This window comes from Cobetia sp. 2AS (assembly GCF_029846355.1).
In the GTDB taxonomy this organism is placed as follows: Bacteria; Pseudomonadota; Gammaproteobacteria; order Pseudomonadales; family Halomonadaceae; genus Cobetia; species Cobetia amphilecti.
In genome coordinates this window covers 1-57,671 of the sequence record NZ_JARWKQ010000009.1, presented here as the reverse complement: position 1 = coordinate 57,671, position 57,671 = coordinate 1, and the positions used below count along the sequence as shown (strand labels likewise).

Here is a 57,671-nt window from a genome sequence, read left to right as displayed (position 1 = left end):
GGTAATAACTGTGAATCTTGAGGTGGTGAGGCAGGGCTTCGAAGATCAGCATGCCGGTGTGATGGATGGCATTGAGTGACTCCAGTGCCTTCAATATCTTCTCGGGCAGCACCAGCAGTTCCTCAGGATCCGGGCCGTCCTCGAAGTAGGAGTGCACGCGCGAGTCATCCTCAAGCTCCGGCACCGCACTGACCTCATAGCTCAAGCGAGGTCTGGCCTCCCCGTCTGCCGTCGGTGCAAAGACAAAGGCAGCCTCCGGGTCTTCCCGCTCCAGATGCAGGGTATCGCGGGCATTGAACAGACACGCCTTGAACACGCCCTGGCGATAGATGGCACGCGCCAGAGCGACCATGTTGTTGATCGCGACGACGAAGGCGGCCTTCAAGGCAGGGTCATGCAGGTGCAGCGCAGTATCCACGAAGATGCCCTGTGGCTCCCAGCGAATCGCCAGACCACCGACGATCGGGTATTTGCCCAGACGACTGACCGCGGCCAGGAAGGCTTTTTCGGTGCCGCCCATGCCTTGCATGAAGTTCTTGTAATAACGATCCAGCTGGACATCATTGACGGCGTCCAGCGCGTTGCCAGCATGTTCGCCGGTCTCATCCGCCTCGAAGGCTTCACGCAGAAAGGATTTGCGCGAGGTATAGACGACCGTGTCGATCTCGTGCGTTGCCGGCCTCACCCAGACCGGCAGCAGAGACTGTGGCGGCTCGAGGGGCAATTCCGGCATCACCAGCCGTGAGATCCTGCCCATCTCGCGCAGGAAGTAGTCGCCGGCCTGCATGCGCAGCTGCGGGTCATGCGCCAGCATGCCATCGAGCAGACGCGCGAATTCTCGGGGCAACCCCAGCGACACCGCCGGAATGGCGCGCACGCCAAAGCGACACGACTGACCTGAGGCCAGCGCATAGAGTGTGGCGGCCACGCCCTGCTCATCGAAGCGCGGCGAGGACAGCGCACCATTGAGCTGCTCCTCGCCGATGAAATAGACATCGCCCAGACGCGCATTGGTCTGTTGCAGGTTATCTGACATCAGCTGCATCACGTTGGTGGTGATGAACTGCTGATGCTCATCGAGCTGAGCGAACACCGAACTGCCCCAGTCAATCAATGCCACCTGTTCCCGCTCGACATCGAAGACCAGATTCGACGGCTTGATGTCGCCATGCACGACCGGTGGCGTGCCCGCTCCCGTCGATGCCCCGCGCAGCGACTTGAGGATGTCGGCCAGCTGACTGGCGATCTTGACCACCAGTCGCGGCGACATGCGCCCGTGACGCAGCGAATATTCCTCGAGATTGATGCCCGGCGCGCGCTGCATGACCAGAATCGACTGCCGCCGTACCCGCTGATAGCTGACCAGACGCGGTATCAGCGGGTGGGCGACCTGGTCGAGCATGTAGGCCTCTTCCTCCAGGCGGTCCTGCAGTGCCTGGGGCAGAGTCACCCGCGTGAACTTGAAGACGTGCTCTTCACGCGTGCGCCGGTCTTCGCCCAGGCGCCAGCCCGCGAACACGAAACCGTAGGCGCCCTTGCCGACCAGATGGATATCCCGGTAGCCCAGCCCCTCGAGCTGGGCGATGCACAGCGCCACCCAGTCCTTGAGCTTCTTGGCATCATGATGCGAGAGCAGATAGATCGACTGCTCTTCCGGGATATAGAACTGTTGCAGGCGCTCGTGGGCGCGCGCATCACTCATGCAGGATGCTCTCTAGCCGGACCCTGGATCAGACAGCGCCTCATGACAGCGACAGCAGCATTTCGTCAGGGTGCTCGAGATAGTGCTTCCACAGATTGCTGAAGCGCGCGATGGTCCCGCCATCGATGATGCGATGATCCCCCGCCCAAGTGATGGTCATGATGTCACGCGCACAGACATTGCCCTCGCCATCGAAGCGCGGCAGACGCTGAGTGCGCCCCAGCGCGACGATGGCGACCTCCGGCTGGTTGATGATCGGCGCGGCGTAGGTGCCGCCCAGTGCACCGATATTGGAGATCGACAAGGTGCCGCCCTTGAGGTCCGCCGGGGCAACGCGCCCGCTGCGTGCAGCTTCGGTCAGCCGCCCGACCTCACGCGCGATCTCGAGAATACTCAGGCGTTCGACGCCCTTCACGTTCGGTACCATCAGCCCGCTGGCACTGTCCACCGCCATGCCGATGTTGCAGGCGCCCTGATAGAGTATCTCGCTCTCATCCTCGCTGAGGCGCGCATTGAGAATCGGCTCCTCGATGACCGCCAGCGCCATGGCTTTCATGATGAACGGCATCAGGGTCAGGCGAATGCCCTGCTGCTCGGCGCGTACCTTGAGGCGGGCCCGCAACGCCAGCAGGTCGGTGATATCGAGCTCATCGCCATAATGGAAATGCGGGATCTGCGTGCTGGCCTGCACCATGCGCCTGGCCATTACCGCCGCGACACCCTTGAGCGGTACCGCTTTTGCCTCAAGGCGTGACGATCGCACCTCGTCACTGACCACGTCACTGGCCACAGCACACGCTTCGGCAGCTGCCTTGTCGGTCTCGGCGGCCGCGCCGACCTTGTGAGCATCATCAGGTGTCACGTCAGTCTCGCGCGTCTCGGATTGCTTGAGATATGCCAGCACATCTTCCTTCAGCACCCGGCCGTTACGCCCCGAGCCAGCAATGGCCTGGATATCGAGCTGATGTTCTCGCAATAGGCGGCGCACGGCAGGGGTCGCGGGTATACGAGGCCGGCTCTCCCCATGACGCCCGTCTTGCCCACTCCTGTTGTCGCTCTTGCCGTCGCCCTCCTGGCGGTTCTCTGACAGATACTCTGGCTGAGCCTGCTTGCGTTCAGGCGCGGTGACACCACTCTCGGTGCTCTCAGCGCTTTCAGCCTCTGCCTCCTCATCAGGCACATAGGCATACAGCGGCGTATGCACTCGGGCATTTTCGCCCTGGGCGTAATGGAAGCGCACGATACGCCCGGGCTCCGAGGCGGTGATCTCGACCAGTGCCTTGTCGGTCATCACATCGACGATCGTCTGGTCTTCTTCCACCGTGTCGCCTTCCGCGACGTGCCAGGTGACCACCTCACATTCGACAATGCCTTCGCCGATATCCGGCAGGATGAAATCACGCGAACGTCGCTCAAGGGCCGCGGCTGTCGGTGTGGCAGGTGCCTCATTGCTACCTGACAGCGCGACATCCGACTGACTGCTGGCCGCCTGGCTGGCAGCTGACTTAGCCTGTGCCGTCGAGCGAGCAGGCGCTGCAACCGTCATGACATCACCGGCGGGGTCATCCTCACGCTCGCCGTGTCGGGTCTTGTCACTATCACTGTCGCTGCGAACGCCATCATCCACCGCAAACAGCGGCGCATGGACACGGGCAATCTCGCCTTCCTGACAGTAAAGCTTGACCACGGTACCGGCGTGGGGCGCGGGGATTTCCACCAACGCCTTGTCTGTCATGACCTCGGCCACCGGCTGATCTTCCTCGATCACGTCGCCTTCCTTGATCAACCACTTGACCAGCTCGCACTCGACGATGCCTTCGCCGATATCGGGCAGGATGAAATCTTTCATGGCGCGCATCACTCCCTGTCATCAGTAATTCAAGCTTTGCTTGATGGCCTCGTAGATCTTGAGCTCGTCCGGCAGATGCTCCTTCTCGAGCACCAGCGGGAACGGCGTATCAAGGCCAGTGACGCGTCGGATCGGCGCCTCTAGATACAAAAAGCAACGCTCCTGCACAGTGGCGGCAATCTCGCTGGCAAAACCTCCCGTCAGCGGCGCTTCATGACTGACCACCAGACGACCGGTCTTGAGCACCGAGTCACACACCGTCTCGATGTCCCAGGGCAGAATGCTGCGCAGGTCGATGATCTCGCAGTCGATGCCATCCTGCTCGGCGAGTGCGGCGGCCTTCTCGATGACTTCCATCTGAGCGCCCCAGCCGAGCAGCGTGATATCGCGGCCTTCACGAATGACGTCGGCCACACCCAGGGGCAATTCGTAATCGGCTTCTGGTACCTCGCCCACCGAGGCGCGATAGAGCCGCTTGGGCTCCATGAACAGCACCGGGTTGGGGTCGCGAATCGCCGCCAGCAAGAGCCCCTTGGCCTGGTGGGGATTGCGTGGCATCACGATCTTGAGGCCCGGGGTATGCGCGAAATAGGCCTCGGGCGACTGGGAGTGATAGAGCCCGCCTGCGATGCCGCCACCATAGGGCGTGCGAATCGTCAGGCCGCCGACATCGAACAGATCACCGGAGCGATAGCGGAACTTGGCCGCCTCGTTCACGATCTGGTCAAAGGCGGGGAAGATGTAGTCGGCGAACTGGATCTCGGCCACCGGCGTCGAGCCTTGTGCCGCCAGCCCATTGGCGAACCCGATGATGCCCTGCTCGGTGAGGGGCGTATTGAAGCAGCGCTCTCGACCGTATTTGTCCTGCAGGTGGCTGGTGGCCCGGAAGACGCCGCCGAACACCCCGACGTCCTCCCCGAACAGCACCACACGGGGATTGGCGGCCATGGCGATATCCAACGCATTGTTGATCGCCTGCAGCATGTTCATCTGTTTCTTGCCCGAGGCCGCCGCCTCCTTGCTGCCAGTCGCAGCAGACACCTCTGCCGAAGCTGAGTCTGTCACTGGTGTTTTCTCCAACGGCTGCTCACTCATCTGCTCGCTCATGATGTCTGGTCTCCATCTACCGGCTGATGGCTCTGCATGCGCTGCTGGCGTGCCTGATACGCCTTGCGACTGTCATCCAGCTCCTGCGCAGTGAACCCCATGCTGGCAGCGCCCTTGGGATAGGCATGCGGATACTTGCGAATATGCTGTTTCACGTCTTCGAGCTGCTGCGTGAGCAACGGCGTCGGCGTGTCGTAGACATCGCTGATCAGCGTGTCCAGCGCCGGTGGCGCCAGTTTCTCGGCACGTTTCATGGACTCAAGCACTTCGCGACGCAGTTGATCGCCAGTGGCCTTTTCCTCCTCCTCGCTCCACCAGCCTTGCGCCTCCAGCCAGTTGCGCATGCGCAGGATGGGGTCCTTGTCGCGCCAGATGGCCTCCTCCTTCTTGCTGCGATACCCGGAGGGGTCATCCGAGGAGGAATGCGCCGCCAGACGGTAGGTCATCGCCTCGATCAATACCGGCTGATTGGTCTCGACCGCGATCTTGCGCGCCGCCAGGGTGGCTTCGTAGACGGCGATCACGTCATTGCCATCCACCCGGATGCTCTGCATGTGATAGCCGAAGGCGCGGGGCGCGATGCCATCGGCGGCGAATTGCTCGCATGACGGGGTGGAAATGGCATAGCCATTGTTACGACACAGGAAGATGCACGGTACCCGATGCACGGAGGCCATGTTGAGGGCAGCATGGAAATCGCCCTCGGAGGCGGCCCCTTCCCCGAAGATAGTGATGGTGCACTGCCCCTTGCCCGCCAGCTTCTGGCCGTAGGCATAGCCGGTCGCCTGGGGAATCTGGGTCGCCAACGGCGAGGAGATGGTCATGTAGTGCAGGTCACGCGATCCATAGTGGATCGGCATCTGACGGCCCTTGCCGTAGTCGCGCTCGTTGCCGAACATCTGGTTCATGAATTCGTCACAGCTGAAGCCGCGCCAGGCCAACGCACCCTGCTCACGGTATTGCGCCATGATCATGTCATCGTCTTGAAGCGCCGCCGCACTGCCGATCACCGTGGCTTCCTCGCCGGTGCATTGCATGTAGAAGCTCAAGCGCCCCTGGCGCTGGGCGGCCAGCATGCGCTCATCCAGCACCCGGGTGAACAACATTGTCCGGTAGATCTTGAGCGCCGTGTCGCGGTCGATAGGTGAACTGTCCTGCGACTGGCCTCCCCGGGTATCGTTACTCTGCCCCTGTGGCGCATCGACGGGATAAAGGGTGCCGTCCTGACGCAGACGCTTGAAAATCGGGATACAGAGCTCATCGCCGGTCATGAAGGCCAGGTGATGCAGCACCGTTGGCCCCTGCGGCGCGATCTGGTCTGCCGTCGGCATGGCGGTCAGGTCATTGAGCTCTGGCTGTGAGCCATCGGGCGGCGCGGTCCCCGGGGATACGGGTCCACGTGTTGTTGTATCGGACATGATCAGCGTCCTCTCTTACCGATCAGGCGTTTGAGGGATTACCCAGCCCTCGTGAGGCCGGGCAGGCAATGGCGTACCTTCATGAATGTCGAACCGCAAGCTGTCGAACCGGAAGCTGTCAATTCGGCGATGACAACAGTGCCTACCATCAGACTAGTGGAAAGTCGCTCTGGCGGCCTAACAGTTAACGTTAACGTCAAGGTAACGCAAAGACAGACGATATGCCTGCCTGACGACTACTTCTTTGGTGGAACCTTTTGCGGCATGAGCGCATGCGCGTTCGGCATGGAAAGCTGAATTCGCGTGAAAGGACGCTTTTTTGCGACTAAAGGTGCAGAGGGTGAGTGCAGGCTGACTGTTAATCTTCCCGCACCAAAAAAGTGCTTAATGCAGTGCGCAATCGTGACAAGGCATCGAGACGACAGACTCGGGCGCGCCCTGAGCATCATCAGCGATGATCATCGCTAGACACCTAAGGACAGTTCCATGAGTGATTCCTCCCGCCCTAACCTGTGGCGCCGTTTGCCGTTGTGGCAGAAGATCCTGGGCGGCCTCGCCCTTGGGGTACTCGCTGGTGCCCTGATGGGAGAAAGCGCCAGCATGTTCAAGCCGCTGGGCGATATCTTCATCAATGCGATCAAGATGCTGATCGTGCCGCTGGTCTTCAGCACCCTGGTGGTCGGTATCACCTCGATGCGTGACCCGCAGAAGATGGGCCGCATCGGCGGCAAGACCATCGCCCTCTACCTGCTGACGACCGCCTTCGCGATCGCCATCGGCATGCTGGCCTCCAGCATCTTCCAGCCGGGTGCCGGCTTCGAGTTCAACTTCGACAAGGCGATGGAAACCAAGGACGCGCCTTCGCTGGTGCAGATTCTGGTCGACCTGGTGCCGAGCAACCCGATCGATGCGCTGGCCAATGGCAACATCATGCAGATCATCGTCTTCGCCATCGGGATCGGCATCTCGCTGATCATGATCGGCGACAAGGGCGAGCCGGTCGTGCGCGTCTTCGATAGCTTCGCCGAAGTGATGTACAAGCTGACCGAGTTCGTGATGGCCTTCGCGCCGTTCGGTGTCTTCGGCCTGATGGCGCATGTCTCCGGCAACTACGGCCTGGATGTGCTACTGCCGCTGGCCAAGGTGATCGGCGTGGCCTATCTGGCCAGCATCGTGCACGTGCTGGTGGTCTACTCCGGCCTGCTGGCGACGCTGGGCAAGCTGAACCCGGTGCGCTATCTGCGCGGTATCGTCGATGCACTGGTCGTGGCCTTCTCCTCGGCCTCCAGCTCCGGCACCCTGCCGATCTCCATCCGCTGCGCCCAGAAGAACCTCGGCGTCTCGGAAGGTGTCTCCGGCTTCGTGCTGCCGGTCGGCGCGACCATCAACATGGATGGCACCGCCATCTACCAAGGCGTGGTGGCACTGTTCATCGCCCAGATGACCGGCATCGAGCTGTCGATGATGGACTACGGCATGATCGTGCTGACCGGTACCCTGGCCTCCATCGGCACCGCCGGTGTGCCGGGCGCCGGCCTGATCATGCTCTCCATCGTGCTGAGCCAGGTAGGCCTGCCGCTGGAAGCCATCGCGGTGATCGCCGGTATCGACCGTATCCTCGACATGGCGCGTACCACCGTGAATGTCGCGGGCGACCTGATGGTCACCACCCTGGTCGGCAAGTCCGAGAATGAGCTGGACCTCGAGGTCTACAACGCGACCCAGCCCAAGAAGGACGCCTGACGCCAGGCGCAGGCCTTCTCGCCAGCGCCTTGCCTTGAAACACAGACGCCCCGCTCATTGAGCGGGGCGTCTGTGTTTCAGGGCTGTGTATAGGCTCCGTATTTCAGGCTGTCACCAACAGGGAGAGCTCACAGGCAAGGTCAGGCAGATTCCGGCGGCGAGTCGCGCAGTTCACGTCTGAGCACCTTGCCGACGTTGGTCTTGGGCAGCTCGTCGATGAAGACCACCTGACGCGGCACCTTGTAGCTGGCCAGTTCCTTGCGCGACCAGTCTCGCAGCGCATCCGCCTCGAGCTCTGCGCCGTCCTTGAGTACGACATACAGCTTGATCGCCTCACCACTGCGCTCATCCACCACCGAGACGGCGGCCGCCTCGAGCACATCCGGGTGACGCACGATGACGTCCTCGACCTCATTGGGATACACGTTGAAGCCGGAGACGATGATCATGTCCTTCTTGCGATCGACGATGCGCATGTAGCCATCGTCCTGGAAGACCGCGATATCACCGGTGCGCAGGAAGCCATCGGCAGTGAAGCTGTCTTTCGTCGCCTGCTCACGCTGCCAATAGCCCTTCATCACCTGCGGCCCCTTCACGCACAGCTCGCCCGGCTCCCCCATCGCGACCAGCGCGCCTTCATCGTCATACAGACGCACCTCGGTGGAGGGCATCGGCCGACCGATGGTGCCGAGCTGAATGGCATCCAGCGGATTGAACGACACGATCGGCGAGGTCTCGGTCATGCCGTAGCCCTCGGAGATATCACTGCCGGTGACCCGCTTCCACTCTTCTGCCGCCTTGCGCGTCAGCGCCACGCCCCCTGAGGTGGTGATCTTGAGCTTCGAGAAATCCAGTGCCTGGAAGCCGGGGTTGTTGCACAGCGCCACGAACAGCGTATTGAGGCCGACGAACATCGTGAAGTCGTGCTTTTGCAGCGTCTTGACGAAGCCCGGGATATCGCGCGGATTGGGAATCAACAGGGTGTGATTTCCTTCACTGAGCATGCAGGCCAGATGAATGGTGAAGGCGTAGATGTGATAGAGCGGCAGCGGCGCCACTAGTGTCTCGTGGCCGGGATTCAAACCCTGCGTGAGTGCCATCTTGCCTTGCAGCATGTTGGCGAGCAGGTTGCGGTGAGTCAGCATCGCGCCCTTGGCGACCCCGGTGGTGCCGCCGGTGTACTGCAGCACAGCGACATCATCGAGTGCCAGTGTCGGCCGCTCCCAGCGCTCGGCCCTGCCCTGCGAGATGGCCGTGCGCAGCGGGATGGCGTCGGGCAGATGATAGCTCGGCACCAGTTTCTTGACGTGCTTGACCACGGTGTTGATCAACAGCCGCTTGAAGGCCGGGTGCATGTCGCCCAATTCACAGACCAGCACGTACTCGAGGCCAGTGCGCTCCCGTACGCGTTCGACCTTGTCCGCCATGTTGGCCAGCACCACCAACGCCCGTGCGCCGGAATCATTGAACTGATGCTCCATCTCACGTTCGGTATACAGCGGATTGGTGTTCACCAGCACCAGGCCTGCACGCAGCACGGCGAAGGCGACCACCGGAAACATCAACGTATTGGGCAGCTGGATGGCGACCCGATCGCCCGGCTTGAGGTCGGTCTCATGCTGGAACCAGTCCGCCAGCTGACGACTGGTGGCATCCAGCTCCGCAAAGCTCATGGTGCGGTCCATGCAGGTAAAGGCAGGACGCTCGCCATGTGCCGAGCAGGCCTTCTCCAGCATGTCCATCAGGGAATCGTAGCCGCTGAAATCCACCTCCCGGGAAGACCGCAGGCACGACATGCCGCTCATGTCGCCTGCCGCTGGCTGTGCTCTCGAAGCGTCGGCTGAGGCATCTGCCACGTGAGAAGGTTCTGTAGTGGAATCGGCAGTGGAATCGGTAGTGGACTTGCCTGACTCATCGGGTCGAGCCGCTAGGGGATCATGCATGGCGTTGCTCCTTGATCAGTACGTGGGGCGCTCGGCGTCACTGCCCCCGCTACCTTGTTGTTGTAAACGTCGTTGCAAGACATCGTCGTGAGACCAGGTCGAAAGACATCGTGGTGAGATGCGTGGTGAGGCGCTGTCGGGACTCCGTCGGGTGGGTGTCAGCCTGTGGGCTCTTCACTGTCGACAGCATAGCCGCAAACCGATGCTGCGCGCCGTTGGCGGAATCGATGGACCTGCCAGCATTGGAACATACGTACGTTTGATATTTCCTTGCGACCTTGGTGACATGCGCAGGCCTGCTCTGGAGCAGGGAAACAGCCCTGAGCCCAAGAAGGGAAACAGCCCTGAGCCGTAAGCGAGAAACAACGAGGCCCCTGCCCAGGGGGCAGAGGCCTCATGTCTTGCACACCGAACGCATGCGCGCCTGAGTCACACACCAGACGCATACGTCTGGCAAGCGGCAATTCAGGAGAGGTCGCGGACCTCGTTCTCGATCATCTTGCGGATATGCTCCTCGTTCTCGATCATCGATTCGCCGTCCTCGCGCAGCGATTTCAACAGTCCGATCATCATGGCGATCAGCACGAAGGTGAACGGCAAGGCACCGGCGATCGAGGCCGCCTGCAGGGACTTGAGCGCCTGATCGCCCCCCAGCAACAGCAGGATCAAGGTCACGGCGCCCAGCATCATGCCCCAGATGATGCGTTGCTGCACCGGAGGACGACGACCGAAGGCCAGCAGGCGTCCCAGCACCAGGGTGCCGGAATCCGCAGACGTGACGAAGAAGATGATCACCACGACCAGCGCGGCCACCTTGGCCACGGTCGCGGCGATGCCGGGTGTGAGCACCTCGAACGAGTGATAGAGGGTGCCGGCGTAGTCCCAGTTGGTGACCGCAGCCGTGTAGATGCCCATGTCGGCCCCGTACAGGGACTGATAGATCCCCGCCGAGCCGATGACGCCGAACCAGACCAGCGCCACGATGGAAGGGATGACCATCACCCCGAGAATGAATTCACGGATGGTCCGGCCGCGCGAGATGCGGGCAATGAACATGCCGACGAAACCGGCCCAGGCGATCCACCAGCCCCAGTAGAAGATGGTCCAACCGCCCTGCCACACTTGCTCGTCCGGCGTGCGCGCCGTCCACAGTGTCATCGAGACGCCATCGGTGAGGTAATCCCCGAGCGCGGTGATGGAGCTCGCGATCAGATAGTTGGCGTCGCTCGCCAGCAGGAAGTAGGCAAGGATGCCGAGGCAGACCCAGGTATTGAAGGTGGAAAGCAGCTTGATGCCACGTGCCACGCCGCTGGTCGCTGACAGGGTGGCGATGACGCTGATCAACACGATGGAGACCACGGTCACCATGCGCGACTTCTCTTCGATGAGGCCCAGTGACATCAGGCCGGAGCCGATCTGCTCGACGCCCAGACCGAGCGTGGTGGCGATGCCGAAAATGGTACCGAACACGGTCAGGATATCGACGGTATGCCCGATGGGCCCGTAGATCCGGTTGCCGATCAGCGGATAGAGGGCCGAGCGCATCGAGAGCGGCAGGCCCTTGCGGAAGGCGAAATAGGCCAGAGACAGCCCAACGATGGCATACATGGCCCAGGCGATCGTGCCCCAGTGGAAGACGGTGAGCTTGATGCCACCGGCGGCCGCTTCCGCGACGCGGCTGTCAGGCACCGGGAAGCCTTCGTCCCCCGGCATGAGACCACTCGCCAGGGCGGCCTGCTTGGCCTCGAAGAAGGCGGCGACGGCCGCCTTGACGTCAGCACTCAGAAACGGATTGCCACCGCTCCAGTCACTCGCGAAATGGATCATGGGCTCGGACATCGAGAAGAACAGCATGCCCGCGCCGGTCCCGCAGCCGAACAGCATCGAGAACCAGGCAAAATTGCTGAACTCGGGACGCTCATCGTCGCGCCCCAGCCGAATCTTGCCGACACGTGAACACATCACGTAAAGACAGACCACGAAGGTCGAGAACATCACCAGCACGTAGTACCAGCCCAAGGTGCTCTCTATCCAGGCCTTGATGCCCAGGAACTGATCGCTGGCCGTCTTGCCCAACAGAATCGCATAGAGAATGAAGAACACGGTCATGGTGATCGCGGTGATACCGAGCGTCGAGTTGAGTCCCTTCAGGACACCTCGCTGCTCGATGAGTGCATCCAGCTCCTTACCTTTCAACATGTTTCTACCTCGTGACGGGTTTTTATTATCATTTTTCATGATGCCGCTATCGTCGTTCATGACAGCGGTATCGTTGTTCATGACTGCGGATGCCGGGGTTCAAGGAACCTCAGTCGTCATGGGGACATTGCGGGCAGATCGCGTTCACCTTCGGCCAGTCATGGGCGGGAACCTTGGCAGACGACAACACCAAGGCATGTCATCTGACCCCAGCCGATATGCGACTTTGTGGGGAGAGTCCATGCTATAGGCCCCCCGCTTGCGAGACCAATAAGATCTCGACGCCGCCTGGATAAGCAGAGCTAATGCCTGAGCCGAGAAAAAGAGGCCTCACATTGCGGCGTCTTTCGACATGGGTCCTATCCAGGCCACTTCCTTCAGGGAACCTCATCCAGACAGACAAAAGCCCCCGGCGGATCTCTCCACAAGGGGCTTTTGCGTCATGGCGACGCGTGAAGCGTCACTGACTGCCCGCTCAGATCATTGACCGACGGACTGGCTCAGACGCAGCTGGTGCAGGTAGTGCATATGACGCTCGTACTGCTCGAGCAGATCATTGATGACCTGGTCCTTGCTGTAGCCCATCAGGTCATAGGACTGACCGCCTTCCTTGAGGAAGACTTCGGCACGACAGTAGTCCTCTTCATCCCCCTCGTCTTCCTGGTCCAGATTGAGGTCCGGACGCAGGTGAGAGCGAATGCGCACGCCGTAGATGAAGTCATCTTCCTCACCGTGGCGTGCATTGAAGTAGACGCGATCACGGCTGATGGTGACATCGACTTCCAGTCCCTGGCTGCGCAGCTCTTCAGCCAGCTCCTGCATGCCTTCCGCGACTGTGCCGCGCAGGAAGCCACGTACCATGGCGCGCGTCGGGAAGCTCATCAGGTGCTGGGCACGCTTGCGCCAGTTGCCCTTCTCGCCCATCGGCGTCGCGGCTGCGGTGTTCACCGACAGCGAGCGGCGCTTGACGGACTCGAGATTGAGCTGGCGCAGCAGACCGAAGATCGCGGCCAGCAGAATCATGCCGAACGGCAAGGCGGTGGCGATGGTAGCGGTCTGCAGCGCCCCCAGCCCACCGGCCAGCATCAGCACGATGGCCAAAAGACCCACCGCGAAGGCCCAGTAGATACGCTGCCAGGTCGGGGTGTCTTCACGACCACCGGAGGCCAGCATGTCGACCACCATCGAGCCGGAATCCGCCGAGGTGACGAAGAACACGATGACCATCACCAGCGCGATCACCGAGGTGATGGATGACAGCGGCATCTGCTCGAGGAAGGTGAACAGGGCCAGCGAATAGTTGTCGTTGACGGTGTCGACCAGCGCCGTGACATTCTGCTCCAGAATCATCGAGATGGCGGTGTTGCCGAAGATGGTCATCCACAGCAGGGTGAAACCGGCCGGCACGAACAGCACGCCGATCACGAATTCCCGGATGGTACGGCCACGCGAGACACGCGCGATGAACATGCCGACGAACGGAGACCAGGACATCCACCAACCCCAGTAGAGCAGTGTCCAGCCACCGATCCAGTCATTGGGTTCGTAGGCGTAGAGTTCGAAGGTCTTGCCGACGATATCGGCCATGTAGAAGCCGGAATTCTGGACGAACGCCTTGAGCAGGAAGGCGGTCGGGCCGAGCAGCAGCACGAACAGCAACAGCACCACGGCAAGGCCGAGGTTGATCTCGGACAGGATACGGATGCCCTTGTCCAGGCCGGTCACGACCGAGATGGTGGCAAGGCCGGTGATCACGACGATGATCGCGACCTGGGTCCAGTCGTTGTTCGGCATGCCGGTCAGGTGCGAGAGCCCGGCATTGACCTGTGCCACACCGTAGCCCAGCGTGGTGGCGACACCACAGACAGTGCCGACGATGGCGAAGATGTCCACCGCATGGCCGATCGGACCGTAGATGCGCTTGCCGATCAGAGGATACAAGGCACTGCGCAGCGTCAGCGGCAGGTCATGGCGATAGCTGAAGTAGGCCAGAATCAGCGCGACGATGGCGTAGATCGACCAGGCATGCAGCCCCCAGTGGAAGAAGGTCAGCTTCATCGCTTCACGCGCGGTCTCGACCTGCTCCGGGGTGCCCGTCGGCGGATTGAGGAAGTGCATCACCGGCTCGGCCACGCCGAAGAACATCAGGCCGATGCCCATGCCCGCCGAGAACAGCATCGCGAACCAGGTGACGTTGCTGTAGTCCGGCAGTGAGTGGTCCGGCCCCAGGCGAATCTCGCCATGGCGTGAGAAGCCGACATACACCACCGAGATCAGCACGATGGCCACGCACAGGATGTAGAACCAGCTCACGGTGTTGGTGATCCAATGCTGGACCGACTCGAACACGGACATGGCCGTGTCCGAGAACACCGCAGTGAAGATCACCAATAACAGGATGATGGCATTCGCGCCGAAGAAGACCGGCGGGTTGACCTTGGCAAACAAGCCGGTGCGCGGCTCGGCACTGGCATCTTCGCCACCGCCCGCTGCAGGGGTATTGCGCATGGAGATTTCCTTGTGAGTGTCCGGGAGAGACGCCGTGAGCTGTCTCGGCGCCCTGCTAGCAAACAACACTATAATGAAAAAACATGATCAGATTGCGCGCGGATAATATCACCTAATGTCTACATGACCAATGTCTTGTCCAACTACCGTCCAACTTCTCGGCGCACACATGGCGCAGGATGCCATTTTTTTTCTTGATGCTTGCACGCTGGCACCCAACGTCATCGGCACACTCAAATGCCATGCTGGTCACACAGGAGTAAACGCATGAGTCGCAATCGTCATTCCGGCAAGGGCCCCCTGCGCGCGCTCGCGCTGTCTCTCGCCCTGTTGAGTGCCCTGCCGACCACGTCCGCCATGGCGGGCCCGGGGCATGGGCGCTTCGATGGGCCGGGCTACATAGGCCCCGAGATCGTGATCGGGCATGGTGAGCCCGGTCGGCTGATTCGCTGGGCACCGGGTGGCCCGGGGCATGGTCATGGCCTGCCCGCAGGGGCGCGCGGTGTCTGGGTGGGCGCTACGCTGTATTTCCTGGCGGCAGGCACCTATTACCTGTGGGAAGAGAGCCAGCAGCAGTATCTGCCCGTCCAGGCCCCCGCTCAGGCGACACTCACGGCCGCGGCAGTCGATGTCATCGCCTACCCCACCAAGGGCCAGAGCGAAGACCAGCAAGCGCGTGACCGCTATGAGTGCCATCGCTGGGCCAATCAGCAGAGTGGCGCCGAAGCCAATTCCGCGGCACCGCCCGTGACCGCCAGCAACGCAGACACCTATCGCCGCGCGCTGAGTGCCTGCTTCACCGGTCGCGGTTACAGCGTGCAATAGTCAGCTTGAATCATGAGCATGAAAAAGCCCCGCCAGCTCGCGATGATCGCGGCCTGGCGGGGCTTTCTTGTGTTCATTGTCGGCTTTCTGTCGTCTGATTTGACTGCTTGCGGGATTTGACTGCTTGCGGGATTTGCTGCTCGTGGCGATCAGCCGCGCCGCTTTTGATGGCGTTCGCGGTTGTTGTCACGCGCCGTGCGGGATTTGCGCAACATCACCAGCGTCGCCCCCAACCCACCGTGGCGTGGCGTGGCACTGCTCCAGGCCTGCACCTCGGGCATCTGCTCCAGCCAGTGCACCAGGTAGGCACGAATCAAGGCGGCATGCGATTCGCTGTCACGCCCCTTGCCATGAATCACCAGCAGGCAACGCAACTCGCTGCGCCAGGCGTCCTGGATGAAGCGATGCACCTCACGCCGACACTCGATGAGCGGACGACGCATCAGATTGAGCTGCGCTTCGGGTGGGTAGCCGCCCTGGCGCAAGCGCTCCAGCACACCGGTCTGGATGCCATCGCGGCGAAACTCGACCGGGTCATGCGGCGAGAGATGCTCCACGTAGCTGTCGGACAGCCCGTCCAGCTCGTTGCCCAGGGTCTTCTGCGCGCCTTCACGCCGTGCCAGCTGAGCCTCGCTGGGGCCCTTGCGGGCCGTGGTGACATCGGCGCGGTCCTTGCCGCGCGTCAGGGGAGCAACGCCTTGCATCTCACGACTGAACAGATCATCCGCCTCGGCACTGCTCAACTCACGGGCATGCGCCGCCGACATCATTGCAGGGGAAAAACGTGACATGGCACCCTCCAGTCTTCACCAGGACGTGTCAATTACGTGGAGCGCGCAGTCAAGGTCGACAAATGACGACGCCCCGAGACAGAGCATGCCTCGGGGCGTCGGTTCAGCTCAAGTCGCTGACGTGATTTCTTGCGTCATCACGCCTCAAGGGCGGATCAATGCCCGGTCTTGAGCTGCTCCCAGTACTTCTGATATATCGACAGCGCATCGCCGACATCGGTCTGGAATTCGCCGCGGGCGAGATCCTGCTGAGTCGGGAAGACCACCGGGTTGTCACGCACTTCCGGGTCCATCATGTTCTTGGCCGCCAGACTCGGCGTGGTGTAACCCACGTACTCGCTGATTTCCTTGCTGACTTCCGGGCTGATCAGGTAATCGATGAACTGATAGGCCGCATCGACGTGACGCGCGTTGGACGGAATCGCCATGGTGTCCATCCACAGGATGATGCCTTCCTTGGGATAGACATACTCGACCGGCACGCCTTCCTGGTTGGCCTGATAGACCTCACCGTTCCAGATCAGGCCGGCATCGACCTCGCCCTGCATGAAGGGCACGCGCGCCGCATCGGAGTTGAAGGCACGCACGTTGGGCATCAGCTGGGTCAGCTTCTCGTAGGCCGCCTTGATCTCGTCCGGGTCCGTGGTGTTGCCACTGAAGCCGAGGCTTGCCAGTGCGACATGGAAGACTTCGCGCATGTCGTTGGAGAGCAGCAGCTTGTCACGATACTTGTCGTTCCACAGATCGTTCCAGCTGGTCAGCGCGCCCTCTTCGACATAGTCCGGGTTGTAACCGATGCCGGCGCTGCCCCACATGTAGGGCACGCTGTACTGGTTGCCCTTGTCGAAGTCGCGATCGACCAGATTCGGGTCGAGGTCCTCGAAATGGTCGAGCTTGCTGACATCCAGCTTCTGCAGCAGGCCTTCACGCGCCATCTTGTCGATGTAATAGGTCGACGGGAAGACGAGGTCGTAGCTGTTGTCGCTGTCCAGCAGCTTGAGCTTGGCGTACATCGCTTCGTTGGAATCGAAGGTGGAGTAGACGACATCGATGCCGGTCTGCTCTTCGAAGCGCTCGATGACCTCATCGGGCATGTACTCGGTCCAGTTGTAGACGTAGAGGACCTTGTCGCTGTCATCCGCGGCCAGAACGGGGGCGGATGTGGCCACGGAAGCCAGGCTGACGGCAGCCATCAGGCCAGCGGCGCGCAGCGGGAAACGGGTACCTTGCATGTTATTTTTTCTCCTTGAGCAACAACTGTGAAATCAACAGCAGACAGAGCGACAGCCCCAATAGCAGGGTTGCCAATGCATTCACTTCAGGTTTGAGCCCCAGTCGCACCATCGAGTAGATGCGCAGCGGCAGCACCTCGAAGGTCGGCCCGGTGACGAAGGTCGAGATCACCACATCATCCAGCGACAGGGTGAAGCTCAGCAGCCAGCCGGAGGCGATCGCCGGCATCAGCGCCGGTACCAGCACGTGCCAGACGGCGCGGGCTTCACTGGCACCGAGATCACGCGCCGCTTCCAGCAACTGCGGGTTGATGCCCGTCAGGCGGGAATAGACGGTGATCACCACGAACGGCAGACAGAAGGTGGCGTGCGAGACCAGCAGCGAGAAATAGCCCAGCTGGATACCCAACGCAATGAACAGCGCCAGGAAGGCGATCGCCATCACGATGTCCGGCATCATCATCACCGTGAACAGCATGCCATTGAGCAGCGGCTTGCCGCGGAAGCGATAGCGATAAAGCGCAGTGGCCGTCAGCGTGCCGATCAGGGTCGCCAGCGTCGCCGCCGTCACCCCGAGCCACAGCGTATTGAGCGCAGCCTCCATCAGATTGCCATTGCCCAGCAGCTTGTCGTACCAGCGCAGGCTGAAGCCGCCCCACACGAAGGGGTTGCGTGAATCATTGAACGAGATGCCGATCAACACCAGGATCGGCACATACAACAGCGTGAAGATCAGCGTCAGATAACAGCGGCTGAACCAACGCAGCGCGGCGCTCGCCTTCATAGGGTCACCTCACGCTTGAAGAGCTTGACGCTGCGGTAATAGGCCAGCAGCAGGAACGCCATCACCAGCGTCAGCATCACGCTGATCGCCGCGCCGAAGGTCCAGTTGTTGGCCTCCAGGAACTGACCCTTGATGATGTTGCCGATCAGCGGATGGCGCGAGCCACCCAGCAGGTCCGAGACATAGAACATGCCCATCGCCGGCAGGAACACCAGCAGCACGCCCGCGATGATGCCCGGCATGGTCAGCGGCAGCACGATATGGCGGAAGGTGGCCAGGCCATTGGCGCCAAGGTCCCGGGCCGCCTCCAGCGTCGGGCGGCTCAGCTGCTCGAAGACGGCATACAGCGGCAGGATCATGAACGGCAGCAGCATGTAGACCAGCCCCACGATCACCGCCTCCTCGGTATACAGCAGGCGCAACGGCGCATCGATCAGGCCGAGATTCATCAGCACATCATTGAGCAGCCCGCGCGTCGCGATCAGCGTGCGCAGGGCATAGATGCGGATCAGCGAGTTGGTCCAGAACGGAATGATCACCAGCAGCAGCAGCAAGGGCTGCAGGCGCGGGCTGGCCCGCGAGATCATCCACGCGAAGGGATAGCCGAGCAGCAGACAGATCAGCGTCGTGATCAGGCCGATCCACAGCGAATGGCCGAAGACGCTCAGGTACACCGGGCTGATCATCTGGCCATAGTTGGCCAGAAAGCCCTGCCACAGCGTGCTCAGCGACAGCTCACCGCCCAGCAGCTGGCCGGTGTTTTCCGGCATCAGACTGACCAGCACCACCAGCAGCGTCGGGGCCAGCACCAGCACGATCAGCCAGCCCCAGATGATGGTCAGGGTGGCGGTCTTGAAGGGATTGCGCACCAGACTCATGCACCCGCCCCCGTCACGGCCGGCTCATCATCGGGCAGGATGATCTCCCAGTCCGGCACCCAGCTGACGCGCACGCGCTCGCCGAGGCGGTAATCGAAGTCAGGGTCATCCTCGTCGAAGAACTCGCTGGCCAACAACTGCTGTCCGCTGTCGAGCTCCAGCACCGTGTCCAGGGTCATGCCCTTGTAGTTGCGCTCGATGACGCGCGCCGGGAAGCCTTCGCTGTCCTCGGCACCCTTGAGTCGCATGTCTTCCGGGCGCAGCAACACCTGCACCGCTTCTCCGCCCTGATAGGTGCGGCCATGGCTGCTGAGTTCCAGCGTCTGACCGAGCAGCGTTATCTCGATGCGTCCGGCCGTCGCCGCGGGGCGCACGACCTGCGCCGCCAGCTGGTTGATCTCACCGACGAAGCGCGCCACGAACAGCGTGCTCGGCGATTCATAGACTTCACGCGGCGTGCCGATCTGCTCGATGCCGCCTTCGCGCATCACCACCACGCGATCGGACATCGACAGCGCCTCTTCCTGATCGTGGGTGACGAACACGAAAGTGATGCCCAGGCGACGCTGCAGGCGCTTGAGCTCGTTCTGCATCTGCTTGCGCAGCTTGTAATCCAGCGCCGAGAGCGGCTCATCGAGCAGCAGGACGCGGGGACGCTTGACCACGGCGCGGGCAATCGCGACGCGCTGCTGCTGCCCGCCGGAGAGCTGGTCCGGGCGGCGGTCCGACAGATGGGCCAGTTGCACCATCTCCAGCGCTTCGCGCACCCGCTCATGAATCTCGGCCTTGGCGACCTTTTCCATGCGCAGGCCAAAGGCCACGTTGTCATAGAGGTTCATATGCGGAAACAGCGCATAGCTCTGGAAGACGGTATTGACCGGGCGCTGGTGAGCGGGACGCTCATGCAAGGCCGTCGACTCGAGCGTGATGGTGCCGCTATCCGGCGATTCGAAGCCGGCGATCATTCTCAGCACGGTGGTCTTGCCGCAACCGGACGGGCCCAGCAGCGTGACGAACTCACCATCGTTCAAATCCAGGTCAAGGCTGTCCAACACCTTGCGATCACCAAAGGTCTTGGAAATGCCACGCAGCTTGACCAGCGGGGCCTTCTCAGGAGCAGAGCTTTTCATCGGCGGGTTGTCACCTCCAGCGGGCGCCGCGAACGGCACCCTCATGCATGTCAGGCGCGCCAGGGACTGGCACGCCACATCGTCAATTCCATCGTGCCTGGCCACCGGCAGACTGCCAGCTCTCGCCTCGCCGCTCGCTTTGGCGCTGGCGCAGAGGTCGCGCAAAGGTCACATCAGACAGCGGGAAGGCGCCGTCGCCAGTCTGGCATGCGAACCTTTCACTTGCGTGTCTGCCTAGCGGGCCGCCGCCAGCTGACCTGCCTTACTCATGCCTCGACCACGCCTCACCCTTACCTCGCTCATCCCTCAGTCAGGATTTCCAGCGTACAGGCCGAATTGCGGCAAGGCAGGCGAGCGGTTCCGGATCATGTGCGAGAGATAAAGGAAAAGGCCCGAACAGGTGTCGGGCCTTTTCATTGGCGTCATCGCTTTCGATATCGGGGCATCGGCATCCGCCTCAACCCCCGTCGGGGCGAGCAGACGGCACAGGGTGCGCATTCTGCCCATTCGGCTTCAGGCTGTCACCTTGCAATCGCGTTCCAGTGCCGCTCAGGAAGTCGCAAGTCGCGGATCTTGCGGGTCTTTTTCCTCCTGAGCCATGGTCTCATCACCCACCTCACCGACACTGGGCAGCACCTCGACCAGACCACAGGTCATGCGCTCCTTCTCGGCGGCACGCGCACGCGCCAGCGCCTCACGCAGGGGTTCCAGGCGCGGATGCGGCGCTTCGCCCGCCTCGCCGGCCGGCAGTTCCCATGGCAAGGCGTGCGCCATCTCCCACAGCGAGTATTGACTGAGATCACGCCCGAGCACCCATTGGCCATCCTGGGTCTGGCTGGCGATGTTCTCGGCGATCAGCGGCTTGAGCACACGACGATAACGACTGCCCAACACTTCCGTGAGTCGATCATCGGACAGCGGCTCACCGCGCTCATGGGCATCCTTGAGCAGCATCACGGCGCCGAGGGTCTGCCAGAACGGCGGCCAGCGATGCCAGTCAGCATTGGAGCGCTCACCCATCCAGGCCGCGACTTCCGCACCCAGCAGCACGATGCACCAGGACAGGAAGACCCACAGCAGGAAGAGCGGCACGGCCGCGAAGGCACCGTAGATGGCCTGATAGGACGGGAAATGCGTCACGTAGAGCGAGAAGCCCGCCTTGGCCAGCTCCAGCGCCAACGCCGTGGTCAGCGCGCCAACCGCGGCGTCACGCAGGCGTACCTTGCAGTTGGGCACCGCGGCATAGATGAAGGTGAAGGCCGCAGCGCTCAACAGCGGCGGCAGCAGACGCAGCAACAGGGCCTTGCCGCCCAGCATCTCGGCGGCCGAGTCGAAGAAGGACAGCGAGGTCAGAAAGGACGACAGCAGAAAGCCCGAGCCCAGCATCAGCGGCCCCAGCGTCAGAACGGCCCAGTACATCAGGAAGCTCGACAGTCCCTTGCGCCCTTCCGGTACCTGCCAGATGGCATTGAAGGCGCCTTCGATGGTGATCATCATCATCACAGAGGTCACGAACAGGAAGATCAGACCCACCGAGGTCAGATTGCGCGCCTGACCGGAGAACTCGTTGAGGTACTCGAGCACCGTGGCGCCGGTCGAAGGCAGAAACTGGGAGAACACCGTGGTCTGCAGTTGATCGCCCACGCCGTCGAAACTCGGAATGACGGCGAACATCGCATAGATGACCGTCATCAAGGGCACGATGGCGAACAGCGTCGTATAGGTCAGTGCCGACGCGGTCTTCTTGCCGTCGTGATAGTTGAAACGTGATACCAGCTTGAGGATGACGCCGATGGCGAGCATGACCCGCGAGATCCCTGGCAGTTGTGGCATTCTTGTGCGCCCCTCTACAATGCGTGCCTGATTCATTCGCCACCGCCGGCCATGGCCAGTAGCGCTTGCGTGAAACCCATCACCTGTCCGGAAACGGAGACAGTCATGTCAATATTGAAACTCTACCATAACCCACGCTGCTCCAAGTCACGGGAAACACTGGCGCTTTTGACCGCGCGCCTCGAGGGCGATGCCTTCGAGACCGTCCGCTACCTGGAAGCCCCCCTCGATCGTGAGCAGCTCGAGGCCCTGGCCGCCCGAGTGGAAGGCGGCGCGCGGGCTCTGACCCGTGAGAACGAAGCCGAGTGGAAGGCACTGGGTCTTGTAGACCCCAGCGATTCGCAACGCCTTGACGCGATTTCCGCAACGCCGAAATTGATGCAGCGGCCGATTCTCGATGATGGCACGCGTGCCGTCATCGGTCGCCCGCCCGAAGATGTGCTGGTGCTGTTGAGCGACGCCTGATTCCCTGATGACAGGGTGTGCTCACGCAAGCCCCGCTTGCCCCTTTCGATAGATTGTCATCCACCTGAGGAAGCTCATGTCCGCAACGACCCCCGACGCGACGCCGTACGTCCTCGTCCTCTATTACTCGCGCCATGGTGCGACCCGCACGCTGGCCGAGCAGATCGCCGCCGGTATCGAGTCCATCAGCGGTGTCGAGGCACGCCTGCGCCGGGTGCCCGAGATCTCGGCCACCTGCGAGCAGACCGAGCCGGAAATCCCCGACAGCGGGGCCATGTATGTCGAGCTGGACGACCTGCGTCACTGTTCGGGCCTCGCGCTGGGCAGCCCGACCCGCTTCGGCAACATGGCGGCGCCGCTCAAGTACTTCCTGGACTCCACCAGTGAGCTGTGGATGAACGGCGCCTTGATCGACAAGCCCGCCACTGCCTTCAGTGCCTCAAGCTCTCTGCATGGCGGTCAGGAGACCACACTGATCACCATGCTGATCCCGCTGCTGCATCATGGCATGGTGTATGCCGGTGTGCCCTACAGCGCCACCGAGTTGCTCGAGACCACCCAGGGCGGCACGCCCTACGGCACGACCCACGTCAGCGGCAAGCGTGGCGACAACGATGTCGATGACAACGAACAGCGCCTGGCACTGGCGCAAGGCAAGCGTATCGCTCGCCTGGCCCTTGCCATGCAACCTCTCAGGGAGACGAAATAGATGCGCGCCTGGCTTGAACGACTGGAACGTGAGCAGGGTCTCGACACGCTCGAAGCCAAGAGCCGTCGCGGTGTGATCGCAAGTTTTGCGGCCGTCGCCCTGCTGCTGCTGATCGGCGGCATTCAGCTGATGGCGCAGAGCGAGAACAGCGGCCTGCTGCCGCTGTTGATCCGCCTGCTGCCCATCGCACTGTTTCTGCCCGCCATCTTCACCCGCCGGGCACGTGGTCATGTCTGGCTGGCCTTCGTCAGCCTGCTCTACATCATGCAGGGCGTGATGCTGGCCGGTGTGCCTGGCCACGCCGTCATCGGCGTACTGGAAGCACTGGCGGCGCTGGGGCTGTTCATTTCCAGCATGGCTTACGCCCGTTTCCGCTCGCGCAACCTCAAGCGTCAGCCGCAGGCCTGATCAAGCCCTGGCCTCTCCATTGCCCGCCCTTCTCGTCGTGCCTTGTTCGGCTAGAATAGCCGACTAAAATAAGCGACTAGAATAGCCGTAAAATAGCCGACTAGAATGGCGGGTATCGGTTTGCGCCTTCCCACGGCGGCTTGCCGCTTTCCCCAACGCTACCCACCGCTTCTTCCAGCGTGTCTCCTCAACCATCGCGAGCCGCCCATGCGGTATCGGCTTTGCGAGTTGACCACAGCGAGGCTTTGCCATGATCGGCCTGACAACACACTTGTCTTTCCCCCGCCCTGTGGGCGTATCGCGCAACTGCCTGACCACTGGCGTGCTGGCGGCTGGCGTGGTGCTTGCCAGCCTGTTGGCGTCGCCTGCGGCACTGGCTGACAAGACGGAAGATGCCATCCAGTATCGCCAGGCAGTCTTCCAGACGCTGGCATGGCAGTTCAGTCCGATGGGCGCGATGGTCAAGGGCAAGCAGGATTATGATGCCGAGGAGTTTCGCACTCGCGCCGAGCGACTGGCACTGTTGGCGCAGATGCCATGGGAGGGCTTCATCGCCGGTTCCTACGACGGTGATACCGACGCGCTGAGCAAGATAGAGAGCGACCGTGCAGGCTTCGACAAGCGTGCAGAGGCGCTGATGACCCAGAGCCGGGCATTGGCTGACGCCGCCGCCAGTCAGGACCTTGACGCCCTGCGCAGCCAGTTCGTCGAGACAGCCAAGACCTGCAAGGGCTGTCATCAGCAGTATCGCGCTGACTGATATAGCCAAAGCTCCGTCAAGACGCAAAAGCGCCGCCATGAGATTGCTCGTGGCGGCGCTTTTGCGTCTTGGCATACTTGAGGGCGAGAGCAGGAATAATCAGAGCTTACGGCAACTGCGTCCCCTGCCAGATGACCAGAACGGCAATGCCGATCGCCAACCCCAGTGCGAGCCACCTGCGCGGGCGTGAAGGTGGCACTGGCTCACCCTCGTCTGCCACCGATTCATCGCGCCTGAAATGCTTGCGGCCATGCACCATCGCCCAGATCAACCACTCACCGCGCAGGCCGTGCCAGACGATGGCCATCAGATGCAGGGCGATCAGCCCCCACAGCAGCGTGATATTGGTGTGATGCACCCAGGCCAGCCCCTCGGCGACATTCGCTGGGACCCGGTCATGCAGGGGCCCTTCGAACAGCAGATCATCGGTCAGAAACAGCCCGCTCGATCCCTGAATCGCCAGCACCAGCAACATGGCCAGCGTCATCCAGCCACCCAGGGGGTTATGGCCAGCATGGCGTGGCGCGCGCCCCGCCAGAAAGTCAGCGGCGTAGCGCCAGGTCGTGCGCGGTGACGCCACGAAGCGGCTGAAGCGAGCATGCCCGCTGCCCACCAGCCCCCAGATGAGACGAAACACCACCAGCCCGATGACGCAATATCCCAGCCGTGCATGCCAGACCATCGGAAAATCGAGCCCTGCGCCCACCTCGGCGGTGTACCACATGCCGATGATCGCCAGAATCAGCAGCAGGTGAAACAGCCGGATGGCCAGCCCCCAGATCATGACACTGCGCAGCGGCGAAGGCTCGCCCTGATCAAGAAGCACCGTCTCAGGCGAGGACTTGCGGGATCGGTTCGAACTCATCCTGATGACTCCCTCAGCGAATGAACCTTTGATGGCACGACACGCGGTCAGGCAGCGATGGCAGCCAACGAGCGGCCACAGACCAGTATAGGTGGCCATGACCTGGCGACTCACGGTAAATCAATCCATCACAGCGCCATGAGACATGTGAAATATCAGCAATGAAGCGCTGAGTCAGCACTTTCCACTGCCAGCTGCCACCTTGGCAGCATCGCCTGACGCTTGATGACATTATATGCTGCGTAGATTGTCTGCGGCTTGTGGGGACTCGGCCTCTTGAAGGCTCCCTGCATGTGTCGCCCATCTTCACCCCGCCTGCGCAGAACGGAACTCTCGCCATGTCATCGCCTTCCACGGCCAGTACCTCGCACGCCTCCCGGGACGACACCGCCGGTGCGGGCTCGCCTCCCCGGCAGCCAGTCAGCGGTCGTCACCTATGGCAACAGGCACTCAACCAGACCCTGCCGGTGATGTTCGGCTATATCCCGCTGGGCGCTGCCTTCGGCGTGCTGTTCACCCAGCTGCCGTTGAGCCCCTGGCTGGGCCTTTTGATGTCACTGGTCATCCTGGCCGGGGCCGGCCAGTTCCTGGCGGTAGCGTTGCTCGGTGCAGGCGCCGGCATCACCGAGGTCTTCGTGGCCACGCTGCTGCTCAATTCGCGCCACCTCTTCTACGGCCTGTCGCTGCTGGAGCGTTTCCGCGCGGCGGGCCTTGGCAAGCTCTATCTCATCTTCGGGCTGACCGATGAAACCTACTCGCTGCTGGCCAGCCTGCCGCGCAGCGGCGAACGCGATGATCCCGTGGCGCGCCGTGATGACCAGCGCCTGATGTTGCGCATCACCTTCCTCAACCAATCCTGGTGGGTACTGGGGACGCTGCTGGGGCTGGCAGCCGGACAGCTCAGCTTTGACAGCAGCGGCATCGAGTTCGCGTTGACGGCGCTGTTCGTGGTGCTGGGCATCGAACAGTGGTTCGCCCTGCGCGAGCGCTGGCCCTTCATGCTCGGCCTGGTGGTCACGCTCGCGGGCCTGTGGCTGTTGCCGGAAGATCAGCTGTTGCTGGGCAGCATCGCGGCAGCCTGCGCTCTGTTGCTCGGGCAATATCATTACCAGCGTGGCAAACATCAGCCACACGTCACGCCTGCCCCGCGTGACGAACATCCCCCACACGGCAAGTCTGGCTCGTGCCAGACTGAGCACAATCAAGCCTCGGAGCACACTACCCCATGACGACCCTGCAGGCCTTGCTGTTGATCGCCGTGTCAGCCGGCGCGACCTTCGCCACGCGCGCGCTGCCCTTCGTGTTCCTGTCCCGCCATTCGGCCCATCCGCTGATTCTGCATATGGGCCGCTATCTGCCGGCCATCGTCATGGTCGTGCTGATCATCGTCTCGCTGTCGGCCATGCAACTGCCTGACATGTCAGAGTCCGCGCACCACATCTCGGCCTGGCAAAGCTGGCTTGAGAGCGCCGAGGGCGCCGGCATGCTGGTCGCGGCCCTCTGCGTGGCGGGACTGCATCTATGGCGACGCAATGCGCTGCTCTCGATTGCCGTCGGCACCGGGCTTTACATGACGTGGCTGCAGCTGGGCGGTGTCTGAGGCTTGCGATCCAGCACGTGAGCGGTCACAGTCATGTCATTACATGAGCAATTCATCAAGGGAGCCCACCATGAACCGCGATATCGCCGATGTGCGCAGAACCTATTCCGGTGATGGCCTGAGCCTTGCGAACACACCGCTGGAGCCCTTCGAGCTGTTTCAGGAGTGGTTGACCAGCGCCCTGTCCGCCGATGACAACGACGCCAATGTCATGACGCTCTCCACCGTCGACAGCCAGGGCAAGCCGCATGCGCGCATCGTGCTGCTCAAGGGCTGCGACAGTGAAGGCTTCATCTTCTATACCAATTATCAGAGCCACAAGGGCAGCGAACTGGCCAATGTGCCCTTCGCCGCGCTGACCTTCTGGTGGCCCGCGCTGGAGCGCCAGGTGCGTATCGAAGGCAGCGTCGAGAAGGTCGCGGATGCCACCTCCGATCAGTACTTCGCCTCACGCCCCAAGGAGAGCCAGCTGGGCGCCTGGGTCTCGCAGCAGAGTGTCGAGATTCCCGATCGCGAGTGGCTCAGCGAGCGTCAGGGTCGCTTCGAGCAGGTCTATGCCATCACCGAAGTGCCGCGTCCGGAGCATTGGGGCGGCTATCGCGTGGTGCCGGAGATGATCGAATTCTGGCAGGGGCAGCCCTCGCGCCTGCACGATCGCGTGCGCTACCAGCGCCTGGACACCGAAGACGGCGAATGGCACAAGCAACTGCTGGCGCCCTGAACCGATAGCCAGGCTGCGCCGATAGCCACTCTGCGCCAACACAGTGCTCTTCTCGAGGCTCCGCTCATGCGGGGCCTCTTGCGTTACCGTTCGGGTTACCATCCGGGAGCCGTCCGGGTTGCCGCTTGTGTTATCGCTTGCGCTATCCCTTGAGACCCCGCCGGTGCAGATTCGCGCGGTCAGCGGCTTGCCCTCGCCGGGCACAAGCCGGACAATGGCCGCCCTTTCGGCCTCTCGAACGCCAGTCGGCCTGCGTCCTTCACCGGCGCATCCGACATGGCCTGCGATGCCAGACACGCTCAGATTGGAGGCTTCATGGCCTGGGATGACAGCGGTACCCCCAAGGTGGCACGTCAGACACTGGTAGACCGTCTGCTGGCCGGCTATACGCCATCCGACAGTCATGGCATCTCGCTGGTCGATCACGCCGTGGTCGGCAATGTGCTGTATACCGTGCTGGAGCACCCTCACGGCCATACCTTCATTCGCCAGCACCTGATGCAGGCCCCCAAGAATGGTGACCCCAGCCGCTGGGAATACCATATCCGTGACGAGGGCACGCCAGACATTCCGCTGCAATGCCCGGAAGAGCTGCTCGAACAGTCGACAGCGCCCGGTGAGATTGCCGCCCAATGGCGCGCCGACACCCGCGCGGCGCGTGATGCTGCCGCAGCGCGCAAGCGCAAGATCAAGAAGCTCAAGAAAGGTGAGCTGCTGACTGCACTGGATGGCAGCCAGGTGATCTTCGTGCGCGCCTTTACCGCCAGCCTCTTCATCGGTCGTGCGCCAGAGGATGGTGAGGACGATGAGTATGAGTATCACTGGCAGGATATCGCCCTCTAGACCACTTTGGTGCTCTAGACCGCGCCAGCGCTTGCCTCACTTGCCGTTTCGCCCACTTGCCGTTTCGCCCACTTGCCGTTTCGCCCCGCCCCCTTGACGTCACTGACGAGCCCTTATGCAGCCACAAGCCGACCCGTTCATCGTTCCCGTCTGCCACGAAACCTACGCGGTGCTGTACGCCGACGATGACATCCTGCTGATCCACAAGCCCAGTGGCCTGCTCAGCCTTTCCGGCAAGCATCCGCTCAATCTGGATTCGCTGCATCATCGCCTGGTCAAGGAATACCCCAGCGCCAAGCTGCTGCATCGGCTGGATTTCGGCACCTCCGGCATCATGCTGGTCGCGCTCAACAAGCCGGCCAACGGCAACCTGACGCGCCAGTTTCAGGACCGCAACATCGGCAAGTCCTACACCGCGATCCTGCATGGCCATCTTGAGGAGGACAGCGGACGCATCTCGCTGCCCATCGCCAAGGACGTCGACCAGTTCCCTCTGCAGAAGATCTGCCACGAGACCGGCAAGACCGCCATCAGCGATTTCCGCGTCATCGAACGCCTGGAGAATCCGGCGCGCACGCGAGTCGAGTTCACGCCGGTGTCAGGCCGCACGCATCAATTGCGCATCCATAGTCAGCAGATCGGCCACCCGATCCTAGGCTGCGATCTCTATGCGACGGATGAGGCCTTCTTCATGGCCGAGCGCCTGATGCTGCATGCCGAGATGATCAGCTTCGATCACCCGGTGAGCGGTGAGCGCATGGAAGTGCGCAGTCCCTGTCCATTCTAAGCCAGTCCTCTCTGAGCCCGCCCGTTCTGATCAAGTCTGTGCTCGCCGAGTGTGAGCGACGCGTCATTTGCAGGCACACAACGAAACGCCCCCACAGGAGACCCTGTGGGGGCGTTTCGTCATTCATGACTCAGTAAGTCATGCGCCAGGCATCACTCAGCCGCGGCCGGCAGCCATTCCTTGACGATATCCTGATGGCTTTCCACCCACGCCTTGGCGGTTTCGTAGGGGTCAGCGTCGTCTTCCTGGTTGTTGAGCATCACTTCGCCCATGTCAGCCGGGGTCCAGGCGAAGTTGTCGAGAATCGCGTAGACCTCCGGCATGTCTTCCTCGAGTCCCTTGCGCGCCAGGGTGTGAATCTCCTCGGCACCGCCGTAGACGCCCTTCGGGTCATCCAGATACTTGAGGTCCCAGCGGGCGAACATCCAATGCGGCGTCCAGCCGGTGACGACGATCTCACGCTCACCCTTGATCGCATTGCTCAGCGCGGCGGTCATGGTCGCGCCGCTGCCGGTGGTCAGATCGATGTCCTCGAGATCATAGTCCTCCAGCACCTGCTCGGTCAGACGCGTCAGACCTGCGCCCGGCTCGATGCCGACGATGCGCTCATCGATATCCTCGGCGTGGGTCTTGATGTCGTCGATGGTCTCGAGCTTGCTATAGGACGGCACGACCAGCCCCAGCTTGGTGCCTTCGAGATTGACGCCCAGGTCGTCGACCTTGTCGGCGATCTTGGCCATGTAGTCTTCGTGGGTGGTGGGGAGCCACGCACCGACCATGCCATCGGCATCGCCGAAGGCGACCGCCTGGAACATCGCCGCCGCAGACAGCGCCTTGAGTTCGACGTTGTAGCCCTGTGATTCGAGCACCGCCTTGACCACATTGGTGGAGGCGACTTCAGAGGACCATTCAACGTAGGCCAGCGTCACATCGCCCTTGTCACCGGCGGCATACACGGCGCTTGCCCCAGCCAGTGACGAGGACATGACTGCGCCGAGCAGCAATGCCTTGGTGGCGGCATTCATCTTCGCGGTGACGTTCAAGGTAGTGTGGGAGGCATCTTGCTTGTTCATCATTTTCCCCTTTATTCGAATTTACTCATTGTTTATCGCAGCGCGTCTGTCGAAAAACGCGTGTCGACGGCCAATGGCGCGTCGTCATCTCGACAGTCAAACGTTGAGTCGGGTATGGAAGTGCTCGAGGCGGCCTCCGCATCGCCATGCAACTCACGGAGGCCGCCGGTGAACCCCTTATGAACGGGGCTTCTTTTCCTTGCTGAAGGTCTGGGTCAGGCGGTCGAGCAGCATGGCCAGGATGACCACCGCGATGCCCGCTTCAAAACCATCTCCCGGACGCAGGCGCTGGATGGCTTTCCAGACCTCATTCCCCAGGCCATCGGCGCCGATCATGGCCGCGATCACCACCATCGACAGTGCCAGCATGATGGTCTGGTTGATGCCGGCCATCACGGTGGGAAGGGAAAGCGGCAGTTGCAGCTTGAAGAGCTTCTGGCTGCGGGTGGCCCCGAAGGCATCGGCCGCTTCGATCAGGTCATTGGGCACCTGACGAATGCCCAGCGTTGTGAAGCGAATCGCCGGTGGCATCGAGAAGATCACGGTGGCGAAGATGGCGGAGACCGAGCCGATGCCGAAGAAGGGAATCGCCGGAATCAGGTAGACGAAGGCCGGCATCGTCTGCATGAAATCCAGCACCGGCATGATGACCTTGTAGAAGCGGTCCGAGAGTGCCGCCAGTATCCCCAGCGGTACCGCGATGACCACGGCGACCAGGGTGGCGATCACCACCAGGGTCAGCGATTCGATCATCGGATCCCACAGATCCAGGTTCCAGATCAGTCCGAGCCCCAGTACGGAGCCGATGGCCAGGCGCGTGCCGGCCAGCCGCCAGCACAGCAGCGTCACCAGAGCGATCAGCGCCCACTCGGGCAGCCACATCAGCGCATCGTTCAGGACGTCGATGCCGGTCTCGGTGAACTTGGAGATGCCGCGCGTGATGCTGGAGTAGTTGGTCGTCAGGTAATCAAGCCCCGTCTCGATCCAGTCACCCAGCTCTATCTTCGGGATGGTAAAACCGGTTGCGTCGCTCATGCGTGTGCCTCCCCTGCTTCCGCCAGTTCCGCGAGTACGGACCCTTTGATCACCACGCCCAACAGGCGGGATTGCTCATCGACCACCGCCAGCGGATGGTGATGACCGGCAAACATCGCGAACAGGTTGTGCAGAGGTTCTTCCGGCGAGACCTGACAGCAATCGGAGTGGATGATGCTCGAGAGATCGGTGAGATTCTCGCGCACGGCACGTTCGGTGTCCTCGGCAGTGATGATCCCGAGTACCGTGCGATCACGACGGACCACGAACAGGCTGTCGAGGCCGTTGTCGCCCATCTTGCGCAGCGCCGTGCGCGGGCCATCATCATCGCGTGCGGTGGCCCGCACATCGGTCATCGCCGAGCGGGCAGTGAGGATGCGAGACATGTCGACGCCTTCGACGAAGCGCGCCACATAATCATTGGCCGGGGAAGTGAGGATGCTTTCGGGGGAGCCGATCTGCACGATCTCGCCATCCTTGAGCAGGATGATGCGGTCGCCGATGGAGAGGGCTTCATCAAGGTCGTGGGTGATGAAGATGGTGGTCTTCTTCATCTTGTGCTGCAGCGCCAGCAATTCCTGCTGCATGTCCTTGCGGATCAGGGGATCAAGCGCCGAGAAGGCCTCATCCATCAACAGCACCGTGGAATCGTTGGCCAGCGCTCGCGCCAGGCCGACACGCTGTTGCATGCCGCCGGAGAGCTGGCTGGGGTAGGCATCTTCCCAGCCATCAAGGCCGACCTGCTTGAGCGCATCGCGACCGCGCTGATAACAGACTTCCTTCTCCTCGCCACGCACCTCAAGCCCGAACTCTGCATTCTGCTGCACGGTGCGGTGCGGGAAGAGCGCGAAATTCTGGAACACCATCGAGAAATGCTTGCGACGACAGCGCAGCAGTGACTTGTCATCCAGCTTGGCGACATCATCGCCGTCGATGAGGATCTCGCCCTCCGTCGGCTCGATCAACCGATTAAGGCAGCGGATCAGGGTCGATTTCCCGGAGCCGGACAGCCCCATGATGACCAGCAACTCGCCTTCCATCACATCGAAATCCACGTTGGAAAGCCCCAACGTCTGGCCAGTCTTCTCGAGAATCTCGGGGCGTTTCATGCCCTCATCACGCAATTTGAGCGCCTTGTCGGGCTGATTGCCGAACACCTTGCTCAGATTGCGCACTCGAATCTTCACGTCGCGAGTGTCAGTCATTGGCTTTCCTGTCGTCAGCGGGCAGGAAATATCCACGGATTCTGTCAATTACGCACTCAATCCGGCAGGGAGAATGGCTCGCCCTGCCGCTGACATCGCGCAATCTGGCCGCAAGCATCGCTTGCCGACCTACTGACAGAATACTGTGTCATCCCCTGCGCCATTATCCATAAAGGATTCTTATATTTGTAATTACAATACAGTTTTATTGATAAGCGCTCAAACACGAACAGACGTTTATACGACCAAGGTGGTATGCCCTTGACGCCTCTTGCTGATACCTCCCTGAATCACGACATTGCATGTTGTTATTGGTCTATTGCTCTCCATCCCCGGACGCATTGCGTGTTGCCGAGAACCGCCTGGCAAGCCTACGCATGCGCCTATCAATAGGCCCTTGCACAAGCCCATGCACCAACAAGGCGCATCAGGCCTTGGCTTCCAGCCTCAGGCGCTGCCAATCACTGACCGGCTCGTTGAGACGGATGCTGGCATCGATGACCTGCTCCTCCATGTTGTAGCGACAGGTGAAGCCAAGGTGCTTCATCAGGGCGCGCATCGGGTGATTGTCGATCATGATCTTGCCGACCATCTCCAACGTGCCCAGCGAGCGGCAATAGCGCAGCATCTTCTCCATCAACAGACTACCGATCCCCTCGCCTTGCATGTCATCCCGGATGATGACGGAGAATTCAGTGCGAATGTTGTCCGGGTCATTCCATACCCGCACCACCCCCAGCATCTCGCGCTGCGGCGACTCACCTGGCTGGGCTTCCACTTCACGCTCGGCGATGAAGGCCATCTGGCGGTCGTAATTGATCTGGGCGAGCAACGCGAGGTCTCGCTGCGTCAGCGCCGCCTTGTGGTGGAAGTAGCGGAAACGAATGCTCTCCTCGGAGAGCCGCGCATGGAAGGCCGTGATCAAGGGCGCATCCTCGCCTCGTATCGGGCGCACCTCGACGTGCATGCCATTGTCCAGCGACACCCATTCACGCAGCTCCTCCGGATACGGCATGATCGCGAAACGAGCCGGTTTGCCGAGATCCAGCGCGAAGTCCACTGCCACGGCCTCCTCGCGGTTGAGCAACAACGGATTGATTTCCAACCCTCTTATGTCAGGCAAATCCGATGCCAACTGTGAGAGCTTGATCAACAGCGTGCTGACGCGCTCGAAATCGCGCTCCGGGTCCGGCGAGTGCTCGGCGATCAGGCGGGAGGCATGGCTGCGCGAGATCAGCTCACGCGCCAGGGTCATGTTGAGAGGTGGCAAGGCGACCTGACGGTCCGCCAGCACATTGACCTTGTAACCGCCGATGCCGAACACGATCACCGGGCCGAATTCGTCATCGCGCGTGATGCCTGCGCTCAACTGCAGCGAGTGTTTGCCACGCTGCATCGGCTGCAGACAGAACTCATGAATACGCGTGCGCTCGTGGTCACTGCGGCCGCGCTCGGCATCGCCCTCCGCCACCTTCTGGGTGATGCGGCGAATCGCCAGCGCGATATCCTCCGGACCGGAAAGGTCCTGCACCACGCCGGAAGACAGCCGCTGTGGGTAGCGGCGATAGCGGAACGGCTGGCTGTTGTGTTCATGCACCACGCGCAGCGCATAGGGGCCCTGGCGAGACGGCTTGTCGTCATCCGTGGCAGAACGCTGCAACTCGACGATGGCACGCGCGCCTTCGGCGGCGTCGAGCACATAGCGGCTAGGCGCGGTGGCGATGCCGTAGGTATCGAGCACCTGCGCCGTCTCCGAGTGGGTCAACCATTCACGGCCGGCACGCCGCGCGCTGTGCACCAGGTCATGGGCGCGGGCGCGGATCTCGGCGCTGGTCGAGAAGGCCAAGCTCGGCGGCGTCTGCTGCAACAGTGTCTGCACACGGTGGTAATCGACCATCTGCAGGAAGGCCTTGACGCCCTTCTCCGGCGACAGATAGGTCGGAATGCCGGCCAGATGGCATTCATGGCGGGCCGACAGTGCCTGTTCAAGCCCCATCCAGCTGGTCAGCAGGTTGCGTCGGAATTGCTTGCGATGGGCCACCAGCGCCTCGGCCGTTGCCCGTGAGGGAGCAAGGCGTGTCGGCGCATGCACGACCAGCACGGCGTCCACGCCACGGTCATTGGCCACGATGTTGACCGCGGCCAGGAAATCTTCCGGCGTGGCATTGCCGCCCAGATCCACCGGATTGCGCCCCGGCAGGCTGACGTCCAGCTCGGCCTTGAGCAGCGCCTGGCGGCTCTCCTCGCTCAGCTCGGCCAGCTTGCCGCCGCCCGCCATCAGCTTGTCGATGGCCAGCAAGGCCGGGCCCAACCCATTGGAGACGATCGCCAGTCGATCCCCGCGCAACGGCTTCATGCGATTGAGCGTCTCCAGCGCATCGAACATGTCTTCGCTGTCATTGACGCGCACCACCCCGGCACGCGCGAGGGCAACATCGACGATCCGGTCGCGATTGGGCACGCCACGCGTGACGTGTGTGCCGAACAGATCGGCTTCTGGGGTACGACCGCTCTTGATCGCCAGCACCAGCCGATTGCGGGACGCCTCGCGCAGCGCGGTCATGAAGTGCATCGGGTCGTGAATGCGCTCCAGGTGCAACAGCAAGGCCTGCGACGGCCCGTACTGGTTCAGGTAGTCGATCAGATCGGGCAGCATCACATCGACGCTGTCGCCCAGGGTCACCAGATGCGAGAAGCCGATGCCGCGCCCCGCCGCCCAGTCAATCATCGCATTGCCCAGCATTCCCGACTGGCCGAGATAGGCGACCTTGCCCTTGGCCACTGGCTGCCCACTGAAGGAGGCATTCAGGTGGCGGTTGGGCACGCAGATGCCCATGCATTCCGGCCCGAGCAGGCGAATCCCACTGCCACGGGCGGCCTTGAGCAACCGACTGTTGAGGCTTTCCTGATCACGGTGGATACGGGGGACTTCGACACCCGGCTCTCGTGCCTGCGAGGCATCCAGTATGTCGTCCGTGCTGTCGGCGATCCGCGGGTAGCGCTCGGCGCTCGGCACAGAAGGCTCACCGGCCTCATCCAAAGGCGACGAGTCGGTGACGGAGGGTTCGGGGCCTGGCTTGCCCGTAGTGGACCTGTGAATGCCCGGCAGACGCGGGGCAGAGAAGTTCAGCCCGTCGCGGCGTGACAGCATCTCAAGCCCCTTGCCGGTGACGCGGGCCAGCGAGCTGACCGGCGTCGGCGCGACACCTCCCGAAATCAGCAGCGCCGCCTTGACGCCGCGCCGGCCCAGCTTCTCGACCACCCGCGGCAAGGTATCCGGCGGTGAGCACAGAATGGCCAGGTCCGGCACCTGCTCCAGCTCACTGACCCGCTTGACGCACGCCACGCCATGCACCGTCTCATATCCCTTGGGGTTGACCACCGTCAGGGCGCCCTTGAAGCCCCCTTCAAGCAGATTGCGCAGTACCTGCCCGCCCAGTGAATGCGGCTTTTCCGAGGCGCCGATCACCACGATACTGGCGGGCTCGAAGAAATTGCGCAGAAATCGCGTTCCCATAGGCTTGTCCTGTCAGCGGTTGCGCCTCGTCAGCGCGATATGAGCAGCATGCCGCGAAAGCGCAGGTCTGAACAGCCATCCTCGCGCCCTTCATGCGTGAAACAAGGTAGACCATCGGCGACTGGCTCATGCCATTGACGACTCTTACTGTTACGTCATGGTGCAGACCATTATGACCCGCACACTCACGCAGGCATGCCGATGATCACCTCCTACATATCCCATCGCGACTGCGGTCAGCATTTCATGGGCCCCACCCATCCCGAGAGCCCACTGCGTCTGCAGGCCATCGAACGTCAGCTGGCGCTGAGCGGCGTGATTCAGCATGTCCAGCAATACAGTGCGCGAGCGGCAACGCTTGAGCAGCTGGCGCGCGTGCACCCCATGCGCCACCTGCAGTCGCTGGAGAAATGTCCGCCCCAGGCCGGGCAGCTGTTGACCATCAACGAAGACACCGTGATGTGTGCCGATAGCCTGGTCGCGGCGCGACTGGCCGCCGGCGCGGTGGTACGCGGGGTCGACCAGGTGATGCGCGATCAGGCCGACAACGTCTTCTGCGCCGTGCGCCCACCGGGCCACCATGCCGAACGCGCCGATGCGATGGGTTTCTGCTTCTACAACAACGTGGCGGTGGGCGCCCTGCACGCCCGCCAGCATTACGGCGTGAAGCGCATCGCGATCCTCGATTTCGATGTGCACCAGGGCAACGGCACCGTCGATATCTTCAAGCATGATCCCGATACCCTGGTGTGCTCCTCCTTTCAGGACGCCATGTACCCGTGGCGCTACCTGGAGAGCCGCTGGGAGCACATCCACAACACGCCCCTGAGCGAAGGCAGCGGCTCACTGGCCTTCCGGCGCGCCATTGAAGCCCAATGGCTGAAGAAGCTTGATGACTTCAAGCCGGAGTTGATTTTGATCTCGGCAGGCTTTGACGCGCATCGTGAAGACCCGATGGCGGAACTGTGCCTGGAAGATGACGACTATTACTGGGTCACCCTGCTGGCGATGGATGTCGCGCGGCGTCACTGCCACGGGCGTATCGTCTCCGTGCTGGAGGGCGGGTATTGCCTGGAGGCGCTGGGGCGCAGCACCGAGGCGCATCTCAAGGCGCTGGCGGGCTTGCCGATGCAGGATGGCCTCGATGCGCGTGCCGGCAGCCAGCACCCTTCAGGCCAGCTCGCATCAGGCCAGCTCCCTTCAGAGCCACCCACGTCAGAGCCACCCACGTCAGAGCGGCCCGAGTCAAAGAAACCTGAACCAGACCAGCTCGATCTCGCGCCTCCCCCCGTGGATGCCCTCTCACCCCGCTCCGTCTCTGGCACGCCAGACGGCGTCCAGCCGCCGCTTGCCAAGCCCGCCGAGGATGAGCGTGATCACCCGCTGTTCTAGCGTCTGGCTGCTCTAGTGCCCGGCTGTTCTAGCGCTGGGCATCCCCCGCACCGGTGGCCGCCCCCTGGCGCGCACCACACCTCACGACAGGTTTCCCGCAGCCAGGAAACCTGTCGCTGCGTCATGGGAGCACCAGCGAGCCTTCGGTGTCGCGAACATCCATGTCACAGACAGCCATGTCGCGGACAGCCATGTTGGCTACGTGTCGGGATGATGCGCGCTTGCCATGCTGTGATAAGCTGGCGATAAAGTTTCCGATAGTAAACTTTATCGCCAGCTGACAGCGCTGCGACACCCGATGTCGTACGCCGCCAATATCACGCCCATAGCGAAGCCACTCTCATGAGCACACCGACAGACAAGGACGCCGCCGTCCGGATCGCCTCCGGTCGCAAACCCTTCGTTGAGCCCCTGAAGCTTGGCGAACGCGTGAAGCAGATCCGCCTCTCCCATCATTGGACGCTGGAAGATGTCAGCCAGCGCACGGGGCTGGCACGCTCGACATTGTCCAAGATCGAGAACGAGCAGATCTCGCCGACCTTCACGGCGGTCCAGAAGCTGATTCATGGTCTGAACATCGACCTGCCGCAGCTGCTGAGCCCGCCCAAGCGCCAGAGTGGCACTCTCGGGCGTCGCGACCTGACGCGCGTCGGTGATGGCAAGTCACACCCGACACCGACCTACGAGCACGAGCTGCTGTCCTGGCAGCTGGCGCAGAAACGCATGATTCCCTTCAAGACTCGCGTGCGCGCGCGCAGCTTCGATGACTTCCCCGACTGGGTGCGTCACGACGGCGAGGAGTTCCTGATGGTCTTGGCGGGCAGCATTCTGCTCTATTCGGAATTCTATGAACCCTTGCCGCTGGGCGATGGCGACAGCATCTATTTCGACTCCGACATGGGTCATGCCCTGGTTTCTACCAGCGAAGAAGATGCCATCGTGCTGTCGGTGTGCACTCGCAATGATTCGGATCCGAGCTGAGCTGATTTGAAGTGAGCCGAGCTGTGTTGAAGCGAGCTGGGCTGTGTTGAAGTGAGCTGAGCCGAGTTGGACCACGTAGAGCGCGCTGGCAGGAAGCTAAACCGCAAAGATAGCCTTCTCGCGAGCGCCACCTGGCCGGTCCATTCGAAACAATGACTTGCTTTACCATGCTCGCCGTCAGCCCGAAATAAAAAAATCGCCCACTAGCCATGCGCTAATGGGCGATTTTTTTGGATGTCGCACTTATGGCTTCTGCCGAGTCCTGACCACCAGCACTCGCTGGGCGTTCAGTTTATCGAGCGTCTCGATACCGAGCGCCTCAATCGTGCTGTGCGGCATCGCCGCGCCAGATCAACTGACCGCATTCGCGCAGATCATAGCCGCCGAGGGATTGCGCCAGCTGAATGCCATTTGGTGTGGCCAGATAGTCCAGCAATCCCTGGAAGAGATCGCGAAAGTAGACATTGCGCGGTACCACCAAATCGAAGGCCTCTTCACACACCGGCACGAAGCCGAGGCCGAACTCATTGGCGGCCGACAGCGTGCCGGGGCCGACGTCCACCTCGCCCCGCGCCACCATCGAGGCCACTTCCCGCTCGGAATAGGCGATCGCCAGGGTGTTGAGCTGCTCGGCACGCATCTGATGGCCGGACAGCCACTCCTGCAGGAAGCGCTGCGAACCGGCCCCCTCCTGTCGCACCGCCCAACGCCGCTGCGAACCGAACAGGCCGCTGGGGTCGATGGACAGATGACGATCATCATTGCGGATGATCAACCCCTGGGTACGACGCGCAAGCCGCACCATCACCCACTGACGATAGCCATCGTGGCCGCGAATCAGCGCCGGATGACGCAGCGCCGCCTCCTCCGCGCGCCCCCAGTGAATGGCGCAGACATCAGCACGCCCCTGGCTGAGCAGATCAAGCCCCAGACGCGTGCCGGTGACGCTCATGCCATAGAAGGCGCTACCGGCATGCTGCTGATTGAGGCGCATGGAGAGCGCGGCCAGCAGCGGGTCATCACTGCCGGTGATCATCAGACGATCCGCCAGTACACCATGATGGCTGGACTCGAGAATCCATTGCTCCACCAGGCGCCTCGGAAACAACCACTTGCCGGTCACCTTGGTCGCCGGCATGGTGCCGTCACTGGCCAGCTGATAGATCTTCTTCTCGTTGAGATGCAGCAGGCGCGCGACTTCCTGCACCGTCAGAAAGGGGTTGTCGTGGGGGACCGGAGCCTGCCGACCGGTGGCCGCATTCAGGGCCTCGCCTGAAGACTCAGCGACAGAGCCACCCGCAGGTGCGCCGAGTTCAGAGGAAAAGCCCTGTGAGGGTATGACGCCCAGCGGCGAAGAAAGACGACTCATCACTGCGCCCCCTTGTCGTGTCCGGCTGCGCCGTCTGCTGAAGATGGCTTGCCTGACGCGTCATGGCGCGATGACTTGAGAGCGTCACCTGCACGCAGCGGCGGGATGGCATCCAGCACCAGCCGCCCGGCAGGGTCCACCGCCTGGAAGTGGCGCCCCTTGGCGCGCGCGATCAACAACACGCCAAAGCGTTCCGCCAGCTCCACCCCCTTCTGCGTGACACCTGAGCGTGAGACCAGCACCGAGATCCCCGCCTGAGCCACTTTCAGCACCATCTCGGAAGTCAGACGACCGGTGGTGTAGAAGATATTGGCCTCCTGATAATCACTGGCATCATCACTCAGAGGCGCCAACCAGCTCAGCCCCGCCAGCGTATCGACGGCGTTGTGGCGGCCGACATCCTCGATGAACGCCAGCACTTCATCATCCCGACACAGGGCGCAACCGTGCACCGCACCGGCCTTGCGATAGGTCGCGTTGTGCGCCGCCAGCGCCTCCAGCAAGCGATACAACAAGGCTTGGCTGAAGGGGCCTGCGTCCAGCGCAGCCAGTGATTGGCGCTCCAGCAGATTGCCGAATACCGTGCCCTGCCCACAGCCGGTGGTCACGGTGCGCTTGCCGAGGCGCTGCTCGATATCCTCAGGCAGATGACGCGTCACCACCGAGGCGCTCTCGACCTCCCAGTCCACCTGCAGCGCTTCGAGGTCCTCAAGCTCACCCAGCAGGCCCTGATTGCGCAGATAACCGGCCACCAGCGCCTCAGGTTCGGCACCCAGGGTCATCAAGGTGACGATCTCGCGCCGATTGAGATAGATGGTCAGCGAGCGCTCGGCGGCAATGGACTGCTGATGGCGCTCACCGCGTTCATCCATGACTTCGATGTCCAGCGTGGTGGGTAGTGTGGCGCGACTGATCGCTGGCCGTGCAGAGGGCATCATGAACTCGGGTCTCCCTGATCGAGCCGGTTGGAATGGCAATTCTTGCGCTGAATCGCCGTAGAGTACCAGTCTGATGGCAGAGCTGTCCCCGCACTGACTGACGGTGACCCTGATATCGCATTCGCCGGCATGTATCTTGCACACTAGCACCATCGCAGCATTCTTTTCAGACCCGCTTGCGGGTACAGCAGTGAACAAGGAAGCCATGTCTGAATCCATCCCTCCCCGTAGTGACGATACCCGCTGGTTGAGCGTCACCCTGGCGCCCACCACGCAGAAGCTGGGGCGTTTCAGCATCGACACCTGGCGGATTGCCGACCTCTCGCCCTCTGCAACGCCAGAGACGGAATCGCACGTAGCGGAGCCTGCCGCCGCTGATGAAGTAGCGCATCGCCGCATCCTGCCGCTGCAGCTTCACCTCACCGAGCGCACCGATTACCGCTACAACCTCCGCTGCGAGCAGCCGCGACTGTTCGTCCAATGCGATGAGCGCGAAGCCGACGGCATGCAGCCCCGCGTGGTGACGGCCTGTCAGGAGGTAGCATCGCATTGGATGGATGGCGACCAGCTGGTACTAGATGTGCCGATGCCCCCGGCCTTGATGGTGTGGCTGGAAGCCTACCTCGCGCGTCACGGCGAACGACTCGACGAAGGCAAGAAGAAGAAACGCAAGGGCGCCGGGCGCGCCAGTCAGGCAGAGCAGCACGCCGCGACGCCCGACAAGACGCATCAGCCCGGTGATGGTACGGAAAGCACGTCATGAGCCAGCACGACGATAACGCAAGCCGGGCCAATGAAGGCCTGTTCTCGCGCTGGTCACGCCGCAAGCAAGGCGACAGCCGCCGTGAAGACCAACTGGCACAGCCGGACAGCACAGAGGGAACCAAAGGCGACAGCCTCCCGCCGCCACAGGCGGGAGTCGCCTCTGACAACAGCGCTGACACCCCTGCAGCGCGCGTCTCGCAGCACGAAGCCCTGGGCGGCGATAGCCCCTCCTTGTCAGCAGAGCAGGCAGCAGAACAGGCATCAACCGAGAGCGATCAGCAGGCATCGGGCGCTGACAACGCTGAAGTGCCCGTCATCGAGCTGCCAGACCCCGACACCCTGACCCCAGACGCCGACATCAGCGCCTTCATGCAGAGCGGCGTGGACCCGGCGCTACGCCAGCGTGCGCTGCGTCGCATCTTCATGGGTGGCGAGCACTCGGTGCGCGATGGGTTGGATGACTACGACCAGGACTTCTCCCAGATGCGCCCGCTCGCCGAAGGTGTCGCCGACACGCTGCGCAGCTGGACCCGCAAGGTCGAAGAAGGCCTGGAAAAGCTCGATGAGGCAAGCGAGACACCCGCGGTGGATACGACGCTGGAGACAGACGACCAGGTCGCTGAGCAGGCGCCTGACGGTGAGGCGCCAGTGGGCGAGTCACACGCGACGCCCAGCGACGAGATACTCGAGTCGCCTGACCCACAAGCGATACCTGCGGAAAACTCGCGCGAGCCAGCTCCGGTATCAGATGATGACAGCGGCGTCCGCCATAAGCCGTGACCCGGGGCTGGCCCCACAAACGCCTCCAGCGCCATGGCTCAGGACGCCAAGGTTCAGGACGCCAGGGCGTCAGGATGACGCGCCGCACAACCAGCATGAGTCATTATGACCCACGAGTAAGCCGGACACGTCTGACCGAGGTCATCCTGATGCCTCATGAGTCACTCTGACGCGCCTCATCAAGGCGCACTGACTGCAACGCACATGCAAGATTCAGCATGACACGCCAACCCTTGAAGATGATGACTGACCTCAACCGACTGCGGTGATGAGTGCCTGCGCGACCTGACCGCGCCCCTCTTCTCGCCGGGCGTGAAAACGGCAATGTCATCAACAGCATGCAAAGATGGTTGGCCTGTCATGAATCCCCCACTGAACGACTGTCGATCGCCGACCCGGCCCTGACCGCGAGAATCAGCGACGACCGGGACCTTCATCATCCGCCTGCCACCTGACGGCAGCTTGCATGCAAGGTCCGCCACGACCGAATAAGGATGAGGATGCTCAGCTCAAGTCTCGAGAGCGCTCAACGCGCCCTCAATCAACAAGCACGCCAACGCGCCCTGTCATCCGCCATGGGTGGCACGCCTGCCTCCAGTCTGCCGCTGTTGGCGACGGATGCCGGTAGCGCGCCCATCCGTTATCACAGTCAGGGACGCACCGTGATCATCGGCAGCGAAGCACGAGTGCGAGCACTGGCGAGTCTGCTGACACGCCTGCCGGCTACCGCTCAGCTGCCGGTGGCACTCTTGATCAGTGAGCAGGACAACAGTGCGCTGGTGACGATGGATGAACAGCATCTCGCCGCCAGTGAGTCGCTGCCTGCGCACAGTGCTCCGCGTGACATGCTCGCGCTGAGCGGTCACCTCGGCCAGTTCAGCCTTGCCAGTGATGGCGTCAATCTGGCCGCCGCACTGGTGCCGCAAGGTGCCGGCAGCGCGACCCATTTCGACCTGATCGCCGACCTGTCCAGCCAGCCGCTCAACCAGGCGGAACTGCCACCGCCCGGCTATCTGCAAGCCGCTGCGGACGTCATCGCCGAGCTGGATCAGCTGGTCGCCGATGCCGAAGCCTCCCAGCAATCACTGTCACAGCTGACCGCCTGGGCGATGCAGTTCGCGGGCCTGATCGGCAACTTCGACAAACCGAATTACGTGACCGTCAATCTCGATACCTGCGCGCATTCCAGTGCCGGCAACATCGGCTGTACGCGTTGCCTGTCGTCGTGCAGCGCCGATGCCATCTTCTCGGTGGCCGGTCGTCGCAATGCGCATATCGAGATCGACCCTTACCTGTGCCATGGCGCAGCCAGCTGCGTCAGCGCCTGCCCAACCGGCGCGCTGAGCTTCACCCAGCCCCCGGCCGAGCAGCGCATGGAGCAGATCCAGCGCCTGCTGGAGCGCTATCAGGATAGCGGTGGCCTCTACCCGCTGCTGCGCTATCGCCTGGAGCAATCCCCTGCCTCGCAGACTGCCCTGGCGAGTGTCGACCAGGAGCGCTGCCTCGATATCACTCTCGAGGAAATCTCCGCCACCGGGCACGACGAGTGGCTGGCCGCTCTCGCACTCGGCGCGACGCAGGTCATTGTCGAACTGCCCCACGACCTGCCCGCAGGCCAGCACCAGCAGCTCGATAGCGAACGGCGCCTGGCACTGACCCTGCTCGACAGCATGGGACTTGCCAATGCGGACAGTGGCGAGCCGCGCATTCGCTTCGTCTCGCTGCCATCCGCCCTGCCACAAATGGATAGCAACGAGGCTGACCCCCTGCCCCTGATCACGCCGCTGTGTGTCGCTCTGGCACCGGGCGCGGACAGCGAAGAAGAGCAGCAGCCCAGTCAGCCGATCGCCCGTGACTGGCTGCTGGGTCAGCCGCAGGCAAGCCCCGGCAAGCGCGAACGCCTCAATCGGGTGCTCGATCACCTGGCGACACTGTCGGTCGCGGACCTGGCGCAAGACAGCATCGCCGTGCCGACAGGCGCGCCCTTCGGCGTGGTGAACGTCGATAGCGACAACTGCACGCTGTGTCAGGGCTGCGTTGCCGTCTGCCCGACCAGCGCCCTCTCGGCCAATCGCAAGTCGCCTGCACTATCCTTCACTCAAGGTGACTGCGTGCAGTGTGGCCTCTGCGAGCAGGCATGCCCGGAGCAGGTCATCACCCTGACACCTGGCTTTGCCCCGCAGCCCGAGATGCGCCGCGAACCGCAGCTGATCAAGCAGGATGTGCCCTTCCCCTGCATCAGCTGTGGCACGCCGTTCGGCTCCACCGCCACCATCACGGCGATGCAGACCAAACTGGCCTCGCACGCCTACTTCCAGGGCGATGGCGCACTGCGCCTGAAGATGTGCAGCGACTGCCGCGTCAAGGACATCTGGCACGAAATGGCACGTAATCCCGATGCCCAACTCAAGGTTTGAGCCAATGACATCACCCACGTCGACTCCCGACGACTTTGCAGCAGGTGGGACTGACGATCGTGCACCTGACACCACTGCGGCCGACTCTCTGATAAGCCATAGTGAAGAACAGCAGGCATTGCGCGCCGACCTCTACCGGCTGCTGGCGCGGCTGTTGCGCGCGGCGCCGGATGCGGAGCTGATCGACTTTCTGGCCGAACTCGACCATGACGCCATCAGCCTGCCCGGGGCCGCCGAGCAGCAACTGCCGCGCGCGCTGGCGTCGCTGTCATTGGCCGCCCGCGTCAGCGACTCGCGCCGGCTGGAAGACGACTTCTTCCAGAGCCTGGTAGGCGTGGTGCAGGGCGAGGTAGTGCCCTACGCCAGCTGGTACCTCACCGGCTCGCTGATGGAAATGCCGCTGGTCGCCCTGCGCCAGGACCTGAAACGGCTCGGCTTCGAACGCCAGAGCGATGTGCATGAGCCCGAGGATCATCTCGGCGCACTGTGCGAAGTGATGGCCATGCTGATCGATGAGGTGCCCGGCGAGCAGGTCAATTTCTTCCGCCGCCATGTGGCCAGCTGGGGCGAGCGCTGCTGCGCCGACCTCGCGGGACGCGAGAGCCCCTTCTATGCCGCCGTCGGCTACCTGGGGCAGGCCTTCCTGCGGGCAGAGCGCCTGAACCTCGGTGACTCGATCCCGCTGCATCCGGCGACCGAAAACAACTCTGGCAAGCAGGTGACGGCCGAGGCCGTCCAGCTCGTCACGCCAGCCAGTGTGGCGCCCGACGCAAGACAATGATGTCACGCATGACGTGAAGCAACATTCGAGACTGCAACGCTATCCAACTCGCATCACCCAGCAGCATTGCCGACAGGAGATCAGCATGAAGACTGATGACGCAAAAGACAGCCATAACCAGGCGCGCCAGGGGCGCCGCAAATTCCTGCGCGTATTGGGCGCCAGCACCGTAGGGGTTGCCGCAGCAGGGTCATTGGCCGGTGCCGTGATTCCGGACCAGGCCGCGCCAGAGGTCCCCGTCAAGGACAAGGGCACTGACAATTATCGCGAGAGTGATCACGTCAAGGCCTTCTACGCCACGCTGCGTGACTGAATGCAAGACAGACAGTGCCCTGAGCCTGCGCCATGTGCGCGGCCAGCGGCCTGAACAACGGGCAGCGCGGAGAGCTTTCCGCCCGCCATCGACAGTGACAAGTCGGCACGGATCAGGACTGCTCCTGATCTGAAAGACCGCCGCTCCCGACATTGCCCCCTGACCCGCTCACGCGGCCCGGGCAATGATTCGGGTGACGAGGAGAGATGATGTCATGCGACTGACCCCCACCCCCTCTGCCAAAGAGACCTCAGGACTCGGTATCAACCGCCGCCAGTTCCTGAAACGCAGCGGTGTCGCCACCGGCGGCCTTGCCGCCGCGAGCTTCATGGCCGCCCCGATGATGAAACGCGCCGAAGCCAAGACCGAAGTGTCTGATGCGCCGGTCGAGACGAAGCGCACCATCTGCTCACACTGCTCCGTGGGCTGCGGCGTCTATGCCGAGGTCCAGGAAGGTGTCTGGACCAAGCAGGAACCCGCCTTCGATCACCCCTTCAACCGTGGCGCGCACTGCGCCAAGGGCGCATCGCTGCGTGAGCATGGTCACTCTGACCGTCGCCTCAAGTACCCGATGAAGCTCGAAGGTGGCAAGTGGAAGAAGCTCTCCTGGGAGCAGGCCATCGAGGAAGTCGGCGACAAGGTGCTCGAGCTCACCAAGGAGCACGGCCCCGATAGCATCTACTGGCTGGGCTCGGCAAAGTTCAGCAATGAACAGGCCTACCTGATGCGCAAGTTCGCGGCCCTGTTCGGCACCAACAACGTCGATCACCAGGCGCGTATCTGTCACTCCACCACGGTGGCCGGGGTCGCGAATACCTGGGGCTACGGGGCGATGACCAACTCCTTCAACGACATGCACAACTGTCGTTCGATCCTGTTCATCGGTTCCAACCCGTCCGAAGCGCACCCGGTGGCCATGCAGCACATCCTGCTGGCCAAGGAGCGCTCCAACGCCGAGATCATCGTCGTCGATCCGCGCTTCACGCGGACCGCCGCCAAGGCCAACAAATACGTGCGCCTGCGCCCGGGCACCGATGTCGCCTACATCTGGGGCCTGCTGTGGCACATCTTCGAGAACGGCTGGGAAGATGAAGCCTACATCCAGCAGCGTGTCTACGGCATGGATGAAGTGCGTGCCGAAGTCGCCAAGTTCCCGCCGGCGGAAGTCGAGCGCATCACCGGCGTAGCCGAGGCCGACATGCTCGACGTCGCACGCCGCCTGTCCCAGAACCGTCCGGGCAGCGTCGTGTGGTGCATGGGCGGTACCCAGCACACTACCGGCAACAACAACACCCGCGCCTACTGCATCCTGGAACTGGCGCTGGGCAACATCGGCAAGTCCGGTGGCGGCGCCAACATCTTCCGTGGCCACGACAACGTCCAGGGCGCCACGGATCTGGGCCTGATGTCCCACTCCCTGCCGGGATATTACGGCCTCTCAGAAGGCGCGTGGAAGCACTGGTCCAAGGTCTGGAACGTCGACTTCGAGTGGATCCAGAACCGCTACGACCAGACCGAATATCACGACGGCAAGCCGATGCACACCAACGGCATCACCGTCTCGCGCTGGGTCGATGGCGTGCTCGAGAACCCGGACCGCATCTCCCAACGCACCGCGCTCAAGGCGATGTTCTACTGGGGCCATGCCGTCAACTCCCAGACCCGTGGGCCGGAGATGAAGAAGGCGATGGCCAAGCTGGACATGATGGTGGTGGTCGACCCCTACCCGACCATCGCCGCCGTCATGCACGACCGTACCGACGGCGTCTACCTGCTGCCGGCCGCGACCCAGTTCGAGACCACCGGCAGCGTGACCAACTCCAGCCGCTCCCTGCAGTGGCGCGATCAGGTCATCGAACCGATGTTCGAGTCCAAGCCTGACCACGAGATCATGTACCTGCTGTCTCGCAAGCTGGGCTTCGCCGACGAGCTGTTCCGCAACATCAAGGTCGAGGGCAGCGTGCCCGTCGTCGAGGACATCACGCGCGAGTTCAATGCCGGCATGTGGACGGTGGGTTACACCGCCCAGAGCCCTGAGCGCCTGAAGGCTCACCAGCAGAACTGGCACACCTTCGACTTCGAGACGCTCAAGGCGCGCGGCGGCCCGGCCAACGGCGACTTCTACGGCCTGCCGTGGCCGTGCTGGGGCACGCCGGAGATGGGTCACCCGGGCTCGCCCATCCTGTATGACACCTCCAAGACGGTGGCCGAGGGTGGCGGCAACTTCCGCGCGCGTTATGGCGTGGAGCACAACGGCACCAACATCCTCGCTGAAGGCTCCTGGTCCAAGGGCGCCGAGATCGAGGATGGCTATCCGGAATTCACCGACAAGCTGCTCAAGCAGCTGGGCTGGTGGGATGATCTGACGGCCGAGGAAAAGCAGGCGGCAGAAGGCAAGAACTGGAAGACCGACCTCTCCGGCGGCATCCAGCGCGTGTGCATCAAGCATGGCTGCATGCCGTATGGCAACGCCAAGGCGCGCGCCCTGGTGTGGACCTTCCCGGACCCGATTCCCAAGCACCGCGAGCCGCTGTACACCGCGCGTCGCGACCTGGTGAAGGACTACCCGACCTGGCCGGATTCCGAGTCCATCTATCGCCTGCCGACGCTCTACGCTTCCATCCAGGAGAAGGACGTCAGCGCCAAGTACCCGATCACCCTGACCTCGGGCCGCCTGGTGGAATACGAAGGGGGTGGCGAAGAGACACGCTCCATTCCGTGGCTGGCCGAGCTGCAGCAGGAGATGTTCGTCGAGATCAATCCGGCACTGGCCAATGACCAGGGCATCAAGGACGGCGACATGGTGTGGGTCGAGGGCGCCGAGGGCGGCCGCGTCAAGGTGATGGCGATGGTCACCGAGCGTGTCGGCCCGGATGTCGTATTCATGCCCTTCCACTTCGGTGGGCATTACGAGGGCGAATCCCTCGAGTCCCGCTATCCGGAAGGCACCGTGCCCTATGTGCTCGGTGAATCGGCCAATACCGCGACCACCTACGGCTACGACCCCGTGACCCTGATGCAGGAAACCAAGGTCACCTTGTGCCGCGTCAGCCTCGCCTGACTCGAGTGACGGCCGCGTCCCGGTGACGCGGCCCGGACGCAGCGCAAGACACGATCGGACGTATCCGTTACCAGAATCATCCGGCCTGTTGACCGAGGAACCCGGCGACAGGCCGTGAAGGAGAAGCACCATGGCCCAGATGAAATTTTTGTGTGATGCAGAGCGCTGCATCGAGTGCAATGGCTGCGTGACAGCCTGCAAGAACGCCAACGAGACCGAATGGGGCGTTCAGCGTCGCCGCGTGGTGACCCTGGACGACGGCAAGCCGAGTGAAGTTTCCATCTCGGTGGCGTGCATGCATTGCGATGACGCGCCATGCATGGCGGTCTGCCCCACCGACTGCTTCTACAAGACCGATGACGGCATCGTCCTGCACGACAAGGACATCTGCATCGGTTGCGGCTACTGCCTGTACGCCTGCCCGTTCGGCGCCCCGCAGTTCCCGCAGCAAGGCGCCTTCGGCGAGCGCGGCAAGATGGACAAGTGCACCTTCTGCGCCGGCGGCCCGGCCGAGAGCCCGGAAGAAGAGTTCGAGAAGTACGGTGCCAACCGCATCAGCGAAGGCAAGCTGCCGCTGTGCGCCGAGATGTGCTCCACCAAGGCCCTGCTGGCCGGCGATGCCGAGACCGTCTCCGACATCTTCCGTCAGCGTGTGGTCTACCGTGGCCATGAAGACGGCGCCTGGTCGCCGGTCGACAAGGCCAGCCACCCGGAGACGTCTGCCAACCTGACCACCAGCAGCGTTCAGCAGGCGGACCACCTGGCCTACGACGCAGCCCGCAAGGGGTAAGGAGGCGACATGCGCGCGCACTTTACAGCTTCACGGTTGACCGTGGTCGCCATGTTCCTGTGCCTGATGCTGGCCAGTCTCTGGCTGGCTCCTCAGGCACTGGCCGCGAACCCTGACGGCGAGATCGGTCAGGCGGTCGGCACGGTGGACGCCGATACCTGGCGGCAGGTCAAGGATGGGGGCAACTCCATCGACAGCCGTCATGACTCCAACTACAGCCTGATCAACCAGAGCGGCGAGACCTGGCGTCAGATCCGCAATCGCTGGATCTCACCGGGTGGCCTGATCGCACTGGGTGGCATGCTGGCCGTGCTGGTGATCTTCTACCTGCTGGTGGGACGCAACAATCTGGACCACCCGCGCAGCGGCAAGCTGATGCTGCGCTGGACGGCGCTGGAGCGTGCCATGCACTGGACGCTGGCGACGCTGTTCCTGACGCTGGCCATCACCGGCATCAACCTGCTGTGGGGCAAGTTCGTGTTCCGCAATGTGTTCGGGGACGTGTTCTGGGCCAACATGATCATGGCGACCAAGGTGATCCACAACTATGTGGGGCCCCTGTTCTCGATCATGCTGATCCTGGTGCTGGCCAAGTGGCTGAAGCTCAATCTTCCCAAAAAGCATGACCTTGACTGGTTCCGTCAGGGTGGCGGCATGATGAAGGGTAAGCATCCGGACGCCGGCTTCGCCAATGGCGGGGAAAAGGCCTGGTACTGGATTCTGGCGACGGTCGGCCTGGTAGTGATTGCCAGCGGGCTGGTGCTGGACTTCCCGATCTTCGGCCAGACGCGTGACAACATGCAGTGGGCCAATGTCTTCCACGGCATCGCCTCGCTGATGCTGATCGCGGTGTCCTTCGGCCACATCTATATCGGCACCGCTGGTACCGAGGGTGCCTTCGAGGGCATGAAGACCGGCTATGTCGATGAGACCTGGGCCAAGCAGCACCACAATCTGTGGTACGACGAGGTCAAGCAGGCCGAAGCGACGGACCCGGCAGCAGACCCCGCCACGGCGCCTGACGATAGCCTGGCACGTCAGCAACGTCCGAATTAGCGCGGCGTCAGACATCCGCAGGATGAGTGAAGATACGCCCGGTCAGGTTCGCCTGCCGGGCGTTTTCGCTTGCCAGCGCCCGCTCTCTCGCTTGCCAGCACAGTCTCTGCCACCCACTAGCGTTCCACCGGCTAACCCGCCTGCCAATCCGTCTGCCAAACCACAGACCAAACCACAGGCGTGCAGCGCTGGTTCACAGCTCTGCATTAGTTGCGTAAAGTTTCAGATATCCCGCCTGGGCCCACCAGGCACCCCGACAGCATGAAGGCTGGCGCTTAGCTGCGCCTTCTCAGGAGAATTCGATGAGCGATCCGACCCCTCAAGCCGTACAAGACCTGAGCCAACTGGACGAACAGACCCGCACCGAGCTGGAAGCGGCCGCGTTCCGTCGTCTGCTCAAGCATCTGGATGACAACAAGGATGTCCAGAACATCGATCTGATGATCCTCGCCGACTTCTGCCGCAACTGCCTGTCCAAGTGGCTGATGGCCGCTGGCGAGGAGCGCGGCGTGAGCTTCGATTACGACGCGGCGCGCAAGCATGTCTACGGCATGCCCTATTCCGAGTGGAAGACCCATCACCAGGCCAAGGCGACCCCTGAGCAGCTGGCAGCGCTCGAGGCACGTCAACAAGGCAAGAAGGACTGATCATGAGCGGCAATGACGAACAGATCGGCCTCACCATCGCGGTATTGACCGTCTCGGATACACGCACCGCAGAGAATGACCGCTCCGGCGATGCCCTGGTCGACAACCTGACGGCGTCTGGCCACAGCCTGCATGAAAAGCGCATCGTGCCCGATGACGTCTATCAACTGCGCGCCGTGGTCAGCGAGTGGATCGCGGACCCGGCCGTGCAGGTCATCCTGACGACGGGCGGCACAGGCTTCACCGGGCGTGACTCCACGCCGGAAGCCATTCGCGTGCTGCTCGACAAGGAAATCCAGGGCTTCGGCGAACTCTTCCGTCAGCTTTCACACCAGGAAGTCGGCAGCTCGACGATCCAGAGCCGCTGTCTGGGCGGGCTGGCCAACCGTACCGTGGTGTTCTGTCTGCCCGGCTCCACCGGCGCCTGCAAGACGGCCTGGAACGGCATCCTCAAGGAGCAGCTCGACAGCCGTCACCGCCCCTGCAACTTCGCCAACCTGGTGATTCCGGAGCGCGGAACCCATGCCCACTGACGCCAGTAAAGACCCGCATTCCCAGCCGTCGCCTTCCGCGGCGGCAGAGTGTAGCTGCGACGCCGTGCCTGTCGGCGCCAAGGGGCTGGCGCCCCTGGCCAGTGCACTCGCAGCGCTCCGTGACAGCTGTCCGCTGATGCCAGCCGAGCGCGTGGCAGTCAGTGACGCCGCAGGACGTGTGCTTGCCGAGGACGTGCATGCCGAGCTTGACGTTCCGCCTGCCGACAACTCCCAGATGGATGGTTACTGCGCCCGGGTGGCGGACATCGGTGACGGTGCCTGGCTGCCGATCAGTCAGCGTATCGCGGCAGGTCAGCCTGCCACGCCGCTGGCCGTGGCGAGTTGCGCGCGCCTGTTCACCGGGGCGGAAATCCCCGACGGCGCCGACGTGGTGGCCATGCAGGAAGAGGTGACACTGCGTGAAGGCGAAGATGGCACCACCCTGGCCTGGCTGCCCGGGCCTCGCACCCGCGGCGACAACATTCGCGTTCAAGGCCGGGATGTCAGCAAGGGCAGTCGATTGCTCTCGGCGGGCACACGACTGGACGCTGCCGCGCTGGGCCTTCTGTGTGGCCAAGGGGCAAGTCACGTGATGGTGCGCCGCAAGGTACGAGTGGCCTTGTTCGCGACCGGTGATGAACTGATCGAGCCCGGCCAGCCGCTCAAGCCCGGCCAGATCTACAACTCCAACCGCGTGATGCTCAGCCAGATGCTCAGCGACTTCGGGGCTGACGTGGTGCTGGCGCCACTCAATGTGGCCGATACCTTCGAGGCCACCCGTGACGCTCTCGCTTCGGCGGCGCAACAGGCTGACCTGATCGTCACCTGTGGTGGGGTCAGCGTCGGCGAGGAAGACCACGTCCGCCCCGCCATCGAGGCGCTCGGCAGTCTGGATCTGTGGCGCCTGGCCATCAAACCGGGCAAACCGCTGGCGCTGGGGCGTATCAACAGCCCCCGGGGTGACGCGGTGCGTGTCGTGGGCCTGCCGGGCAATCCGGTCTCCAGTTGGGTCGGTGGCTGGTTGTTCCTTCGTCCGTTACTGGGCGAGATGACCGACTGCACTGCATTGCGCGAGCTGAAACGTCTCACGGTACGCGCGGCCTTCTCAGCCCGCACTGCCATCCGTCAGGACCATCTGCGCGTCACCTTGGCGCCCGGCAGTGATGGACAGCTTGAGGCACATGCCTTCCCGGACCAGAACTCGGCGGTACTCTCCTCCTGCGCCGGTGCTCAGGCACTGGCCGTGATTCCGCCCCACGCACAGCTCAACCACGGTGACAGTGTGGAATGCCTGTGGCTCGAGCGCTGACACCGCTCCTCTCCCTGTCTTAACACCTGTTTTTACAACTGTCTTTACCACTGTCGTGAGTACTACCGCGATAACAGCCGCGACAACTGACGCTGGAATGCGACACCCTAGTGACACTCCAGCGTCATCTTGACCTCGCCCCTGAGTCCGGCACACTGACTGCCTTCATTCATCTGAGTTCTGACTGCCTACGGCGGCTCAGGACACTGATCGGTTACGGACTCTTGAGCAAGGACAACTCAATGCCAGCCTCTTCCTCGTCGCCCCGCGCGCTGTTACGCCCACTTGCCATGGCTGTGCTGCTTGCCACCACGTCGTCATCCTTGCCGGCGCTCGCCGATGACATTGCCACGTCGCCTGCGCCGGGCACGTCGGTCACTGAATGGAGCTATGCGAGTGAATCCGCGGATGACACCAGCGCCGGAGCCAATGGCCCCGAGCATTGGGGAGAGCTCACCCCGGGCTATGCCGAGTGCTCGGCCGGCAGCCAGCAGTCGCCGATCGATATCGACAGCCAGTCACGCACGCTGAATGAAGCGGGCCCGAAACTCGACTACCATTCGCCGCTGCTCGTCACGCGCGATACGGGCCACACCCTGCAGATCGAAGGGGCCAGCGGCAATACCATGACGCTGGATGGCACCCAGTACACCCTGTCGCAGGTGCACCTGCATGTGCCGTCAGAGCACGCCATCGACGGCAAGCGTGCCGCCATGGAAATCCATCTGGTGCACAGCACGCCGGAAGGCAAGCTGGCCGTGCTGGCCGTACTGGTCGAGGAAGGGCATGACAACCTGGCTCTCAGCCGCCTGTTGAGCCGCCTGCCCCAGCGCGGCCTCTCCGAGACCCTGACAAGCGGCCTGTCTGCCAATCTGCTGCTGCCGCGCGAGCATGCCGGCTGGCAGTACTCCGGCTCGCTTACCACCCCGCCATGCTCTGAGCCCGTTACCTGGTTTGTCATGCAGACGCCGATCGAAGCCTCCCAGGCACAGATCGACGCCTACCTTGAGTGGCAAGGCGGAGAGAATGCCCGCCCCCTTCAGCGCTGATTGAAACAAGGCGCGCCACGGACGACAAAGGCGCCACCCTCGCGGGTGGCGCCTTTTTCTATTCTCGAAACATATTTCATGCGTTTAAACAACGTATATGACCCCTCGATAGCCAACAGTTTATAAGTATACCTTAAATTAAAATCATTTTTTGCCGCTAAATTAACCAGTTAGCACTACTTGACCTTTAGTCTCGTAGCCGATTAGAAAAATCATACTCAGCGCATGATCCGAATGCCTCTCCCAGGCGTTATTGAATTTGACACTCAACTCCCCGATCTCCTTTAGAACAAAGGCTCAAGGAGGTGTCGACATAGTGAGCAGTGAAACCGAGGCGCCTAAGGAAAGCCCGAAACACAAATAAACTATGCTTTAACGGTGAGAATTGACGCCTGAGTACTAGAAAACTGACCCAGGTCATAATAACGTGTTAATTATTGATAATTAATAGAAAGTCGCGGATGCACAAGAAGTGCCATTGAGGATAACGATATGCCGGTAACTGCCAAGGTCGCTCCCCACGGTCAGCTCGCGGAACAGGAAACGGTCCTGCGTGAAGTCGACACCATTGCCCTCAATAGATCATCGGATGTCAGTCTGGACCTCCATCCTCGCGATATCGAGGTGATGACCCGCCAGGGAGACAACCTGCTTGTCACCCTCGAAAACGGGGAACTGATCACGGTCGAAAACTTCTACGCAGACCCCACCGAGCTCAGCCACCTGTATCTGCAAGGCGATGAGTTCGCCGGTGAGCTCTTTCAGGTGGGTCTGGGTGAAGCTGGCGCAGGGGGCGCTGTGCCCTTCACCAGTACCGCGACCTTGACGACGGCAGAGACGGCTCTCACTACCGCAGCAGCGGGTGCGGGCACTGCGGGTGCAGAAGCCGCAACGGGCGCAGGTGCGGGGGCTGGCATCAGCACCGCTGGCCTCGTGGCAGGCGGCGTGGCCGTGGCCGCCGGTGTCGGCGTAGCCGCTGCCACTGGCGATGACAGCTCCTCCTCAGATGAAGACACGACAGCGCCTGAGGCGCCTGTCCTCGACGAGACCAATGGCAACATTCTCACCGGCAGCAGTGAGCCCGGCGCCACTATCGAGGTCACCAATGCCGCCGGCGACAGCGTGGGAAGTGCCGTTGCCGATGCGGATGGCAACTTCTCGGTCGAGCTGTCTCCCAAGCAGGCAGCCGGCACCGAACTGACCGCCACCGCCACCGATGAAGCCGGCAACGTGAGCGAAGCCTCCACCGCAGTCACCGTGCCGCAGGATGCCGATGTCACGGCACCCAACACCCCGACCATCGCCGCCGCGACCGATGATGTGGAAGCCATCACTGGTGCGTTAGAGGATGGCGACAGCACCAATGACACCACGCCGACCCTGGGCGGTACTGCTGAAGTCGGCAGCACCGTCACTATCACGCTCGATGGTGATGTGATCGGCACCGCCACCGCCGTCAGCAACGGTGCCTGGAGCTTCACTCCAAACACAGAGCTTGGCGATGGCGCGCATGTCTTCAGCGTCACCGCAACCGATGCTGCTGGTAACGAAAGCGCTGCGTCTGCCGAGTTCACACTCACCGTCGACACTACCGCGCCGGATGCGCCGGTTCTGAGCGAGACCGATGGCACCACCGTCGCCGGGACCGGTGAAGCGGGCACCACGGTCGAGATCACCAATGCCAACGATGATGTGCTGGGAACAGCGGTCGTCGATGCAGAAGGCAGCTTCTCGGTTGAGCTCTCACCGGAGCAGGAAGCTGGCAGCACACTGACAGCCACTGCAACCGATGCGGCCGGCAATGAAAGCGCAGCGTCCGCGGCACTCGATGTGCCGGAGGACGCTGACGTTACCGCGCCGAACACGCCGACCATCACCTCCGCGACCGACGATGTGCCAGCCGATACCGGTGCCCTCGCCTCCGGCGACAGCACCAATGATGCGGCGCCGACGCTGACCGGCAGCGCCGAAGCCGGCAGCAGCGTCACCATCACCCATAACGGTGAGGAAATCGCGACAGTCACAGCCGATGCCAATGGCAGCTGGAGCTATACCCCGAGCACTGATCTCACCAATGGCGATCACGTCTTCAGCGTCACCGCGACTGATGCCGCCGGCAACGAGAGTGCGGCCTCTGGCGAGTTCACACTCACCGTCGACACCACCGCGCCAGATGCCCCGATCCTGTCCGAGACCGATGGCGAGACGGCCAATGGCAGCACCGTCAATGGTAGCGCCGAGGCCGGCGGCACCGTCGAAATCACCAATGGTGATGGCGATCTGCTGGGCAGCGGCACTGTTGCCGATGACGGTACGTTCAGCATCACCCTGTCTCCGAAGCAGGAAGCCGGCGCTGAGCTGACCGCTACCGTCACTGACGCTGCGGGTAACGAAAGCCCAGCCTCCGATGCCCTGGTGGTGCCGGAAGACGCTGACGTGACTGCGCCAAACACGCCGACCATCACTTCCGCGACCGACGATGTGGCAGCCGATACCGGCGCCCTCGCCTCCGGCGACAGCACCAATGATCCGACGCCGACCCTCACCGGCAGCGCTGAGGCCAATAGCACCGTTACCATCACCCACAACGGCGAAGTCGTTGATAGCGTGACGGCGGATACCAATGGCGCCTGGCGCTATACCCCGAGCACTGAGCTCACCGATGGCGATCACGTTTTCAGCGTCACCGCGACCGATGCTGCCGGTAACGAAAGCCCGGCGTCTGGCGAGATCACGCTCACCATCGACACTACCGCGCCAGATGCGCCGGTTCTGAGCGAGACCGATGGCGAGACCGCCAATGGCAGCACCGTCAATGGTAGCGCCGAGGCCGGTGGCACCGTCGAAATCACCAATGGTGATGGCGATCTGCTGGGCAGCGGTACTGTCGCCGATGACGGCACCTTCAGCATCACGCTATCTCCGAAGCAGGAAGCCGGCGCTGAACTGACCGCCACCGTCACTGACGCCGCGGGCAATGAAAGTGCAGTCTCTGACACCCTGGTGGTGCCGGAAGACGCTGACGTTACCGCACCGAACACGCCGACCATCGCTTCCGCGACCGACGATGTGGAAGCCAATACCGGTGCCCTCGCCTCCGGCGACAGCACCAACGATGCGACGCCGACGCTGACCGGCAGCGCCGAAGCCGGCAGCAGCGTCACCATCACCCATAACGGCGAAGTCGTTGATAGCGTGACGGCGGATGCCAATGGTGCCTGGCGCTATACCCCGAGCACTGATCTCACCGATGGCGATCACGTCTTCAGCGTCACCGCGACCGATGCCGCCGGCAACGAAAGCCCGGCGTCTGGCGAGTTCACGCTGACAGTTGATACTTCAGCACCGGATGCGCCGGTTCTGAGCGAGACGGATGGCGAGACCGCCAATGGCAGCACCGTCAATGGTAGCGCCGAGGCCGGCGGGACCGTCGAAATCACCAATGGTGATGGCGATCTGCTGGGCACCGGCTCTGTTGCCGATGACGGCACGTTCAGCATCACGCTGTCTCCGAAGCAGGAAGCCGGCGCTGAACTGACCGCCACCGTCACCGACGCCGC

The 57,671-nt window shown here is 62.5% G+C and carries 46 protein-coding genes and 1 pseudogene (1 of these 47 running past the window's edge); 27 read left to right on the top strand and 20 right to left on the bottom strand.

Annotated elements, in window-relative coordinates; genetic code table 11:
• The 4 genes from QD356_RS17160 to QD356_RS17145 all read right to left on the bottom strand — a co-directional run.
• Positions 1-1,702, bottom strand: partial view of a protein kinase gene (locus tag QD356_RS17160; protein WP_192838769.1) — the 5' portion only. It extends 197 nt beyond the left edge of the window; 1,702 of the gene's 1,899 nt are visible here — the first part of the coding sequence; it begins with the start codon at positions 1,700-1,702; the stop codon falls past the left edge of the window.
• A gap of 40 nt (positions 1,703-1,742) precedes the next feature.
• Complete coding sequence (locus QD356_RS17155) at positions 1,743-3,551, bottom strand: dihydrolipoyllysine-residue acetyltransferase (protein ID WP_192838768.1); 1,809 nt, start codon at positions 3,549-3,551, stop codon at positions 1,743-1,745.
• A gap of 21 nt (positions 3,552-3,572) precedes the next feature.
• The gene (locus QD356_RS17150; RefSeq protein ID WP_043333588.1) at positions 3,573-4,541 is read right to left on the bottom strand and encodes an alpha-ketoacid dehydrogenase subunit beta; all 969 of its coding nucleotides are present in this window, start codon (positions 4,539-4,541) and stop codon (positions 3,573-3,575) included.
• 113 nt (positions 4,542-4,654) lie between these two features.
• A complete protein-coding gene (locus QD356_RS17145; RefSeq protein WP_192838958.1) occupies positions 4,655-5,929 on the bottom strand; it encodes a thiamine pyrophosphate-dependent dehydrogenase E1 component subunit alpha in 1,275 nt (424 codons plus the stop codon).
• 228 nt (positions 5,930-6,157) lie between these two features.
• On the opposite strand from QD356_RS17145, the gene QD356_RS17140 reads away from it, so the two are divergent.
• Together QD356_RS17140 and QD356_RS17135 are read left to right on the top strand one after the other, a co-directional pair.
• The gene (locus QD356_RS17140; RefSeq protein ID WP_192838767.1) at positions 6,158-6,373 is read left to right on the top strand and encodes a hypothetical protein; all 216 of its coding nucleotides are present in this window, start codon (positions 6,158-6,160) and stop codon (positions 6,371-6,373) included.
• Positions 6,374-6,562: 189 nt separating this feature from the next.
• Positions 6,563-7,819: a dicarboxylate/amino acid:cation symporter gene (locus QD356_RS17135; protein WP_054556697.1), complete on the top strand. Its 1,257-nt coding sequence runs from the start codon at positions 6,563-6,565 to the stop codon at positions 7,817-7,819.
• 140 nt (positions 7,820-7,959) lie between these two features.
• On the opposite strand, the gene QD356_RS17130 is transcribed toward QD356_RS17135, so the two are convergent.
• The 3 genes from QD356_RS17130 to betT all read right to left on the bottom strand — a co-directional run bounded on the left by QD356_RS17130 (position 7,960) and on the right by betT (position 14,469).
• The gene (locus QD356_RS17130; RefSeq protein ID WP_279878412.1) at positions 7,960-9,762 is read right to left on the bottom strand and encodes an AMP-binding protein; all 1,803 of its coding nucleotides are present in this window, start codon (positions 9,760-9,762) and stop codon (positions 7,960-7,962) included.
• A gap of 465 nt (positions 9,763-10,227) precedes the next feature.
• Complete coding sequence (locus QD356_RS17125) at positions 10,228-11,961, bottom strand: BCCT family transporter (protein ID WP_192838766.1); 1,734 nt, start codon at positions 11,959-11,961, stop codon at positions 10,228-10,230.
• A 480-nt stretch (positions 11,962-12,441) separates the two neighbouring features.
• A complete protein-coding gene (gene betT / locus QD356_RS17120; RefSeq protein ID WP_192838765.1) occupies positions 12,442-14,469 on the bottom strand; it encodes a choline BCCT transporter BetT in 2,028 nt (675 codons plus the stop codon).
• A 267-nt stretch (positions 14,470-14,736) separates the two neighbouring features.
• Here betT and QD356_RS17115 point away from each other — a divergent pair, with 267 nt between their 5' ends.
• Positions 14,737-15,294, top strand: a complete 558-nt coding sequence (locus tag QD356_RS17115; protein WP_225996557.1) for a hypothetical protein — start codon at positions 14,737-14,739, stop codon at positions 15,292-15,294.
• A 149-nt stretch (positions 15,295-15,443) separates the two neighbouring features.
• On the opposite strand, the gene smrA is transcribed toward QD356_RS17115, so the two are convergent.
• From smrA to QD356_RS17085, 6 genes are all read right to left on the bottom strand, one after another.
• A complete protein-coding gene (gene smrA / locus QD356_RS17110) occupies positions 15,444-16,085 on the bottom strand; it encodes a DNA endonuclease SmrA (RefSeq protein WP_225996556.1) in 642 nt (213 codons plus the stop codon).
• Between the two features lie 155 nt (positions 16,086-16,240).
• The gene (locus QD356_RS17105; RefSeq protein WP_197738736.1) at positions 16,241-17,317 is read right to left on the bottom strand and encodes an extracellular solute-binding protein; all 1,077 of its coding nucleotides are present in this window, start codon (positions 17,315-17,317) and stop codon (positions 16,241-16,243) included.
• Between the two features lies 1 nt (position 17,318).
• Positions 17,319-18,101, bottom strand: a complete 783-nt coding sequence (gene potC / locus QD356_RS17100; RefSeq protein ID WP_043333579.1) for a spermidine/putrescine ABC transporter permease PotC — start codon at positions 18,099-18,101, stop codon at positions 17,319-17,321.
• Entirely contained in the window at positions 18,098-18,979 is an 882-nt protein-coding gene (potB, locus tag QD356_RS17095) for a spermidine/putrescine ABC transporter permease PotB (RefSeq protein ID WP_192838764.1), read from the bottom strand. Before potB ends, potC begins: the two co-directional genes overlap by 4 nt.
• On the bottom strand, positions 18,976-20,109 hold the full coding sequence (potA, locus tag QD356_RS17090; RefSeq protein ID WP_107334825.1) for a spermidine/putrescine ABC transporter ATP-binding protein PotA: 1,134 nt from the start codon (positions 20,107-20,109) through the stop codon (positions 18,976-18,978). Before potA ends, potB begins: the two co-directional genes overlap by 4 nt.
• A 549-nt stretch (positions 20,110-20,658) precedes the next feature.
• On the bottom strand, positions 20,659-21,942 hold the full coding sequence (locus QD356_RS17085; RefSeq protein WP_192838763.1) for a YihY family inner membrane protein: 1,284 nt from the start codon (positions 21,940-21,942) through the stop codon (positions 20,659-20,661).
• A gap of 105 nt (positions 21,943-22,047) precedes the next feature.
• Between QD356_RS17085 and QD356_RS17080 the strand changes: the two genes are divergently transcribed.
• The 4 genes from QD356_RS17080 to QD356_RS17065 all read left to right on the top strand — a co-directional run bounded on the left by QD356_RS17080 (position 22,048) and on the right by QD356_RS17065 (position 24,284).
• On the top strand, positions 22,048-22,407 hold the full coding sequence (locus QD356_RS17080; RefSeq protein ID WP_192838762.1) for an arsenate reductase family protein: 360 nt from the start codon (positions 22,048-22,050) through the stop codon (positions 22,405-22,407).
• A 76-nt stretch (positions 22,408-22,483) separates the two neighbouring features.
• Entirely contained in the window at positions 22,484-23,116 is a 633-nt protein-coding gene (wrbA, locus tag QD356_RS17075; protein ID WP_043333572.1) for an NAD(P)H:quinone oxidoreductase, read from the top strand.
• Positions 23,117-23,524, top strand: a complete 408-nt coding sequence (locus QD356_RS17070; RefSeq protein WP_153635739.1) for a DUF2069 domain-containing protein — start codon at positions 23,117-23,119, stop codon at positions 23,522-23,524.
• Between the two features lie 271 nt (positions 23,525-23,795).
• Positions 23,796-24,284, top strand: coding sequence for a cytochrome c (locus tag QD356_RS17065; RefSeq protein ID WP_192838761.1), 489 nt, complete (start codon positions 23,796-23,798; stop codon positions 24,282-24,284).
• Between the two features lie 106 nt (positions 24,285-24,390).
• Here the strand turns inward: QD356_RS17065 and QD356_RS17060 are convergent, their stop codons facing one another.
• On the bottom strand, positions 24,391-25,149 hold the full coding sequence (locus QD356_RS17060) for a cytochrome b/b6 domain-containing protein (protein WP_192838760.1): 759 nt from the start codon (positions 25,147-25,149) through the stop codon (positions 24,391-24,393).
• Positions 25,150-25,487: 338 nt separating this feature from the next.
• Between QD356_RS17060 and QD356_RS17055 the strand changes: the two genes are divergently transcribed.
• The 5 genes from QD356_RS17055 (at position 25,488) to QD356_RS17035 (ending at position 29,100) form a co-directional block, all read left to right on the top strand.
• The gene (locus QD356_RS17055; RefSeq protein ID WP_192838759.1) at positions 25,488-26,378 is read left to right on the top strand and encodes an AzlC family ABC transporter permease; all 891 of its coding nucleotides are present in this window, start codon (positions 25,488-25,490) and stop codon (positions 26,376-26,378) included.
• Positions 26,375-26,749, top strand: a complete 375-nt coding sequence (locus QD356_RS17050) for an AzlD domain-containing protein (RefSeq protein WP_192838758.1) — start codon at positions 26,375-26,377, stop codon at positions 26,747-26,749. Before QD356_RS17055 ends, QD356_RS17050 begins: the two co-directional genes overlap by 4 nt.
• A 70-nt stretch (positions 26,750-26,819) precedes the next feature.
• Entirely contained in the window at positions 26,820-27,470 is a 651-nt protein-coding gene (gene pdxH / locus QD356_RS17045) for a pyridoxamine 5'-phosphate oxidase (RefSeq protein ID WP_192838757.1), read from the top strand.
• A 315-nt stretch (positions 27,471-27,785) separates the two neighbouring features.
• Positions 27,786-28,313 (top strand): hypothetical protein, encoded by a 528-nt coding sequence (locus QD356_RS17040; RefSeq protein ID WP_153635734.1) that lies wholly within the window; start codon positions 27,786-27,788, stop codon positions 28,311-28,313.
• Positions 28,314-28,428: 115 nt separating this feature from the next.
• Positions 28,429-29,100, top strand: coding sequence for an RluA family pseudouridine synthase (locus QD356_RS17035; protein WP_054556709.1), 672 nt, complete (start codon positions 28,429-28,431; stop codon positions 29,098-29,100).
• Positions 29,101-29,252: 152 nt separating this feature from the next.
• On the opposite strand, the gene QD356_RS17030 is transcribed toward QD356_RS17035, so the two are convergent.
• From QD356_RS17030 to QD356_RS17015, 4 genes are all read right to left on the bottom strand, one after another.
• Positions 29,253-30,173, bottom strand: a complete 921-nt coding sequence (locus tag QD356_RS17030; RefSeq protein WP_225348063.1) for a glycine betaine ABC transporter substrate-binding protein — start codon at positions 30,171-30,173, stop codon at positions 29,253-29,255.
• 177 nt (positions 30,174-30,350) lie between these two features.
• The gene (locus QD356_RS17025) at positions 30,351-31,208 is read right to left on the bottom strand and encodes a proline/glycine betaine ABC transporter permease (RefSeq protein ID WP_043333557.1); all 858 of its coding nucleotides are present in this window, start codon (positions 31,206-31,208) and stop codon (positions 30,351-30,353) included.
• Positions 31,205-32,413: a glycine betaine/L-proline ABC transporter ATP-binding protein gene (locus QD356_RS17020; protein ID WP_043333554.1), complete on the bottom strand. Its 1,209-nt coding sequence runs from the start codon at positions 32,411-32,413 to the stop codon at positions 31,205-31,207. Before QD356_RS17020 ends, QD356_RS17025 begins: the two co-directional genes overlap by 4 nt.
• Before the next feature lie 427 nt (positions 32,414-32,840).
• Positions 32,841-35,930: a bifunctional acetate--CoA ligase family protein/GNAT family N-acetyltransferase gene (locus QD356_RS17015; RefSeq protein ID WP_225996555.1), complete on the bottom strand. Its 3,090-nt coding sequence runs from the start codon at positions 35,928-35,930 to the stop codon at positions 32,841-32,843.
• Positions 35,931-36,131: 201 nt separating this feature from the next.
• Here QD356_RS17015 and QD356_RS17010 point away from each other — a divergent pair.
• Both QD356_RS17010 and QD356_RS17005 read left to right on the top strand, forming a co-directional pair.
• Positions 36,132-37,058, top strand: a pseudogene (locus QD356_RS17010) (histone deacetylase family protein); the annotation flags it as partial.
• Positions 37,059-37,664: 606 nt separating this feature from the next.
• The gene (locus tag QD356_RS17005) at positions 37,665-38,303 is read left to right on the top strand and encodes an XRE family transcriptional regulator (protein WP_043333550.1); all 639 of its coding nucleotides are present in this window, start codon (positions 37,665-37,667) and stop codon (positions 38,301-38,303) included.
• 319 nt (positions 38,304-38,622) lie between these two features.
• Here QD356_RS17005 and QD356_RS17000 read toward each other — a convergent pair whose 3' ends face one another.
• Both QD356_RS17000 and QD356_RS16995 read right to left on the bottom strand, forming a co-directional pair.
• Positions 38,623-39,672 (bottom strand): helix-turn-helix transcriptional regulator, encoded by a 1,050-nt coding sequence (locus QD356_RS17000; protein ID WP_192838755.1) that lies wholly within the window; start codon positions 39,670-39,672, stop codon positions 38,623-38,625.
• Positions 39,672-40,607 (bottom strand): formate dehydrogenase accessory sulfurtransferase FdhD, encoded by a 936-nt coding sequence (locus QD356_RS16995; RefSeq protein ID WP_192838954.1) that lies wholly within the window; start codon positions 40,605-40,607, stop codon positions 39,672-39,674. Before QD356_RS16995 ends, QD356_RS17000 begins: the two co-directional genes overlap by 1 nt.
• Positions 40,608-40,815: 208 nt before the next feature.
• Here QD356_RS16995 and QD356_RS16990 point away from each other — a divergent pair, with 208 nt between their 5' ends.
• The 13 genes from QD356_RS16990 to QD356_RS16930 form a co-directional block, all read left to right on the top strand.
• Complete coding sequence (locus QD356_RS16990; RefSeq protein ID WP_192838754.1) at positions 40,816-41,373, top strand: DUF3305 domain-containing protein; 558 nt, start codon at positions 40,816-40,818, stop codon at positions 41,371-41,373.
• Positions 41,370-42,155, top strand: a complete 786-nt coding sequence (locus tag QD356_RS16985) for a DUF3306 domain-containing protein (protein ID WP_192838753.1) — start codon at positions 41,370-41,372, stop codon at positions 42,153-42,155. Before QD356_RS16990 ends, QD356_RS16985 begins: the two co-directional genes overlap by 4 nt.
• A gap of 500 nt (positions 42,156-42,655) precedes the next feature.
• Positions 42,656-44,572, top strand: coding sequence for a 4Fe-4S dicluster domain-containing protein (locus tag QD356_RS16980; RefSeq protein WP_192838752.1), 1,917 nt, complete (start codon positions 42,656-42,658; stop codon positions 44,570-44,572).
• A 4-nt stretch (positions 44,573-44,576) separates the two neighbouring features.
• The gene (locus QD356_RS16975) at positions 44,577-45,353 is read left to right on the top strand and encodes a molecular chaperone TorD family protein (protein WP_192838751.1); all 777 of its coding nucleotides are present in this window, start codon (positions 44,577-44,579) and stop codon (positions 45,351-45,353) included.
• An 85-nt stretch (positions 45,354-45,438) separates the two neighbouring features.
• On the top strand, positions 45,439-45,666 hold the full coding sequence (locus QD356_RS16970; protein WP_192838750.1) for a twin-arginine translocation pathway signal: 228 nt from the start codon (positions 45,439-45,441) through the stop codon (positions 45,664-45,666).
• 214 nt (positions 45,667-45,880) lie between these two features.
• Entirely contained in the window at positions 45,881-48,727 is a 2,847-nt protein-coding gene (locus QD356_RS16965; RefSeq protein ID WP_082388779.1) for a molybdopterin-dependent oxidoreductase, read from the top strand.
• A 130-nt stretch (positions 48,728-48,857) separates the two neighbouring features.
• Complete coding sequence (gene fdh3B, locus QD356_RS16960; protein WP_043333544.1) at positions 48,858-49,517, top strand: formate dehydrogenase FDH3 subunit beta; 660 nt, start codon at positions 48,858-48,860, stop codon at positions 49,515-49,517.
• Positions 49,518-49,568: 51 nt separating this feature from the next.
• Complete coding sequence (locus QD356_RS16955) at positions 49,569-50,573, top strand: formate dehydrogenase subunit gamma (protein WP_225996579.1); 1,005 nt, start codon at positions 49,569-49,571, stop codon at positions 50,571-50,573.
• Between the two features lie 302 nt (positions 50,574-50,875).
• Positions 50,876-51,220 carry a DUF1244 domain-containing protein gene (locus QD356_RS16950; RefSeq protein ID WP_192838748.1) on the top strand — a complete coding sequence of 115 codons (345 nt, stop codon included), beginning with the start codon at positions 50,876-50,878 and terminating at the stop codon, positions 51,218-51,220.
• A 2-nt stretch (positions 51,221-51,222) separates the two neighbouring features.
• Positions 51,223-51,753: a molybdenum cofactor biosynthesis protein B gene (moaB, locus tag QD356_RS16945; RefSeq protein ID WP_192838747.1), complete on the top strand. Its 531-nt coding sequence runs from the start codon at positions 51,223-51,225 to the stop codon at positions 51,751-51,753.
• Positions 51,743-53,062, top strand: a complete 1,320-nt coding sequence (gene glp, locus QD356_RS16940) for a gephyrin-like molybdotransferase Glp (protein ID WP_192838746.1) — start codon at positions 51,743-51,745, stop codon at positions 53,060-53,062. The genes moaB and glp overlap by 11 nt, the downstream gene beginning before the upstream one ends.
• A 242-nt stretch (positions 53,063-53,304) precedes the next feature.
• Complete coding sequence (locus QD356_RS16935) at positions 53,305-54,111, top strand: carbonic anhydrase family protein (protein ID WP_192838745.1); 807 nt, start codon at positions 53,305-53,307, stop codon at positions 54,109-54,111.
• Positions 54,112-54,603: 492 nt separating this feature from the next.
• Positions 54,604-57,671: Ig-like domain-containing protein (locus tag QD356_RS16930; protein WP_279878400.1), on the top strand; the 3,068-nt coding region annotated here is incomplete at its 3' end.

Excerpts from the sequence above, each read along its gene's own strand:
- QD356_RS17155 (WP_192838768.1), bottom strand. The coding sequence starts at position 3,551 with ATGAAAGATTTCATCCTGCCCGATATCGGCGAAGGCATCGTCGAGTGC.
- QD356_RS17150 (WP_043333588.1), bottom strand. The coding sequence starts at position 4,541 with ATGAACATGCTGCAGGCGATCAACAATGCGTTGGATATCGCCATGGCC.
- QD356_RS17145 (WP_192838958.1), bottom strand. The coding sequence starts at position 5,929 with ATGACCGGCGATGAGCTCTGTATCCCGATTTTCAAGCGTCTGCGTCAG.
- QD356_RS17140 (WP_192838767.1), top strand. The coding sequence starts at position 6,158 with ATGAATGTCGAACCGCAAGCTGTCGAACCGGAAGCTGTCAATTCGGCG.
- QD356_RS17135 (WP_054556697.1), top strand. The coding sequence starts at position 6,563 with ATGAGTGATTCCTCCCGCCCTAACCTGTGGCGCCGTTTGCCGTTGTGG.
- QD356_RS17130 (WP_279878412.1), bottom strand. The coding sequence starts at position 9,762 with ATGCATGATCCCCTAGCGGCTCGACCCGATGAGTCAGGCAAGTCCACT.
- QD356_RS17125 (WP_192838766.1), bottom strand. The coding sequence starts at position 11,961 with ATGTTGAAAGGTAAGGAGCTGGATGCACTCATCGAGCAGCGAGGTGTC.
- betT (WP_192838765.1), bottom strand. The coding sequence starts at position 14,469 with ATGCGCAATACCCCTGCAGCGGGCGGTGGCGAAGATGCCAGTGCCGAG.
- QD356_RS17115 (WP_225996557.1), top strand. The coding sequence starts at position 14,737 with ATGAGTCGCAATCGTCATTCCGGCAAGGGCCCCCTGCGCGCGCTCGCG.
- smrA (WP_225996556.1), bottom strand. The coding sequence starts at position 16,085 with ATGTCACGTTTTTCCCCTGCAATGATGTCGGCGGCGCATGCCCGTGAG.
- QD356_RS17105 (WP_197738736.1), bottom strand. The coding sequence starts at position 17,317 with ATGCAAGGTACCCGTTTCCCGCTGCGCGCCGCTGGCCTGATGGCTGCC.
- potC (WP_043333579.1), bottom strand. The coding sequence starts at position 18,101 with ATGAAGGCGAGCGCCGCGCTGCGTTGGTTCAGCCGCTGTTATCTGACG.
- potB (WP_192838764.1), bottom strand. The coding sequence starts at position 18,979 with ATGAGTCTGGTGCGCAATCCCTTCAAGACCGCCACCCTGACCATCATC.
- potA (WP_107334825.1), bottom strand. The coding sequence starts at position 20,109 with ATGAAAAGCTCTGCTCCTGAGAAGGCCCCGCTGGTCAAGCTGCGTGGC.
- QD356_RS17085 (WP_192838763.1), bottom strand. The coding sequence starts at position 21,942 with ATGCCACAACTGCCAGGGATCTCGCGGGTCATGCTCGCCATCGGCGTC.
- QD356_RS17080 (WP_192838762.1), top strand. The coding sequence starts at position 22,048 with ATGTCAATATTGAAACTCTACCATAACCCACGCTGCTCCAAGTCACGG.
- wrbA (WP_043333572.1), top strand. The coding sequence starts at position 22,484 with ATGTCCGCAACGACCCCCGACGCGACGCCGTACGTCCTCGTCCTCTAT.
- QD356_RS17070 (WP_153635739.1), top strand. The coding sequence starts at position 23,117 with ATGCGCGCCTGGCTTGAACGACTGGAACGTGAGCAGGGTCTCGACACG.
- QD356_RS17060 (WP_192838760.1), bottom strand. The coding sequence starts at position 25,149 with ATGAGTTCGAACCGATCCCGCAAGTCCTCGCCTGAGACGGTGCTTCTT.
- QD356_RS17055 (WP_192838759.1), top strand. The coding sequence starts at position 25,488 with ATGTCATCGCCTTCCACGGCCAGTACCTCGCACGCCTCCCGGGACGAC.
- QD356_RS17050 (WP_192838758.1), top strand. The coding sequence starts at position 26,375 with ATGACGACCCTGCAGGCCTTGCTGTTGATCGCCGTGTCAGCCGGCGCG.
- pdxH (WP_192838757.1), top strand. The coding sequence starts at position 26,820 with ATGAACCGCGATATCGCCGATGTGCGCAGAACCTATTCCGGTGATGGC.
- QD356_RS17040 (WP_153635734.1), top strand. The coding sequence starts at position 27,786 with ATGGCCTGGGATGACAGCGGTACCCCCAAGGTGGCACGTCAGACACTG.
- QD356_RS17035 (WP_054556709.1), top strand. The coding sequence starts at position 28,429 with ATGCAGCCACAAGCCGACCCGTTCATCGTTCCCGTCTGCCACGAAACC.
- QD356_RS17030 (WP_225348063.1), bottom strand. The coding sequence starts at position 30,173 with ATGAACAAGCAAGATGCCTCCCACACTACCTTGAACGTCACCGCGAAG.
- QD356_RS17025 (WP_043333557.1), bottom strand. The coding sequence starts at position 31,208 with ATGAGCGACGCAACCGGTTTTACCATCCCGAAGATAGAGCTGGGTGAC.
- QD356_RS17020 (WP_043333554.1), bottom strand. The coding sequence starts at position 32,413 with ATGACTGACACTCGCGACGTGAAGATTCGAGTGCGCAATCTGAGCAAG.
- QD356_RS17015 (WP_225996555.1), bottom strand. The coding sequence starts at position 35,930 with ATGGGAACGCGATTTCTGCGCAATTTCTTCGAGCCCGCCAGTATCGTG.
- QD356_RS17005 (WP_043333550.1), top strand. The coding sequence starts at position 37,665 with ATGAGCACACCGACAGACAAGGACGCCGCCGTCCGGATCGCCTCCGGT.
- QD356_RS17000 (WP_192838755.1), bottom strand. The coding sequence starts at position 39,672 with ATGAGTCGTCTTTCTTCGCCGCTGGGCGTCATACCCTCACAGGGCTTT.
- QD356_RS16995 (WP_192838954.1), bottom strand. The coding sequence starts at position 40,607 with ATGCCCTCTGCACGGCCAGCGATCAGTCGCGCCACACTACCCACCACG.
- QD356_RS16990 (WP_192838754.1), top strand. The coding sequence starts at position 40,816 with ATGTCTGAATCCATCCCTCCCCGTAGTGACGATACCCGCTGGTTGAGC.
- QD356_RS16985 (WP_192838753.1), top strand. The coding sequence starts at position 41,370 with ATGAGCCAGCACGACGATAACGCAAGCCGGGCCAATGAAGGCCTGTTC.
- QD356_RS16980 (WP_192838752.1), top strand. The coding sequence starts at position 42,656 with ATGCTCAGCTCAAGTCTCGAGAGCGCTCAACGCGCCCTCAATCAACAA.
- QD356_RS16975 (WP_192838751.1), top strand. The coding sequence starts at position 44,577 with ATGACATCACCCACGTCGACTCCCGACGACTTTGCAGCAGGTGGGACT.
- QD356_RS16970 (WP_192838750.1), top strand. The coding sequence starts at position 45,439 with ATGAAGACTGATGACGCAAAAGACAGCCATAACCAGGCGCGCCAGGGG.
- QD356_RS16965 (WP_082388779.1), top strand. The coding sequence starts at position 45,881 with ATGCGACTGACCCCCACCCCCTCTGCCAAAGAGACCTCAGGACTCGGT.
- fdh3B (WP_043333544.1), top strand. The coding sequence starts at position 48,858 with ATGGCCCAGATGAAATTTTTGTGTGATGCAGAGCGCTGCATCGAGTGC.
- QD356_RS16955 (WP_225996579.1), top strand. The coding sequence starts at position 49,569 with ATGTTCCTGTGCCTGATGCTGGCCAGTCTCTGGCTGGCTCCTCAGGCA.
- QD356_RS16950 (WP_192838748.1), top strand. The coding sequence starts at position 50,876 with ATGAGCGATCCGACCCCTCAAGCCGTACAAGACCTGAGCCAACTGGAC.
- moaB (WP_192838747.1), top strand. The coding sequence starts at position 51,223 with ATGAGCGGCAATGACGAACAGATCGGCCTCACCATCGCGGTATTGACC.
- glp (WP_192838746.1), top strand. The coding sequence starts at position 51,743 with ATGCCCACTGACGCCAGTAAAGACCCGCATTCCCAGCCGTCGCCTTCC.
- QD356_RS16935 (WP_192838745.1), top strand. The coding sequence starts at position 53,305 with ATGCCAGCCTCTTCCTCGTCGCCCCGCGCGCTGTTACGCCCACTTGCC.